We start from the raw sequence: 56,892 nt of genomic DNA on the forward strand, positions 1-56,892 counted from the left end.
AATTTGCCTGGCGGCTTTAGCGCGGTGGTCCCACCTGACCCCATGCCGAACTCAGAAGTGAAACGCCGTAGCGCCGATGGTAGTGTGGGGTCTCCCCATGTGAGAGTAGGGAACTGCCAGGCATCAAATTAAGTAGTAAACCGGTGCATGAATCCGGTGGTTACAGAAGTCTTCGGTGGAGCGGTAGTTCAGTCGGTTAGAATACCTGCCTGTCACGCAGGGGGTCGCGGGTTCGAGTCCCGTCCGTTCCGCCACTTATTAAGATATTAAGCCTGCTTACGTAGCAGGCTTAATAGCAAGAAGATTTAGGGGCGTAGCTCAGTTGGTAGAGCACCGGTCTCCAAAACCGGGTGTCGCGAGTTCGAGTCTCTCCGCCCCTGCCATATAGAATCCTTTGCTTCGGCAAAGGATTTTTTTTGCTTTGAATAATCTAAAAAATCCCTTCTCTTGCGTCCCTGCAAGATGTCAGAACTAATCCATCACATTGATTTTCAATAGATCTTTAATTTGAGCATGTTTGTCGCTGTTTTGAAGCCAGATCGCATATAGCGGCCTGATAAGCGTGGTTGAATCAGCGACAGTATGCAGCCCAGGCTTCTCATCCGCCCAGCGCGTGGGTAACCAGGTGCAACCTTTAAGAAGGGATAATTGCTGACAGGCAATTTCTGCTGAGCTGGTTGTCAGGGAAGGAACATCATCGGACGCAATCAAACCGGCTTCATGCTGCTGGAAATCAGGCCCCCATTCGAGCCGTAAGTAGCTGAGATCTGTCTTCATCATTGAGGGTTCAGAGGCATAGAGCGAAAGACTAAACTGCCCCAGGATCTGGCTGCTAAATTCATCCATTTTGGGGGCTTCTGTGGTGATCAAGAGATCTAACTGACGCTCATGAAGCTGTTTCACCAATGACTGCCGCTGAGCAATTCTGGCCTCAAACTGCAAATTGTCGTGAGATTTGTAGAGCCGTGTGAGCCATTGGCTCAGCATACACTCCCACAACGACGCACTCGCCCCGATCGAAAACTCATTGTACCTCGAGGTATGGGCCACCTCCTTTCGCGCAGCCTGCCAGGTATTCATCAGCGTTTCAGCGTAGGGCAGGAGCTTCTCTCCGGCCGCCGTCAGGCGGATATTATTTCGGTGGCGAGTAAATAGATTCACGCCGAGTTGATTTTCCAGCTGACGAATACGAAAACTCACCGCTGACTGAGTCAGGTAGAGTGCTTCCGCTGCTCGCCCAAAGTGGCGTGTTCTGCTCACTTCGAGGAAAGTTTTTAGCAATTCCGTATCCACATCTTTCTCCGCAATATTATTTGTCGTTATGATTTAAATGTTTTGTTTGACGCTCTGTCAAGCGTAACTAATACTCCGCGCCATAAATAGCTCGGCCAAAGAATTAGGAGCGTGTAGGATGGCGGAAAGCTTTACGACAACTAATCGTTTTTTCGACAATAAAAATTATCCGCGCGGGTTCTCTCGTCATGGCGATTTCACCATCAAAGAGGCGCAACTGCTTGAGCGCCATGGTTACGCCTTTAACGAGCTGGATCTGGGGAAACGTGAGCCTGCAACTGAAGATGAAAAACTGTTTGTTGCCGTTTGCCGTGGTGAGCGTGAACCTGAATCTGAGGTAGAACGCGTATGGATCAAATACATGGCTCGCATTAAGCGACCAAAACGTTTCCATACCCTCTCCGGTGGTAAGCCGCAGATGGAAGGTGCAGAAGACTACACCGAATCTGACGATTGATATATGAGAAAAGGGGCTACGGCCCCTTTTTTACGCCAGCATCTTTTGCAGATGCAGCAGCAGTCGATCTATTGCCCTGTAACTCAACGCTTCCTGCAAATGTCGTCGCTCTATATCTGCACTCTCCTCCAGGTCTGCGATGGTTCTCGCCACCTTTAATAAGCGTTGCCACGCACGCACCGACAGCCCGAACCGTATCAATGTCTCTTCCAGCCAGCATGAGTCAGCAGTGGACAGGCGGCAAAACTGGCGAATTTCCGCGTTATCCAGACGCGCATTGAGTTTGTTTTGACGTTTGTATTGCAACACCTGCGTAGTTATTACTCTTTTCCGCACCGTACTGCTGCTTTCCCCCGTCAGATTTGTCTGGCTGAGGACACCCGGAGGCGGCAATGGAACTTCGAGCGAGAGATCAAAGCGATCAAGAAATGGACCTGACAGTCTTCCCAGATAACGCAGAGTCTGCTCCGGTTTACTCCGATTATGGTTTCCCTGGTAATGGCCTGATGGGCTAGGGTTCATGGCGGCAATAAGCTGGAATTGCGCGGGATAGGTTATTTTGGCCCGCGTACGGGAGATGTGGATTTGCCCGGACTCAATGGGTTCACGCAAGGCATCCAGAACGCGCCTTTCAAATTCGGGTAATTCATCTAGAAATAAAATGCCGTGGTGCGCCAGGGATATCTCACCGGGTACAGGAATCGAACCGCCACCGACCATCGCATTGAGAGAGGCGCTGTGGTGTGGTGAACGAAATGGCCTTCTACGCCAGTGCTTCTGAAGAGACGTAGAATTCGTCAGACTAATAATTGCCGCACTCTCCAGCGCCTCATGATTGCTTAAAGGCGGAAGCAAGCCGTTGAGTCGACTGGCCAGCATCGTTTTCCCTGTCCCTGGCGGTCCAATGAGGAGCAGGTTATGGCCACCTGCCGCAGTGATTTCCAGCGCCCGCTTTCCCTGCTCCTGCCCGATGATATCGCTTAGATCTTCAGTGTGTTCCGGCGCAATGAGTGGATTCTCCTCCGGTTCAGCCAGCTCATGACGCCCCTCCAGAAAAGCGCACACTTCCTGTAGATGCCCGGCAATCAGGCAACCCTTCTCCTCAATAAGACTGACCTCTGATGAATTTTCAGCAGCCACAATAATTTGCCTTCCTGCTCGTAAGGCAGCTAATGCGCCAGAGATCGCTCCGGGAACGCCTCTTAGCGCTCCTGTAAGCGCCAGTTCGCCTACAAACTCATACGTACTCAAATGGGGGGCGTTAAGCTGCTCAGAGGCGGCGAGAAGCGCTATGGCGATAGGTAAATCATATCGTCCCCCTTCTTTCGGTAGGTCAGCGGGAGCCAGGTTGATGGTTATCTTCTTTGCGGGGAAGGCATAACCACTATTGATGATTGCACTACGAACACGATCCCTGGCCTCTTTTACCGTGGTCTCTGGAAGCCCAACGAGCGTTAAGCCAGGCAGCCCATTACTGAGATGAACTTCAACAGAGATGAGCGGCGCCTGTACCCCTAAAGCGGCACGAGTATAAACAACTGACAGTGACATATATGTCTCCTTTAGAAGTCACTATGCCTGTACGTTTCATTGCTTTTTAGCTGAAAATCACAACATTACGATGCAGCTTCCTGCTTTTTGGTGAAGTGATGTAACTGTTGCTATTCAGCTGAACCGGACTCGCACAGATGAGAAAACCTGTGTTTTTGGAGTCATTGGCACACGACAAAAAATGAAAAATATTCATTTTCTGTTTTCCTCATATAAAACAAACATATTCTGCAAAAAGCTTCGTTAGCTAAGAATTGGCGTCATAAATTTTTCTTGTGTTTGATTCAATGTCTGTGTTACCTCTTTAGGTATTCCTTCGAACAAGATGCTAAAAGAACTCAAAATGACAGCCCTTCTACTAGTGATTAGCCTGGTCGTGATTAGCGTGGTGGTGATTATTATCCCACCGTGCGGGGCTGCACTTGGACGAGGAAAGGCTTAGAAAACAAGCCTTAACGAACTAAGACCCCCGCACCGAAAGGTTCGGGGGTTTTTTTATGACCTAAAAACTTAAACGAGGAGCAGAACATGACAACTAGCACAAAATTCTGTTTCTCAAGATTTATGACGGGGAACTCACTATGAACGGGGCACAATGGGTAGTACATGCATTGCGAGCACAAGGAGTCGAGACCGTGTTCGGCTATCCGGGTGGCGCAATCATGCCGATCTACGATGCACTGTATGACGGCGGCGTGGAGCACTTGTTGTGCCGGCACGAGCAGGGAGCTGCAATGGCAGCAATTGGCTTTGCGCGCGCCACCGGTAAAACCGGCGTCTGTATGGCGACATCCGGGCCGGGTGCAACCAACCTGATCACCGGCCTTGCCGATGCGCTGCTGGACTCCGTTCCTGTGGTCGCCATCACTGGTCAGGTTGCCTCTGCGTTCATCGGAACTGATGCGTTTCAGGAAGTGGACGTTCTCGGTTTGTCGCTTGCCTGCACCAAACACAGTTTCCTGGTGCAATCGCTGGAAGAGCTGCCGCGCGTCATGGCAGAAGCCTTCCAGGTGGCAAACTCAGGCCGTCCTGGCCCGGTTCTGGTTGATATCCCGAAAGATATTCAGGTAGCAGTGGGCGATTTAGAACCGCATTTCTCCACTGTTGAAAGTGATGACTTTTTCCCGCACGAAGCCGTTGAAGAAGCCCGTCAGATGCTGGCTCAGGCGCAACAGCCGATGCTGTATGTCGGCGGCGGAGTCGGTATGGCGCAGGCAGTTCCAGCCCTGCGCGAATTTATCGCGGCTACGCGGATGCCTTCGACCTGTACGCTGAAGGGGCTGGGTGCGGTTGATGCCAATGACCCTCACTATCTGGGCATGCTGGGGATGCACGGCACCAAAGCCGCCAATCTGGCGGTACAGGAGTGCGACCTGCTGATCGCCGTTGGCGCGCGTTTTGACGATCGCGTGACCGGTAAACTGAATACATTCGCGCCGCATGCCAAAGTGATCCATATGGATATCGACCCGGCTGAACTGAACAAGTTACGTCAGGCACACGTGGCGTTGCAGGGCGATCTGAATGCGCTGTTACCCGCCTTGCAGCAGCCATTGTCCATCGACGCATGGCGCCAGCATACCGTGCAGATGCGCGTGGAAAATGCCTGGCGCTACGACCATCCGGGCGAGGCAATTTATGCGCCGCTGCTGTTAAAGCAGCTGTCAGATCGCAAACCGGCAGACTCTGTCGTCACCACCGATGTCGGTCAGCACCAGATGTGGTCGGCCCAGCATATGACCTATACCCGTCCGGAAAACTTCATCACCTCCAGTGGATTAGGCACTATGGGCTTTGGCCTGCCAGCAGCGGTAGGCGCTCAGGTGGCGCGTCCGAATGACACCGTTATCTGCGTCTCTGGCGATGGTTCGTTCATGATGAATGTGCAGGAGCTGGGCACGGTCAAACGCAAACAGCTGCCTTTGAAAATCGTATTGCTGGATAACCAGCGTTTGGGGATGGTTCGTCAGTGGCAGCAGCTGTTTTTCCAGGAGCGCTACAGCGAAACCACCCTTACTGATAATCCTGATTTCCTCGTTCTGGCCAGCGCCTTCGGCATCCCTGGCCAGCACATCACCCGTAAAGACCAGGTTGAAGCGGCACTCGACACCATGCTGTCAAGCGAAGGGCCATACCTGCTTCATGTCTCAATCGACGAGCTTGAGAATGTCTGGCCACTGGTGCCACCCGGCGCTAGCAACGCACAAATGATGGAGAAATTATCATGATGCAACACCAGGTCGCCGTTCAGGCCCGCTTCAATCCCGAAACATTAGAACGCGTCTTACGCGTGGTCCGTCACCGTGGTTTTCAGATCTGCGCCATGAATATGGAAACTGCCACCGATGCCCAGAACATAAATATCGAATTGACCGTTGCCAGTCCACGGTCGGTCGACTTACTGTTTAGCCAGTTAAGTAAACTGGTTGATGTTGCCCACGTGGCCATCTGCCAGAGCACAACCACATCACAACAAATCCGCGCTTAAGCGTGACAGGAAGAAAACATGACGACGAAGAAAGCTGATTACATTTGGTTCAACGGTGAGATGGTTCGTTGGGAAGATGCCACGGTACACGTGATGTCCCACGCTTTGCACTACGGTACTTCGGTGTTTGAAGGCGTCCGTTGCTACGACTCTCACAAAGGACCAGTGGTGTTCCGCCATCGCGAACATATGCAGCGTCTGCATGACTCAGCCAAAATCTATCGTTTCCCGGTTTCTCAAAGCGTTGATGAGCTGATGGAAGCGTGCCGCGCGGTGCTGCGCAAAAACAATCTGACCAGCGCCTACATTCGTCCGCTGGTCTTTGTGGGTGATGTCGGGATGGGCGTAAACCCGCCAGCCGGTTACAACACAGACGTCATCATTGCCGCGTTCCCGTGGGGGGCATACCTCGGCGCAGAAGCGCTGGAGCAGGGGATCGACGCAATGGTTTCTTCCTGGAATCGCGTCGCGCCAAATACCATCCCAACCGCGGCGAAAGCGGGCGGTAACTACCTTTCCTCTCTGCTGGTCGGTAGCGAAGCGCGTCGCCATGGTTATCAGGAAGGTATCGCTCTGGACGTGAACGGCTATATCTCTGAAGGTGCGGGTGAAAACCTGTTTGAAGTGAAAGATGGCATTCTGTTTACCCCGCCGTTCACCTCTTCTGCGCTGCCGGGTATCACCCGTGATGCGATCATTAAGCTGGCGAAAGATTTAGGTATCGAAGTACGCGAGCAGGTGCTCTCCCGTGAATCTCTGTATCTGGCGGATGAAGTCTTCATGTCCGGTACAGCAGCAGAAATCACGCCGGTTCGCAGTGTTGACGGTATCCAGGTTGGCGAAGGCCGTCGCGGTCCGGTCACCAAACGTATTCAGGACGCATTCTTTGGCCTCTTCACCGGTGAAACGGAAGATAAATGGGGCTGGCTGGATCAAGTAAACTCATAAGTATCATTTTGGGACGGCACGCACCGTCCCACTGATTAGATAGACGGGAGTCAATAAAGCATGCCTAAGTATCGTTCTGCCACCACCACCCACGGCCGCAATATGGCCGGTGCCCGCGCGCTGTGGCGCGCAACCGGGATGACCGACGCTGACTTCGGTAAGCCGATTATCGCCGTGGTTAACTCCTTCACCCAGTTTGTGCCGGGCCACGTGCATCTGCGCGATCTCGGTAAACTGGTCGCCGAGCAAATCGAAGCCGCAGGCGGCGTGGCGAAAGAGTTCAATACCATCGCAGTGGATGACGGTATCGCGATGGGCCACGGGGGTATGCTTTATTCACTGCCGTCGCGCGAGCTGATCGCCGATTCGGTCGAGTACATGGTGAACGCCCACTGCGCCGATGCGATGGTCTGCATCTCGAACTGCGACAAAATCACCCCGGGGATGCTGATGGCCTCCCTGCGCCTGAACATTCCGGTGATCTTCGTCTCCGGTGGCCCGATGGAAGCCGGTAAAACCAAGCTCTCCGACAAAATCATCAAACTCGACCTGGTCGATGCGATGATTCAGGGCGCGGACCCGAAAGTCTCCGATGAGCAAAGCGATCAGGTTGAGCGTTCTGCCTGTCCGACCTGCGGCTCCTGTTCCGGGATGTTCACCGCTAACTCCATGAACTGTCTGACCGAAGCGCTGGGCCTTTCACAGCCGGGTAACGGTTCACTGCTGGCGACCCACGCTGACCGTAAGCAGTTGTTCCTCAATGCCGGTACGCGCATCGTTGAACTGACCAAACGCTATTACGAACAAGACGACGCCAGCGCGCTGCCGCGTAACATCGCGAACAAAGCGGCGTTCGAAAATGCCATGACCCTGGACATCGCCATGGGCGGTTCCACCAACACCGTTCTGCACCTGCTCGCTGCCGCGCAGGAAGCTGAAATTGATTTCACCATGAGTGATATCGACAAGCTTTCGCGCAAAGTTCCGCAGCTGTGTAAAGTCGCGCCAAGTACCCAGAAGTACCACATGGAAGACGTACACCGTGCCGGTGGCGTGCTGGGAATTCTGGGAGAGCTGGACCGCGCCAATCTGCTGAACCGGGAAGTGAAAAATATTCTTGGCCTGACGCTGCCACAAACGCTGGAACAGTACGATGTCGTGCTGACCAAAGACGAGGCGGTCAAAAAGATGTTCCGCGCTGGTCCGGCCGGTATTCGCACCACCCAGGCGTTCTCGCAGGATTGCCGCTGGGATACGCTGGATGACGATCGCGCTGAAGGCTGCATCCGTTCTCTTGAACACGCCTACAGCCAGGACGGTGGTCTTGCCGTACTGTACGGTAACTTTGCCGAAAATGGCTGCATCGTTAAAACGGCAGGCGTGGACGACAGCATCCTGAAGTTCACCGGTCCAGCGAAAGTGTACGAAAGCCAGGACGATGCGGTTGAAGCGATTCTGGGCGGTAAAGTGGTCGCGGGCGACGTCGTGGTTATCCGCTACGAAGGGCCAAAAGGCGGGCCGGGTATGCAGGAAATGCTCTACCCAACCACCTTCCTGAAATCTATGGGTCTTGGCAAAGCCTGTGCGTTAATCACCGACGGTCGTTTCTCCGGCGGCACTTCTGGCCTGTCCATCGGCCACGTTTCCCCGGAAGCGGCGAGCGGCGGCAACATCGCCATCATCGAAGACGGCGACATGATTGCGATCGACATTCCAAATCGCGGTATTCAGCTTCAGCTGAGCGAGCAGGAAATTGCAGCGCGTCGTGAAGCTCAGGAAGCGCGCGGCGATAAAGCCTGGACGCCAAAAAACCGTCAGCGTGAAGTCTCCTTCGCCCTGCGTGCTTACGCCACCCTTGCCACCAGTGCGGACAAAGGCGCGGTGCGCGATAAATCCAAACTTGGGGGCTAATGATGGCCGAATCACAACCCTTATCCGCCGCCCCTGAGGGGGCGGAATATCTCAGAGCGGTGCTACGCGCGCCGGTCTACGAGGCTGTGCAGGTCACGCCGCTGCAAAAAATGGACAAGCTGTCGTCACGTCTCGATAACGTGATTCTGGTGAAGCGCGAAGACCGCCAGCCGGTGCACAGCTTTAAGCTGCGCGGTGCCTACGCGATGATGGCCGGGTTAACGGAAGAGCAAAAAGCGCGCGGTGTAATCACCGCATCGGCGGGGAATCACGCCCAGGGCGTGGCGTTTTCTGCCGCACGTTTAGGGCTGAAAGCGCTGATCGTGATGCCGGTCGCCACCGCTGACATCAAAGTCGATGCGGTACGCGGTTTTGGCGGCGAAGTCCTGCTTCACGGGGCGAATTTTGATGAAGCCAAAGCGCGCGCCATTGACCTGGCGCAACAGCAGGGCTTTACCTGGGTGCCACCGTTCGATCATCCGATGGTGATCGCCGGGCAAGGTACGCTGGCGCTGGAGCTGCTGCAGCAGGATGCGCACCTCGATCGGGTGTTTGTCCCGGTGGGTGGCGGTGGTCTGGCGGCGGGCGTCGCGGTGCTTATCAAACAGCTGATGCCGCAGATTAAAGTGATTGCGGTCGAAGCGGAAGATTCCGCCTGCCTGAAAGCGGCGCTGGACGCCGGTCATCCGGTCGATCTGCCGCGCGTGGGTTTGTTTGCGGAAGGCGTGGCGGTGAAACGCATCGGCGACGAAACTTTCCGCGTTTGCCAGGAATATCTGGATGACATCATCACCGTCGACAGCGATGCGATTTGCGCGGCGATGAAAGACTTGTTCGAGGACGTTCGCGCAGTAGCGGAACCGTCTGGCGCGCTGGCGCTGGCGGGGATGAAAAAATACATCGCCCAACATAACATTCGCGGAGAACGCCTGGCGCATGTGCTGTCTGGTGCGAACGTGAACTTCCACGGCCTGCGCTACGTGTCTGAACGCTGCGAGCTAGGCGAGCAACGCGAAGCGCTGCTGGCGGTGACGATTCCTGAAGAGAAGGGCAGCTTCCTGAAGTTTTGCCAGCTGCTTGGCGGGCGTTCAGTCACCGAGTTTAACTATCGATTTGCCGATGCTAAAGACGCCTGCATTTTTGTCGGCGTGCGTCTAAGCCGTGGGCTGGAAGAGCGTAAAGAGATCCTTCATCTGTTGAATGAAGGTGGCTACAGCGTAGTGGATCTGTCCGATGACGAGATGGCGAAACTGCATGTGCGCTATATGGTCGGTGGCCGCCCGTCGAAGCCGTTACAGGAACGTTTGTTCAGCTTTGAGTTTCCTGAATCTCCGGGCGCACTGCTCAAGTTCCTGCACACGCTCGGCACCCACTGGAACATTTCGCTGTTCCACTATCGCAGCCACGGCACCGATTACGGGCGCGTATTGGCGGCGTTTGAACTGGGCGAGCACGAACCGGATTTCGAAACCCGGCTGAACGAGCTGGGCTATGATTGTCACGACGAAACTCATAACCCGGCGTTCAGGTTCTTCCTGGCGGGTTAATACCAGTAGCTTTTGTAGGCCGGATAAGGCGCTTGCGCCGCCATCCGGCAAAACCCGCCCGATGGCGCTGCGCTTATCGGGCCTACACTGGCTCCGGCATGGGTTTAATGGTTCGGCAATATCTGCCAAAACGCATCAATAAGCGGCTCATGCAGCCGCTTTTTTTGTGCGCAAACGCCAAGCTCAAACGGCGTTTTCTCGTCGCTGCGCTCCAAAATCATCACGCGATTGCGCACCGGCTCCGGGCTGTTTTCCAGCACCACTTCCGGCAGCAGCGCCACACCACAGCCGAGGGCGACCATCGACACCATCGCCTCATGCCCGCCTACCGTTGCGTAGATAGATGGATTACTGATTTTCTGCCGACGGAACCACAGCTCGATGCGACGACGCACTGGTCCCTGATCGGCCATAATAAACGGCACCGTTGACCAGTCGGGACTATCGACCGACACCTGGTTGCGCACCGGGCACGGCAGCGCCGGGGCGATTAACACCACCGCCAGATTTTCCAGCATCGAAAAAGCCACCGCGCCGGGCAGCGTTTCGGGTTTGCCTGCAATCGCCAGATCGGCTTCGCCCGTCACCACCTTCTCCATTGCATCAGCGGCATCACCGGTGGTGAGCTTGATTTCTACCGACGGGTGCTCGGCGCGAAAACGGTCTAGAATCGGTGGCAAGTGACTGTAGGCCGCTGTAACGGAGCAGAAAATATGCAGCTCGCCAGAAAGGGATGGCCCCTGCTGATCGATGGTGTGCCGCAGCCGCTGATACTGGAGCAGCGTCTGCTGGGCGAAAGATCGCAGCTCTTCACCCGCTTCGGTGAGCGTCACGGTACGGTTATCACGCACAAACAGCGCCTGGCCGAGATCTTCTTCCAGGCGCTGGATCTGCCGGGAAAGTGTGGAAGGGCTAACATGCATGGCTCGCGCGCTGCGGCCAAAATGGCGACTTTCCGCCAGATGCAGGAAGGTTTTGAGATCGCGTAAATCCACAGACCACACTCCACGATTTTACGTTGCAGAAATTGCAACGTGACGTTGTGAATATATCAATTTCCGCAATAAATTTCCTGTCATATAGTAAGTTCATTCTCGCATAAGCGACCCGAACAATAAGCAACACAACATCACGGAGTTCACCATGGCTAACTACTTCAACACACTGAATCTGCGCCAGCAGCTGGCACAGTTGGGCAAATGTCGCTTTATGGCGCGCGATGAGTTCGCCGATGGCGCGAGCTACCTTCAGGGGAAAAAAGTGGTCATCGTCGGCTGTGGCGCACAGGGTCTGAACCAGGGCCTGAACATGCGTGACTCCGGTCTGGATATCTCCTACGCCCTGCGCAAAGAAGCGATTGCTGAGAAGCGTGCTTCCTGGCGTAAAGCGACCGAAAACGGCTTCAAAGTCGGTACCTACGAAGAGCTGATCCCGCAGGCGGATCTGGTGGTTAACCTGACGCCAGACAAACAGCACTCCGACGTTGTGCGTTCCGTTCAGCCGCTGATGAAAGACGGCGCGGCGCTGGGCTACTCTCACGGTTTCAACATCGTTGAAGTGGGCGAGCAGATTCGTAAAGACATCACCGTGGTGATGGTTGCGCCGAAGTGCCCTGGCACCGAAGTGCGTGAAGAGTACAAACGTGGTTTCGGCGTGCCGACGCTGATCGCCGTTCACCCGGAAAACGATCCGAAAGGCGAAGGCATGGCGATTGCTAAAGCCTGGGCTGCGGCAACCGGTGGTCACCGTGCGGGCGTGCTGGAATCTTCCTTCGTGGCAGAAGTGAAATCTGACCTGATGGGCGAGCAAACTATTCTGTGCGGTATGTTGCAGGCCGGTTCTCTGCTGTGCTTCGACAAGCTGGTGGAAGAGGGTACCGACCCGTCTTACGCAGAAAAACTGATTCAGTTCGGCTGGGAAACCATCACCGAAGCGCTGAAACAGGGCGGTATCACGCTGATGATGGACCGTCTGTCCAACCCGGCAAAACTGCGTGCTTATGCGCTGTCTGAACAGCTGAAAGAGATCATGGCGCCGCTGTTCCAGAAACACATGGATGACATCATCTCCGGTGAATTCTCTTCCGGCATGATGGCTGACTGGGCCAACGACGACAAAAACCTGCTGACCTGGCGCGAAGAGACCGGTAAAACCGCCTTCGAAACCGCCGCTCAGTTTGACGGTAAAATCAGCGAGCAGGAGTACTTCGATAAAGGTGTGCTGATGATCGCGATGGTGAAAGCGGGCGTTGAGCTGGCATTCGAAACTATGGTCGATTCCGGCATCATCGAAGAGTCTGCTTACTACGAATCACTGCACGAGCTGCCGTTGATTGCGAACACCATTGCCCGTAAGCGCCTGTATGAAATGAACGTGGTTATCTCTGATACCGCTGAATACGGTAACTACCTGTTCTCTTACGCTTGTGTACCGCTGCTGAAAGAGTTCATGACCACCTTGCAGACTGGCGATTTGGGCAAAGCGATCACCGAAGGTGCGGTAGATAACGCCCAGCTGCGCGACGTGAACGAAGCGATTCGCAGCCATGCGATTGAGAGCGTGGGCCATACGCTGCGTGGATACATGAAGGATATGAAGCGTATTGCTGTAGCGGGCTGATTCCTCGTCGCCTTTCGACTTGCAGATGCGTTGGCTGCATTCGCACAGCCCAGTCACATAGTTATCTATGCTCCTGGACTGTGCTCATTTACCGCCTTCATGCAATTCGGAATGCTTAGAGGAACTCAACGAATGTAGGCCCGGTAAGGCGAAGCCGCCACCGGGCTTTTTGCTTTGCGAGGATAGTGCGGCCTGGTGCCCTCACCTCAGCCCTCTCCCACGGGAGAGGGTGCAAAAACAAAAAGCCTTCTCGATGAGAAGGCTTTGCTGTTAATTTCGGTAAAGCACTTTAATGATGTGATAACCGAACTGAGTGTGCAGTGGGCCGGTTGGCTCCAGCACCGGGCAGGAGAACACCACTTTATCAAATGCCGGAACCATCTGGCCCTGACGGAATTCACCTAAGTGACCGCCTTTTTTGCCTGACGGGCAGGTAGAGTGTTTCTTCGCCAGTTTCTCGAAGTCTGCGCCGTTTTTGATCTGCTCCAGAAGATCCAGTGCCAGTTTCTCTTCTTTAACAAGAATATGCAGTGCTGCTGCTGTTTTTGCCATGATCGTGCCTTGAGTGGTATGGATTAGGCTCGCTATACTACCACACGCGTTTTTCCTTTTTATCTCCTCCCGACCTTCATTGAGTGAACTTCTTATGCGTTTAAACCCCGGACAACAACAAGCCGTCGAATTCGTCACCGGACCTTGCCTGGTGCTGGCGGGTGCGGGCTCCGGAAAGACGCGCGTCATCACCAATAAAATTGCCCATCTGATTCGAGGCTGCGGTTATCAGGCCCGCCATATCGCGGCGGTGACCTTTACCAATAAAGCGGCGCGCGAAATGAAGGAGCGTGTCGGGCAAACGCTCGGGCGCAAAGAGGCGCGCGGCCTGATGATCTCTACGTTCCACACGCTGGGGCTGGATATCATCAAACGCGAATACGCCGCGCTGGGGATGAAATCGAATTTCTCACTCTTTGACGATACCGATCAGGTCGCACTGCTCAAAGAGCTGACCGAAGGCCGGATCGAAGACGACAAACTGATTCTCCAGCAGCTGATCTCGACGATCTCCAACTGGAAAAACGATCTGATGACGCCCGCACAGGCGGCGGCGAGCGCTAAAGGCGAGCGCGATCGGATCTTCGCCCATTGCTACAGCCTGTATGACGACCATCTGAAAGCCTGTAACGTCCTCGATTTTGACGACCTGATCCTGCTGCCAACGCTGCTTCTCCAGCGCAATGAAGAGGTGCGCGAGCGCTGGCAGAATAAAATCCGCTACCTGCTGGTGGATGAATATCAGGACACCAACACCAGCCAGTATGAGCTGGTAAAACTGCTGGTGGGGCAGCGCGCGCGCTTTACCGTGGTGGGCGACGACGACCAGTCGATCTACTCCTGGCGCGGTGCGCGTCCGCAAAACCTGGTGCTGCTGAGCAAAGATTTTCCCGCGCTTCAGGTTATCAAGCTGGAACAGAACTACCGTTCGTCCGGGCGAATTCTGAAAGCGGCGAACATTCTGATCGCCAACAACCCGCACGTCTTTGAAAAACGTCTGTTCTCCGAGCTGGGTTATGGCACCGAGCTTAAAGTCCTCAGCGCTAACAATGAAGAACATGAAGCCGAGCGTGTGGCGGGCGAGCTGATCGCCCATCACTTCGTCAATAAAACACAATACAAAGACTACGCCATCCTGTATCGCGGAAATCACCAGTCGCGCGTCTTTGAAAAAATGTTGATGCAAAACCGCATCCCTTACAAAATTTCCGGCGGGACTTCGTTCTTCTCACGCCCTGAAATCAAAGATTTACTGGCCTACTTACGCGTCCTGACTAACCCGGACGATGACAGCGCATTTTTACGTATCGTGAATACCCCCAAGCGTGAAATTGGCCCGGCGACGCTGCAAAAGCTGGGCGAATGGGCGATGACCCGCAATAAAAGTATGTTCACTGCCAGCTTCGATATGGGCCTGAGCCAGACGCTCACCGGGCGCGGCTACGAGTCGCTCACACGTTTTACCCAGTGGCTGGGTGAAATACAGCGTCAGGTTGAGCGCGAGCCCATTGTTGCCGTGCGTGATTTGATTCGCGGAATTGATTACGAATCCTGGCTGTATGAAACCTCCGCCAGCCCGAAAGCGGCTGAAATGCGTATGAAAAACGTCAATCAGCTGTTTACGTGGATGACCGAAATGCTGGAAGGCTCCGAGATTGACGAGCCAATGACCCTGACGCAGGTGGTCACTCGTTTTACTCTGCGCGACATGATGGAACGCGGCGAGAGCGAAGAAGAGGCGGATCAGGTTCAGCTCATGACGCTACATGCGTCCAAAGGTCTTGAATTCCCCTACGTTTATCTGGTGGGAATGGAAGAGGGTTTATTGCCGCATCAAAGCAGTATTGATGAGGACAACGTCGATGAAGAACGGCGTCTGGCCTATGTGGGCATTACTCGCGCGCAGAAAGAGCTGATCTTTACGCTGTGTAAGGAGCGTCGTCAGTATGGTGAACTGGTGCGCCCGGAACCGAGCCGTTTCCTGCTTGAACTCCCGCAAGACGATCTTGTCTGGGAGCAAGAGCGCAAAGTGATTACTGCGGAAGAAAGGATGCACAAAGGACAGGCCAACGTGGCCAATATCCGTGCGATGCTGGCGAAAGCCAAAGAGAAGTAGCGGCGACGCTATTTGACTTCAAGAGCCCAGTGGACGTAACTCTGCCACTGGCATTCCTGTTCGATCATTTCAGCGCCAAGTGGATGATTATCCAACCAGTTATCCGGCAGAGTAAGCGTCAGATTTTCACCTTCCGCAGCCAGTGCGATGGCGGGCAGCAGGTCAGCGCGACGGCGGCTGGCAAACAGAATCGCCAGTCGTAGCAGTCGACAGAGATGCTCCGCAACCCTAGGCGGGACCGCATTTTGCTGATGCAAAGACGAGAGATCGACCGTGTTGGTCTGGTTGAGCAGTAATGTGGCCAGCAGCTTTTTCTGCGCAGGGGTAAAACCGGGCAGATCCAGATTGCGTACCAGATACGCGGCATGGAGCGGCGCCTGCTTAAAATCGATACTTAAGCCAATTTCATGCAGCGAACAGGCACTGAGTAATAAATCACGGCTCAAAGGCTCAAGCGCCCACGTTGTCGCCACCTGGTCTGCAAAACTTGAGGCCAGTTGGGCCACGCGCTGCGCCTGCTCTGTATCGACGATAAAACGACGCTGAACGTTGCGTAGCGTTCGGCTGCGAATATCCTGCTCCACGGCAAGATGCAACATGCCGTAAACCAATCCTTCGCGCAGCGCACCGCCTGCCAGCGTCATACAATGAATGTTTAATTCGGTGAAAATCGCGATTAGGATCGCCAGACCGCTTGGGAATACCAGTGCACGTTCCAGCGTCAGCCCTTCGATTTCCAGCTCTTCCAGGCGACCACATTGAATGGCGCGCTGTTTAAGCTGCTGAAGTTTGGCGAGCGTGATCCGCTCATCCATGCCCTGCGCCATCATAATTTCTTGCAGAGCCTGAACCGTTCCCGACGCACCAACACACACTTTCCAGCCGTGATAGCGCAGCTCGTCCATGACGGGACGTAAAACTTCTCGCGCGGCTTTTTCGGCCTCGTCGAAGTTTTCCTGTGCAAGATTGCGATCGGTAAAATAGCGCTCAAGCCAGGTGACACAGCCCATCGACAGACTGAATAAAGAGGTCGCCTGCGAACCGGTTCCGGTCACCAGTTCGGTGCTGGCACCGCCAATATCGACCACCAGACGACGATCGTCGCCGCCCGTGGTGTGGGCAACGCCCTGGTAAATCAAACGTGCTTCTTCTTCACCGCTGATCACCTGCACCGGACAGCCGAGGATTTCTTGCGCTTTCGCGATAAAATCGACGGAGTTCACTGCCAGTCGCAGCGTGGCGGTGGCGACAACACGAATTTGATTGTGCGGGATATCCTGAAGGCGTTCTGCGAAGAGACGCAGGCATTGCCAACCGCGTTCCATCGCTTCAGGAGAGAGATAATTATCGCTGCTCAGGCCCGCCGCGAGACGGACCTTGCGCTTGATGCGCGTCAGGGTCTGAATGCTCCCCGCCACCTCGCGTACAACCAGCATATGAAAACTATTCGAACCTAAATCAATAGCTGCATAAAGCGAGGTGGAACTGAGCATAGTAATTAACCTGAACGACGGCGGTTACGTGGTGCTCCGCCGGTGCGACGTGGGCCATTGCCGGAGCGGGCGCGAGTCAGGCGCTTCGCCGGTGGCAGATCACTCATCAGTGCTTCCGGATTGTATTTACTCTGCGGAATAGAGTGGCCGATGTAAGTCTCAATGGCAGGCAGATTCAGGGCATACTCTTCACAGGCAAGGCTGATAGAGTGGCCGCTGGCCCCCGCGCGACCGGTACGACCGATACGGTGAACGTAATCTTCACAATCGTCAGGAAGATCGTAGTTAAAGACGTGAGTCACGGCTGGAATGTGCAGGCCACGAGCAGCAACGTCGGTTGCAACCAGGATATCCAGATCGCCACGGGTAAATTCTTCAAGGATGCGCAGACGTTTTTTCTGTGCCACATCACCCGTCAGCAGGCCGACGCGATGTCCGTCTGCGGCAAGATGGCCCCAGATGTCTTCGCAGCGATGCTTAGTGTTCGCAAAGATAATGGCGCGATCTGGCCACTCTTCTTCGATCAGCGTTTGCAGCAGGCGCATTTTCTCTTCGTTGGAAGGATAGAAAAGCTCTTCTTTAATACGATGACCTGTTTTTTGCTCCGGCTCGACTTCCACATATTCGGCGTTGTTCATTTGCTCGAACGCCAGTTCACGAACGCGGTAAGAGAGAGTCGCGGAGAACAGCATATTCAGGCGCTGCGGAGTAGGTGGCATGCGACGGAACAACCAGCGGATGTCTTTGATGAAGCCCAAATCGTACATGCGATCTGCTTCATCGAGTACCACAACCTGGATAGCACCGAGGTTAATATGGTTTTGTTTAGCGTAATCAATCAGGCGGCCCGTGGTGCCGATAAGAATATCAACGCCGCTTTCCAGCACTTTCAGCTGTTTATCATAGCCGTCACCGCCATAAGCCAGACCCAGCTTCAAGCCAGTGGTCTGAGCCAGAGGTTCTGCGTCAGCGTGGATCTGCACCGCAAGTTCTCGCGTTGGAGCCATGATCAGCGCACGCGGTTGGTTAACTTTTCGGTCAGCAATTGCTGGATGAGAAAGTAAATAATGGAACGTTGACGTTAAAAACGCCATCGTTTTGCCAGTACCGGTTTGCGCCTGCCCTGCAACATCGCGACCTGCCAGCGTGAGCGGCAGAGCGAGGGCTTGAATGGGCGTGCAGTTATGAAAGCCTTTATTTTCAAGGGCTTCGATAACTTTTGCGTGCAGGGCGAAGTCGGAAAACTTCTGTTCTGTTAAATGTGTTTTGCTCATAGTGTGGTAGAATATCAGCTTACTATTGCTTTACGAAAGCGTATCCGGTGAAATAAAGTCAACCTTTAGTTGGTTAATGCTACATCAACACGTCGTTGATTAATCCTACACCAACACACCAGGCTTATTCCTGTGGAGTTATATATGAGCGATAAAATTATTCACCTGACTGACGACAGTTTTGACACGGACGTACTTAAAGCTGACGGGCTGACCCTCGTCGATTTCTGGGCTGAATGGTGTGGTCCTTGCAAAATGATCGCTCCGATTCTGGATGAAATCGCTGACGAATATCAGGGCAAACTGACAATTGCCAAGCTGAACATCGACCAGAACCCCGGCACCGCGCCTAAATACGGCATCCGTGGTATCCCTACGCTGCTGCTGTTCAAAAATGGCGAAGTGGCTGCAACCAAAGTGGGCGCACTGTCCAAAGGTCAGCTGAAAGAGTTCCTGGACGCTAATCTGGCGTAAGGTTTCTCGGCCGGCGTCTGGATTCCGAAATTCTGTGGATCTCTGGACGCCCGGCTTTAGTCGTGCTAAGTTACCTATGACTTCGATTTAAACATACCTTGTCGTTCTAGATTTACCCGATGCTTCCCATTGATACATGAAAGATGCGAGAAGCTGATAGATTCCGGGCTTGTCACTCAATCCGTCTTGTCGTTTCAGTTCTGTGCTTTCTCTTTGACCAGACAGCGAACAGACATGAGTTGATGGCCGCTAACAGGCATGGATGACCCTGCCATACCATTCACAACATTAAGTTCGAGTTTCACCCCGAGTTTAAGAACCCACACCATTATGAATCTTACCGAATTAAAGAATACGCCGGTTTCTGAGCTGATTACTCTCGGCGAAAATATGGGGCTGGAAAACCAGGCTCGTATGCGCAAGCAGGACATCATTTTTGCCATCCTGAAGCAGCACGCAAAGAGTGGCGAAGATATCTTTGGCGACGGTGTACTGGAGATATTGCAAGACGGATTTGGTTTCCTCCGCTCTGCAGACAGCTCCTACCTCGCCGGTCCTGATGACATCTACGTTTCCCCTAGCCAAATCCGCCGTTTCAACCTCCGTACAGGTGATACCATTTCAGGTAAGATTCGTCCTCCGAAAGAGGGTGAACGCTACTTCGCGCTGTTGAAAGTTAACGAAGTTAACTACGACAAACCTGAAAATGCGCGCAACAAGATCCTGTTCGAAAACTTAACGCCGCTGCACGCTAACTCGCGTCTGCGCATGGAGCGTGGTAACGGTTCTACCGAAGACCTCACCGCTCGCGTTCTGGATCTGGCTTCTCCAATTGGTCGTGGCCAGCGTGGTCTGATCGTGGCACCGCCGAAAGCGGGTAAAACGATGCTGCTGCAGAACATCGCACAGAGCATTGCTTACAACCACCCAGACTGCGTGCTGATGGTTCTGCTGATCGATGAGCGTCCAGAAGAAGTGACCGAGATGCAGCGTCTGGTTAAAGGTGAAGTGGTTGCTTCTACCTTTGATGAACCCGCATCACGCCACGTTCAGGTTGCTGAAATGGTTATCGAGAAAGCGAAGCGTCTGGTTGAACACAAGAAAGACGTTATCATCCTGCTCGACTCCATCACTCGTCTGGCGCGTGCGTACAACACCGTTGTCCCGGCTTCCGGTAAAGTGTTGACCGGTGGTGTTGATGCCAACGCCCTGCATCGTCCGAAGCGTTTCTTCGGTGCTGCGCGTAACGTGGAAGAGGGCGGAAGCCTGACCATCATCGCGACTGCGCTGATTGATACCGGCTCCAAAATGGATGAAGTTATTTACGAAGAGTTTAAAGGTACAGGCAACATGGAACTGCACCTCTCTCGTAAAATCGCAGAGAAGCGAGTCTTCCCGGCGATTGACTACAACCGTTCTGGTACGCGTAAAGAAGAGCTGCTCACCACTCAGGAAGAGCTGCAGAAAATGTGGATTCTGCGCAAGATCATTCACCCAATGGGCGAAATCGACGCAATGGAATTCCTCATCAATAAGCTGGCAATGACTAAGACAAACGACGATTTCTTCGACATGATGAAACGCTCGTAATATAAATAAACCCAGCCGACGCCACGTTTTTACGTGGCGTTTTCTTTTTTTGGGCTATAGGCTATAACCGCAGACTCCCATTTTTGACCGACCAGTGCGACAATTAGATTGTTTCTAACGTCAAAAATTAATTGATTGAAAAACATACAAAGGGAGTTGTGAGAGGCCAGCTTTATTCCTTCGGGAGCCAGGGCTTCGTAGTTATACTTCCAGGACTAACTTTTGTTGAGAGCATGCATTGTGAATCTACTCACTGCGGTTACTGAGCTAATCAGTATTTTTTTATTCACAACCTGTTTTTTGTTCATTGCGCGCAAAGTGGCAAAAAGAATCGGGTTAGTGGATAAACCCAATTATCGTAAACGACATCAAGGCTTGATCCCGTTGGTCGGGGGGATCTCTGTTTACGCGGGTATTTGCTTCACCTTTGGCATTGCAGATTATTATATCCCGCACGCTGCGCTTTACCTGGCCTGTGCTGGGGTATTGGTGCTGGTGGGCGCTCTCGATGACCGATTTGATATCAGTGTAAAATTCCGCGCTTCGGTTCAGGCCGCGATTGGCATCATTATGATGGTGGTCGGTAAGCTGTATCTGAGCAGCCTGGGCTATATTTTTGGCACTTGGGAGATGGTTCTCGGTCCATTCGGATTCTTCCTGACGCTGTTTGCCGTTTGGGCCGCAATTAATGCTTTCAATATGGTCGATGGTATTGATGGCCTGCTGGGCGGCCTCTCGTCGGTTTCATTTGCCGCAATCGGTATCATTTTGTGGTTCGACGGGCAGTACAGCCTGTCAATGTGGTGTTTCGCGATGATTGCCGCGATCCTGCCGTATATTCTCCTGAACCTCGGGGTGCTGGGACGCCGCTATAAAGTCTTCATGGGCGATGCGGGCAGTACGCTGATTGGTTTCACGGTTATCTGGGTGCTGCTGGAAACGACTCAGGGTAAAACACATCCTATTAGCCCCGTGACCGCGCTGTGGATTATTGCCATTCCGCTGATGGATATGGTGGCGATCATGTACCGTCGTCTGCGCAAAGGCATGAGTCCTTTCTCTCCTGACCGTCAGCACATTCATCATTTGATCATGCGCGCCGGCTTTACGTCACGTCAGGCATTCGTACTGATTACCCTCGCCGCTGCGCTGTTGGCGGGTATTGGTGTAGCAGCGGAATATGCACATTTCATTCCTGAATGGGTCATGTTGGTATTATTCTTGCTAGCATTCTTCATGTACGGCTATTGCATTAAACGCGCATGGAAAGTCGCGCGCTTCATCAAACGTATTAAACGCCGGATGCGTAGAAGCAGTGGTAAAAATCCAACATTAACTAAGTAAAACCGGGATTGTGATGACTCAACCGTTGGCGGGAGCGAAATCAGTGGTAACTGAGAATGAACTGGATATTCGTGGTTTGTTTCGTGTTTTATGGGCGGGCAAGCTTTGGATTGCAGGCGTCGCACTGGGGTTCGCGCTGTTAGCGCTGGCGTATACCTTTTTTGCGAAACAAGAGTGGAGTGCGACAGCGATTACCGATCGACCAACGGTGAATATGCTGGGTGGTTTTTATTCACAGCAGCAATTCCTGCGCAATCTCGATATTAAGGCCAACCTGGCTTCTTCGGATCAGCCTTCGGTGATGGATGAGTCTTACAAAGAGTTCATCATGCAGCTGGCTTCCTGGGATACGCGCCGTGACTTTTGGTCTCAGACAGATTATTACAAGCAGCGTATGGTTGGAAATAGCAAGGTCGACGCCGCTCTGCTCGACGATCTGATCAACAATATCCAGTTCACACCCGGCGATGTGCTGCGCAATCTTAATGATAACGTCAAGCTGATTGCTGAAACTGCACCGGACGCCAACAATCTGCTTCGCCAGTATGTTGCTTTCGCCAGCCAGCGCGCCGCGAGCCATCTGAATGATGAGCTGAAAGGTGCATGGGCTGCGCGTACTATTCAAATGAAGGCACAGGTCAAACGTCAGGAAGAGGTGGCCAAAGCGATTTTCTCTCGCCGCGTCCACAACATTGAACAAGCCCTGAAAATCGCCGAGCAGCGCAATATTTCACGCAGTGAAACGGACGTACCGGCAGATGAGCTGCCGGATTCCGAAATGTTCCTGCTGGGCCGTCCGATGCTGCAGGCGCGTCTCGAAAACCTGCAGGCAGTGGGCCCTGATTTTGATCTCGACTATGACCAAAACCGCGCCATGCTTAATACCCTGAATGTTGGTCCAACACTGGACCCGCGTTTTCAGACCTATCGTTATTTGCGAACGCCTGAAGAACCTGTAAAACGCGATAGTCCGCGTCGTGCATTCCTGATGATTATGTGGGGGATTGTGGGCGCACTAATTGGCGCAGGCGTGGCGTTAACGCGTCGTCGCACAAATTAAGAACGCCTTCTAAGATGAAGGCTCCGGCCTTCATCACTTAATCGAAGAGAATCGATGTGAAAGTACTTACCGTATTTGGCACAAGGCCGGAGGCCATTAAGATGGCGCCGCTGGTCCATGCGCTGGCAAATGACCCCTGGTTTGAGGCGAAAGTTTGCGTGACCGCGCAGCATCGGGAGATGCTTGATCAGGTTTTAAATCTCTTTTCCATTGTTCCGGATTACGATCTTAATATTATGAAACCGGGACAGGGACTGACCGAAATTACCTGCCGTATTCTGGAAGGGCTAAAACCTATTCTGGAATCTTTTAAACCAGACGTCGTTCTGGTTCACGGCGATACCACGACCACCATTGCCACCAGTCTGGCCGCATTCTACCAACGTATTCCGGTTGGGCACGTCGAAGCGGGTTTGCGTACTGGCGATCTTTATTCTCCCTGGCCTGAAGAAGCCAACCGGACACTCACCGGGCATCTGGCGATGTACCATTTTGCGCCAACCGAAAACTCCCGCCAGAACCTGTTGCGCGAAAACATTCGCGACGACAAAATTTTCGTCACCGGCAATACGGTGATTGACGCGCTGATATGGGTGCGCGATCGCGTGATGGCCAGCGACACGCTGCGCGAAGAGCTGGCGGAACGTTACCCCTTCCTCAGCACGGGCAAAAAGATGATTCTGGTGACGGGCCACCGCCGCGAGAGCTTTGGCCGTGGTTTTGAGCAAATCTGCCATGCGCTGGCGGAAATTGCCGCGCAAAATCCTGATGTACAGATTGTTTATCCGGTCCACCTTAATCCGAATGTCAGCGAGCCGGTCAATCGCATACTGGGCCACATTGAAAACGTGATCCTGATTGAACCGCAGGACTACCTGCCTTTCGTCTGGCTGATGAACCACGCCTGGCTGATCCTGACGGATTCTGGCGGTATTCAGGAAGAGGCACCCTCACTGGGTAAACCCGTGCTGGTGATGCGTGAAACGACGGAACGTCCAGAGGCGATTAAGGCCGGAACGGTGCGTCTGGTCGGAACCGAAACCAAACGTCTCGTGGCAGAAGTCACACGCCTGCTGCACGATGAAAAAGAGTATCTGGCCATGAGTCACGCCCATAATCCTTATGGTGACGGGCAGGCCTGTAGCCGAATTTTGCATGCACTTAAACATAATCGGGTAACGCTATGAGTTTTTCTACCATCTCTGTCATTGGTCTTGGCTACATTGGACTGCCGACTGCGGCCGCCTTTGCTTCACGTCAAAAGCAGGTTATCGGGGTGGATATCAACCAGCACGCGGTTGAGACCATTAACCGGGGTGAAATTCATATCGTGGAGCCAGATCTCGATAAAGTGGTCAAAACCGCCGTCGAAGGCGGTTTTCTGAAGGCCAGCACCACGCCCGTCGAAGCCGATGCGTATCTGATTGCCGTGCCGACGCCATTTAAAGGCGAGCACGAGCCTGACATGGTGTATGTCGAAGCCGCCGCCAAATCCATTGCTCCGGTGCTGAAGAAAGGCGCTCTGGTGATTCTGGAATCCACCTCTCCGGTTGGTGCGACCGAGCAGATGGCGCAGTGGCTGGCTGAAGCCCGTCCAGATTTAACCTTCCCGCAGCAGGCCGGCGAACAGGCAGATATCAATATCGCCTACTGTCCAGAACGCGTGCTGCCGGGCCAGGTGATGGTAGAGCTGATTAAAAACGACCGTGTGATTGGCGGGATGACCCCCGTCTGTTCTGCACGCGCCAGCGAACTCTACAACATCTTCCTTGAAGGCGAGTGTGTGGTCACTAACTCGCGCACGGCGGAGATGTGTAAACTGACCGAAAACAGTTTCCGCGATGTGAACATCGCTTTTGCTAACGAACTGTCACTGATTTGCGCCGACCAAGGGATTAACGTCTGGGAACTGATTCGCCTGGCGAACCGCCATCCGCGCGTCAATATTCTCCAGCCTGGCCCAGGCGTCGGCGGCCACTGCATCGCCGTAGACCCGTGGTTTATCGTAGCGCAAAACCCCGATCAGGCGCGCCTGATCCGCACGGCCCGCGAAGTAAACGACGGCAAGCCGCATTGGGTCATGAATCAGGTGAAAGCGACCGTGGCAGATTGCCTGACCGAGAGCGGCAAGCGCGCCAGCGAAGTCAAAATTGCCTGCTTTGGTCTGGCGTTTAAACCGAACATCGACGATCTGCGCGAAAGCCCAGCAATGGGTATCGCCGAGATGATCGCCACCTGGCACACCGGCGAAACCCTTGTCGTTGAACCGAATATTCATACCCTGCCGAAGAAACTGGCCGGGCATTGTCAGCTCGCTTCTTTGGATGACGCCCTGAAATCCGCCGACGTGCTGGTGCTGCTGGTGGACCATAAAGAGTTCAAAGACATCAGCGGTGACGCGGTGCAGCAGAAGTATGTTGTTGATACCAAAGGGGTGTGGCGTTGACTGAGCTGCGAGGCGTACTGGAACCGCTTACCTGGGAGAGCCAATTTTTTGCCCTCCCTTCGGCGGTGGTGCGCTTTCGCGACGATGCTCCGGCACTGACGACGGCGGATTTCACGCCGTGGCGGCGGGTGCAGGCTAAAATCCCGGCGGGACGTGCCGACTGGCTGGATGCCCTGCAAAAGCTGGGATTTCAGTTCGTGGAAGGTGAAGTCGATCTGACCCTCGCCGTCACGCACCACGCCCCGACAGAAGCTGAAGTGGCAACCGAACAGGATATCCCCGCGCTGCGCCAGATGGCCGCGCTGGCTTTTGCGCAGAGCCGCTTTCGTGCACCCTGGTATGCGCCCGATGATAGCGGTCGGTTTTACGCCCAGTGGATTGAAAATGCTGTCAAAGGCACCTTCGACCATGAGTGCCTGGTGTTTCGCGCCAACAGCGGCGAGATTGAGGCATTTGTCTCTCTGCGCCAGCTGAGTGAGGACGAAGCGCGTATCGGCCTGCTCGCCGGACGCGGAATGGGCGACAAACTGATGCAGGCGGCGCTTCATTGGGCCGAGCAGCGTCAGCTATCAACTTTGCGGGTGGCGACCCAACTGGGTAACACCGCCGCGCTTAAACGTTACATTGCTAGCGGTGGCACCATTGATGCGACTGCTTACTGGCTATACAGGTGACAAAATGATTCCATTTAACGCGCCTCCCGTTGTGGGCACCGAACTTGATTACATGCAATCTGCCATGAGCAGCGGCAAGCTGTGCGGTGATGGTGGTTTTACCCGTCGCTGTCAGCAGTGGATGGAGCAGCGTTTTCACAGCGCCAAAGTGCTGCTGACGCCGTCCTGCACCGCGTCTCTGGAGATGGCCGCGCTGCTGCTGGACATCAAGCCGGGTGATGAAGTGATCATGCCGAGCTACACCTTCGTCTCAACGGCGAATGCCTTCGTTCTGCGTGGCGCGAAAATTATCTTTGTTGATGTTCGCCCGGATACGATGAACATCGACGAAACCCTGATTGAAGCAGCGATCACCGACAACACGCGAGCGATTGTGCCGGTTCACTACGCGGGTGTGGCGTGTGAGATGGACACCATCATGGCCATCGCCAAAAAGCATAACCTGTTCGTGGTGGAAGATGCCGCGCAGGGCGTGATGTCCACCTACAAAGGCCGCGCGCTGGGCACGATCGGCCACATCGGCTGCTTCAGCTTCCACGAAACCAAAAACTACACCGCGGGCGGTGAAGGTGGCGCGACGCTGATCAACGACCGTGCGCTGGTGGAACGTGCCGAAGTGATCCGCGAGAAAGGCACCAACCGCAGCCAGTTCTTCCGTGGGCAGGTCGATAAATACACCTGGCGCGATATCGGCTCCAGCTATCTGATGGCTGATTTGCAGGCCGCCTATCTCTGGGCGCAGCTTGAAGCCGCCGAGCGCATCAATCAGCAGCGTCTGTCCCTGTGGCAAACCTATTACGATGCCCTCGCGCCGCTGGCGCAGAAAGGGCGCATCGAGCTGCCGACCATCCCGGCGGACTGCGTTCACAACGCGCACATGTTTTACATCAAACTGCGCGACAACGATGACCGCAGCAACCTGATCGCCTACCTGAAAGAGGCGGAGATCATGGCGGTGTTCCATTACATTCCGCTGCACTCCAGTCCGGCGGGTGAAGCCTTTGGTCAGTTTGTCGGTGAAGATCGCTACACCACAAAAGAGAGTGAGCGTTTGCTTCGTCTGCCGCTGTTCTATAACCTCGCGCCGGTCAATCAGCGCACGGTGATTAATACCCTTCTGAGCTACTTCCGCTGATATGTCTCTGGCGAAAGCATCGGTGTGGACCGCCGCGTCCACACTCGTCAAGATTGGCGCAGGGCTGCTGGTGGTTAAACTGCTGGCGGTTTCGTTTGGCCCGTCCGGTGTCGGACAGGCAGGTAACTTCCGCCAGCTTGTGACCGTGCTCGGCGTCCTCGCCGGGGCCGGGATCTTCAACGGTGTCACCAAATACGTGGCGCAGCATCACGACGATGCGGCGGCGCTGCGCAGAGTGGTCGGCACCTCTTCTGCGATGGTGCTCGGATTTTCAACGCTACTGGCAATCGTCTTTTTGCTGGCTGCGGCACCTATCAGTCAGGGGCTTTTCGGCAATACCCATTATCAGGGGTTGGTGCGACTCGTCGCGCTGGTGCAGATGGGGATCGCCTGGGCTAACCTGCTGTTAGCGCTGATGAAAGGCTTCCGAGACGCCGCCGGGAATGCGCTGGCGCTGATTCTGGGAAGCCTAATCGGCGTCATTGCCTATTACGTCTGCTATCGTCTCGGCGGCTACGAAGGTGCGCTGCTTGGCCTGGCGCTGGTTCCGGCGCTGGTGGTCATTCCTGCCGCCTTCATGCTGATGCGCAGGCGCACCATTCCGCTGAGCTACCTCAAGCCGCAGTGGGACAAAATGCTGGCCGGGCAGTTGGGGAAATTCACCCTGATGGCGCTGATTACCTCCGTCACGCTTCCCGTGGCCTATGTGATGATGCGAAACCTGCTGGCGGCGCATTACAGCTGGGATGAAGTGGGAATATGGCAGGGAGTGAGCAGTATTTCTGACGCTTATCTCCAGTTCATCACCGCCTCGTTTAGCGTCTACCTGCTGCCGACGCTGTCGCGCCTGACCTCTCGTCAAGACATCACCCGCGAAATTGGCCGCTCCCTGCGCTTCGTGCTGCCTGCCGTGGCCGCCGCGAGTTTAACCGTCTGGCTGCTGCGTGACGTCGCTATCTGGCTGCTGTTCTCTGCGAAATTTACCGCAATGCGCGATTTGTTCGCCTGGCAGCTGGTGGGTGATGTACTGAAAGTGGGTGCTTACGTTTTCGGCTATCTGGTGATTGCCAAAGCCTCCCTGCGACTCTATATCCTGGCGGAGATCAGCCAGTTCATACTGCTGACGGGCTTCTCTCACTGGCTGATCCCGACGCACGGCGCGCTGGGCGCGGCTCAGGCCTATATGGCCACCTATATTGTCTATTTTGCTGCCTGTTGCGGCGTATTTTTACTTTGGCGTAGACGCGCATGACTGCACTGATTCACGTATTGGGTTCGGATATCCCGCATCACAACCGCACGGTATTACAGTTTTTTAATGACTCGCTGGCGGCTGGCAGCGCCGACGCGCGCGAGTTTATGGTCGCGGGCCAGGATAATGGGCTGAGTGCCGCCTGTCCTGTACTGTCTATTAGCTTTTGGCCGGATAAATCCGCGCTGGCAAACGCGGTGATCGCGAAGGCCAAAGCCAACCGCGAGCAGCGTTTCTTCTTCCACGGCCAGTTTAATACCGGGCTGTGGCTGGCGCTGCTGAAGGGCGGCATCAAGCCTTCGCAGTTTAACTGGCATATCTGGGGCGCGGATCTGTATGAAGTGTCGCGCGGCTGGAAATTCCGCCTGTTCTATCCTCTGCGCCGGATGGCTCAGGGACGCGTCGGCTGCGTATTTGCGACCCGTGGCGACCTGAATTATTTTGCGAAGCAGCATCCAGACGTGCGCGGTGAGTTACTCTATTTCCCGACCCGCATGGACGCGGCGCTGAACAATATGGCGAACGATGCCCAGCGCGAAGGCAAGCTGACCATTCTGGTGGGTAACTCAGGCGATCGCAGTAACGAACACATCGCGGCGCTGAAAGCCGTCCATCAGCAGTTTGGTGATACGGTGAACGTGATCGTGCCGATGGGCTATCCTGCAAATAATGACGCGTACATTTCAGAGGTGCGACAGAGCGGTCTGGCGCTGTTTAGCCCGGACAATCTGCAAATTCTCAGCAACAAGCTGGAGTTTGATGATTATCTGGCGCTGCTGCGAAAATGCGATCTCGGATACTTCATTTTTGCGCGTCAGCAGGGGATTGGCACATTGTGTCTGTTGATTCAGGCCGGGGTGCCGTGTGTGCTGAACCGCGAAAATCCGTTCTGGCAGGATATGGCGGAGCAGCATATTCCGGTGTTGTTCACCACGGATGATTTGAATGAAAACGTGGTACGTGAAGCACAGCGTCAGCTGGCGTTGGTGGATAAGAATGCCATCGACTTTTTCAGCCCGAACTTCCTCACGCCGTGGCATCAGGCGCTGCGGATTGCAGCAGGAGACAAAGCATGAGCCAGTTGCAATTTAGCGGCTTGTTAGTGATTTGGCTTTTGGCATCGCTGTTTATCGCCACGCTCACCTGGTTTGAGTTCCGTCGCGTGCGCTTTAACTTCAACGTCTTCTTTTCGCTGCTGTTCCTGCTGACCTTCTTCTTCGGCTTCCCGTTGACCAGCATTCTGGTGTTCCGCTTTGACGTCAGCGTCGCACCGCCGGAAATACTGATGCAGGCGCTGCTGTCTGCTACCTGTTTTTACGCTGTTTACTATGTGACCTATAAAACCCGTTTACGTCCGGTGAACCACGCGCCGCGTCGCCCGCTGTTCACCATGAACAGGGTGGAAACGCACCTGACCTGGGTGATGCTGATGATTATCGCCCTGGTCAGCGTCGGTATTTTCTTCATGCATAACGGCTTTTTGCTGTTCAAGCTGCATTCGTACAGCCAGATATTTTCTGCCGAAGTGTCGGGCGTGGCACTTAAGCGTTTCTTCTATTTCTTTATCCCGGCGATGCTGGTTGTCTACTTCCTGCGCCAGGACAGCAAGGCGTGGTTGTTCTTCCTGGTGAGCACGGTGGCATTCGGTCTGCTGACCTACATGATTGTCGGCGGGACACGTGCGAATATCATCATTGCCTTCGCGATCTTCCTGTTTATCGGCATTATCCGCGGCTGGATTTCGCTGTGGATGCTGGTGGCAGCGGGGGTGTTTGGCATCGTCGGCATGTTCTGGCTGGCGCTCAAGCGCTATGGCATGGACGTGAGTGGTGACGAGGCGTTTTATACCTTCCTGTACCTCACCCGCGACACCTTCTCGCCGTGGGAAAACCTGGCGCTGCTGCTGCAAAACTACGACAAAATCGACTTCCAGGGTCTGGCCCCTATCGTGCGAGATTTCTACGTCTTTATTCCGACCTGGCTGTGGCCAGATCGACCAGGCGTGGTGTTGAACACGGCGAACTACTTCACCTGGGAAGTGCTGAATAACCACTCCGGGCTGGCAATCTCCCCGACGCTGATTGGCTCGCTGGTGGTGATGGGCGGCGTATGGTTTATCCTGCCTGGCGCCGTGGCTGTAGGGCTTATCATCAAATGGTTCGATTGGCTGTATGTGCGCGGAAACGAAGAGACCAACCGCTATAAAGCCGCGATTTTGCACAGTTTCTGTTTTGGTGCCATTTTCAATATGATCGTGCTGGCGCGTGAAGGGCTGGACTCGTTTGTCTCGCGCGTGGTCTTTTTCATGGTGGTCTTCGGTCTCTGCCTGCTACTGGCGAAACTGCTGTACTGGCTGTTTGACAGCGCGGGCCTGATTCACCGTCGCCTGACGCGCACAACCCGAACACTTTCCCAGGTCTGAGTAAGGATAATCATGACTGATAATACCTCTGCGCCAGTGTACTCCCTGCGCGGACTGAAACTCATTGGCTGGCGTGATATGCAGCACGCGCTGGATTATCTCTGCGCTGATGGGCAGATCAAATCCGGCACGCTGGTGGCGATTAATGCCGAAAAAATGCTGGCCGTTGAAGATAACGCCGAAGTGAAAAGCCTGATTGAAGCCGCCGAGTTTAAATACGCCGACGGTATCAGCGTGGTCCGTTCGATCCGCAAGAAGTTCCCGCAGGCGCAGGTTTCGCGCGTCGCGGGGGCTGATCTGTGGGAAGAGCTGATGGCGCGGGCGGGGCAGGACGGCACGCCGGTGTTCCTGATTGGCGGCAAACCCGATGTGCTGGCGCAGACGGAGCAGAAGCTGCGTGCGCAGTGGAATGTTAACATCGTGGGCAGCCAGGACGGGTATTTCAAACCCGAAGAACGTCAGGCTCTGTTTGAACGCATTCGCGACAGTGGGGCGAAAATCGTGACCGTGGCGATGGGCTCACCGCGCCAGGAAATCCTGATGCGCGATTGCCGTCTGGTTTGCCCGAATGCGCTATTTATGGGCGTTGGCGGTACATATGATGTCTTTACCGGCCATGTGAAACGTGCGCCAAAGGTATGGCAGAACTTGGGGCTGGAGTGGTTGTATCGCCTCCTTTCTCAGCCAAGCCGCATCAAACGACAGATCAAACTGCTGCGCTATCTGGCCTGGCATTACACCGGAAAAATGTAATCAAAATGTAGCGCGATATGCTATTCGCGCTGCAACTCGCCTGCAAAACTGCTGCATTTCTGTGCAATACGTTCATTTTTTTAATGCTTCGTTTGCCATTTGGCAGGATTTAAGAAACCATTCCTCCCCGTATTTCAGTACCCCAAAAATAATAACCGGCAAAAGCCGGGCAACAGCAAATACAACCGAGGATTTATGGCAGAGAAAAAACCTGAGCTTCAGCGTGGGCTGGAAGCTCGTCACATTGAATTGATAGCGCTAGGCGGCACTATCGGCGTTGGCCTGTTTATGGGCTCCGCAAGCACGCTTAAATGGGCAGGTCCGTCCGTACTGCTGGCGTATATCGTCGCCGGATTGTTCGTCTTCTTCATCATGCGCTCGATGGGCGAAATGCTGTTCCTTGAGCCGGTCGCCGGTTCATTCGCCGTTTACGCGCACAAATACATGAGCCCGTTCTTTGGCTATCTCACGGCCTGGTCTTACTGGTTTATGTGGATGGCGGTGGGGATATCGGAGATCACCGCGATAGGAGTCTACGTCCAGTTCTGGTTCCCGGACATGGTGCAATGGATACCCGCACTGATCGCCGTGGGGCTGGTGGCGCTCGCAAACCTGGCCGCCGTGCGTTTGTACGGTGAAATTGAGTTCTGGTTCGCGATGATCAAAGTCACCACCATTATCGTGATGATTGTGGTCGGTCTGGGTGTGATCTTCTTTGGCTTCGGCAACGGTGGACAGTCGATTGGCTTTGGCAACCTGACCGAGCACGGCGGCTTCTTTGCCGGCGGCTGGAAGGGCTTCCTGACGGCGCTCTGTATCGTGGTGGCGTCCTATCAGGGCGTGGAGCTTATCGGTATCACTGCCGGTGAAGCGAAAAACCCGCAGGTCACGCTGCGTAGTGCGGTGGGTAAAGTCCTGTGGCGTATCCTGATTTTCTACGTGGGTGCGATTTTCGTTATCGTCACTATCTTCCCGTGGAATCAGATTGGCACCACTGGCAGCCCGTTCGTGCTGACCTTCGCCAAGATTGGGATCACCGCAGCAGCAGGGATTATCAACTTCGTCGTCCTGACCGCAGCGCTGTCGGGCTGTAACAGCGGCATGTACAGCTGTGGCCGTATGCTTTACGCGCTGGCGAAAAACCGTCATCTTCCGGCGGCGATGGGCAAAGTCTCCCGCGCAGGTGTACCTGTGGCGGGCGTGACGGTTTCCATTGCCATTCTGCTGATTGGCTCGTGCCTGAACTACATTATCCCGAATCCGCAGCGTGTATTCGTCTACGTCTACAGTGCCAGCGTCCTGCCGGGCATGGTGCCGTGGTTTGTGATTTTGATAAGCCAGCTGCGCTTCCGTCAGGCGCACAAACAGGCGATTGCCAGCCACCCGTTCCGCTCCATTTTGTTCCCGTGGGCGAACTACGCGACGATGGGGTTCCTGATTTGCGTATTAATCGGCATGTACTTCAATGAAGATACCCGCATGTCGCTGTTTGTCGGGATTATCTTTATGGCCGCCGTCTCGATTGGCTACAAGCTTTTTGGCCTCAGCCGCCACGCTGAAACCCAGAAAGTGGAGTAATAAGCGACAAAGTGCGCAAAGCGTAATCAAACGCGCATTTATTTTAAAAAAGCACTAGACAGCAGACCTAGACCTCCGTAATATCCAGCCCCGCAACGGCGCTAAGCGCCCGTAGCTCAGCTGGATAGAGCGCTGCCCTCCGGAGGCAGAGGTCTCAGGTTCGAATCCTGTCGGGCGCGCCAATTAAGTAGTCTGGCGTTCGAGCTGCGGTGGTAGTAGTACATACCGCGTGAAAGAATAAGTAGTGGTGGCTATAGCTCAGTTGGTAGAGCCCTGGATTGTGATTCCAGTTGTCGTGGGTTCGAATCCCATTAGCCACCCCATTATTTGATAAGTTGTGACATTGCGACGGTGGCGGAATTGGTAGACGCGCTAGCTTCAGGTGTTAGTGTCTTAACGGACGTGGGGGTTCAAGTCCCCCCCCTCGCACCACGACTTACAGAATTGAACTAAAAATTCAAAAAAGCAGTACATCGGCGAGTAGCGCAGCTTGGTAGCGCAACTGGTTTGGGACCAGTGGGTCGGAGGTTCGAATCCTCTCTCGCCGACCAATTTTGAACCCCGCTTCGGCGGGGTTTTTTGTTTTCTGTCGTTTCTGCCTCTGTTGTCATTTCCCGACAACGCTATCCACCTTTGTCGCGATTAAGAGACAGCTAATCATCTGTTTTATAACACTATTTCACTTTTCTGATATTTGTGTCGCTCTCAGGAGACACTTGCGCCAGTTTTGACGCTTTTTCTGCGGCCCCGCAGACCCCATCAAAAGAAAAATTCCTTTTTTCTTATCATGTTGCGAAATGTAAAACTTCTTTCTGTAACCCTGGCACGTAACGTGCAATAATATCCGTGTAGATGCTCATTCCACCTCTTATGTTCGCCTTAGGGCCTCATAAACTCAGGAATGACGCAGAGCCATTTAAGGTGCTTATCGTCCACCGACAGATGTCGCTTCGGCCTCATCAGACACCATGGACATAACGTTGAGTGAAGCACCAATATGTTGTCAAACAGACCTGTTTAACGCCTGCTTTTATAGCAGGCGTTTTTTTTGGGTGATTCTCAGGATAGCGGCCATAAAAAGGAGGCCCGTGGGCCTCCTGATGCGCGATGCTTGAACTTACTGACCGTTATTCTGCAAGGTTAACAGCAGGCCGTCACGGCGCATGGCGGCGGCCTCTTCCGGCTTGTGCTGCTTATCCAGCGTGTCAGCCAGCCAGGCGTAGTCAAATGCGTCCGGGCGCTGTTTCAACGCTGCACGGAAGGCGAGGCTCGCCTCCTGCCATTCGCCGTGCTTCATCAGAGACTGACCCAGCGTGCTCCACAGCAGCGGGCGATCGCCCACGGTTTTGATCTGCTGGCGCAGCATCTTTTCCATCTGCTCAGGATTGTTGGTCCTTAGGCGCGGGATCACCATCACCAGACGGTCGTCATACTGACGTTTCAGGCCATCGAGAATAATCTCCTGCGCCGTGTCATGATCGTCACATTCGATGAGATGCTCGGCCATCGCCACCTGCAAAGGAACCTGCTGACGCGTTTTGCGACTCTGGTTTTTCCACCAGGTTTTCAGGCCATCGCTGCCCAGATCGGCACGCGCCTGATCCATCAGACCAATCCACGCTTGACGCTGCAGCGCATCGCGATGTTCGTCATCGCCAACGTCCGCTTTCGCCATCGAAGGAATGATGTCCAGTAACGAACCCCAGGCGCCGGTACGGATATAAGCCTGCTCGGCAAGACGCAGCACTTCCGGATGGCGAGGGGTGACTTCCAGCAGACGGTCAACGCCATGACGCGCGGCGTGATTTTCGTTACGCGCCAGTTGAATACGCACGCGGGTGATTTCAACCGGGATCTGATCGTTGGTCGCCAGTTCCGACGCGCGCTCAAGATGCTGGTTTGCACGCGCTTCATCCCCGCGCTGCTGCGCAGCTTCTGCGGCTAACAGATAATTCACCACTGGTTGTTCGGCGTGATCGGCATTTTTTGACATCAACTTTTCAACCTGCTGATAGTCGCCTTCGGCCAGTTTGAGCAGTGCCTGTTCGGTTTGTTTACGTGCGCGGCGGCGTTTGCGCCCGACGAACCAGCCGCGAGTATGAGCGCCGGTTCTGAAAATACGACGCAGGATCCATTCGATCGCAAACAGCACCACCACGGTCAGGATCAAGATGATCACCAGACCCGTAACGCTGGTTTCGATGTTGTAGTTATCGGTCTGGATCAGGACATATCCCTGATGACCCGCAATCAGCGGCCCAAGAACGATCCCGGCGATCAGCAATAAGAAGAGTAATAAGACTTTTAACATGATTACTCTCCTTGAGGTGCGCTTTCAGGGGCAGGCGCAGGGGCTGGCGCGTCCGGCAGTGCGGCAACGCCTGGCTGTGCCAGCAGGTTGCGCACGCGCGTTTGCATCAGTTTTTCCAGAATCGGCTGGCTTTCCAGTTTGTCCGGGACATTCATGGTGATGTTCTGCTGACTGAGTTTGTCGATGTCGTCAAGGAACGCGGTGGTAGTGGCATCGCTGGTGTCGTAGTAAGCACGAACCCACGTCGAAACATTATCCAGCGCCTGTTTGTAGGTCTCTTCCTGATGACGCGGAACGGCCTGCGCTGCGACCAGCAGACGGGAGCGAATGTTCTCGCGCAGATAGACGTCCTGATTTGGCGCTAACAGCGGTACGGCAGTTTCATCGCGGCGGCGCACGGTGATAAAGCTGTCCATAAAGTTCTGCCAGCTTTTTTGCAGGTTGATGCGCCATTCGCTCAGGGAACTTGAAAGTTCCGTGCCGTCGGAATCCATCGGGGAGTCGTCGTCGTTGTTATCTGCCAGACGCAGGTTATCAATCGAGTTAGACAGCTGATTAACCTTGAGGATAATGCCGTCGTAATCAACTTGTGAAACCGCGCCGAGGCTGGCGATATCTTCAGTAATGGCGCGACGGGCGACGATCAGGCTTGGGTCGTTCATGTCTGCCAGGCTGGCGTCGGCGCTTTTCAGCAGCGCGGCAGCGGTGGTGACATCCTGATCGCTCCACAGCTTACGCCCGGCCAGTTTGACCAGAAAATCGGCCTGAGACAGCAGCCAGGTTTTGGCATCGGTACCGGAAATGGTCGCCACTTTTTGCTGCACTTCGGCGAGCTGTTTGGTCAGCTCTTCCTGACGGGAATTGGCCTCGGCCAGCTGCGTCGACTGCTGCTTGATGACGCCTTCCAGCTCGGTTTTCTGCGTCTCCTGCGCTTTTTGCAGGGCCGTAATCTGATTCACCAGCGCATCGCTGGTCATCGTCTGGTTGGTGGCCTGTTTTTTCACCAGACCGTACAAGCCGACACCGGCCGCCAGCGCAATGGCGATAGCGATCGCGCTCAGCGCGAGGCTGGTTTTATTGCTGCCGTTTTTTTTCTCAACAATCTGTTCAGTCTTCTCTGGCTGCGGCGGGGTGGCCACAGTCTCCCTGGTCTCTTCAACCACGGCGGAGGATTTTTCTTGTTCCGTCATTATGGCTTCCCATTATGAGAGTTATTGTAATGCGCGCAGCAGCGCATCGTTGTCGGCGTTATCAGCGATCCGAATATCTTGCCAGCCCAGTTCCAGGGCGAGGTTCGCCAGACGCTCGCTGACGACCAGCAGTCGACAGCGGAGTAACCAGTTTTCACGATACCATTGTGGGATCAGCGACCAGAGCTGCTGGAGCATTTCGCCGCTGGTGACAACCAGTGTGTCCACGCCGCGCGTATGCCAGCGCATCGCTTCCTGCGCACCGTCATAAAATTTTGCACAGCGCTGGTAGCACTCGCAAAACGTCACGTCAGCCCCGCGCTCACTGAGCGTCTCGCCCAGTAATTCGCGACCCCCGTTCCCGCGAAGGATGAGGGCGCGTTTTCCCGCAACAGTTTGTAATTCAGGTAATTGTAGCAAGATTTCGCTGATTTCCCGATCTAACGGATAGCGAACATCAATTCCGCTGACCGCGTGCAGGGCCAGCGCAGTGGTGCGCCCAATCGCGAAATAACGTGGCGAAGTCGGCCAGCTTTGCTTCTCTTGTCGTAATTGAGCGTGCGCAAATTCCACGGCATGTTGCGATAAGGCGAAAACTAAATCGCCCGCATCCAGAGCATGAAGATGGTCGGCGAGCGCAGAGAGCTGCCGACCGGGGGAGAATTCAATCAGCGGAAAACTCCATGCCACCTGCCCCAGTGCGCGCAGACGGCTCACAAGTTGCTCCCCTGCGGGAGAAGGGCGGGTGACGAGAATACTCATGCTGGTGCTTCTCCGTTATAAACGTCTGCCAGAATTTCGCGGGCACCGTTATCAAGTAGCTCTTCGGCCAGAGAAATGCCGAGCGCTTCGGCGTCTGTTGCCTGGCCGCGACGTTCACCGCGTACCATCTGCGAACCGTCCGGCGCGCCAACCAACGCACGCAGCCACAGTTCGCCGTCAGTTAATTCAGCATAGCTGCCAATCGGCACCTGACAGCCGCCTTCCAGGCGGGTATTCATCGCGCGCTCTGCCTGAACACGAATCGCGGTCTCGTCGTGGTTGAGCGGTGCGAGCAGGCTGCGGGTGCGGTCATCATCAAGACGACACTCGATACCCACCGCGCCCTGACCGACGGCCGGAAGTGAAAGCTCTGGCGGAAGGGCGACACGCACGCGAGATTCCAGCCCCAGACGCTTCAGGCCAGCAACGGCCAGAATGATGGCATCGTAATCGCCGTTATCCAGTTTGCCGAGACGTGTACCGACGTTGCCACGCAAGGAGCGAATCACCAGATCCGGGCGGCGTTCAGCCAACTGACACTGGCGGCGTAAACTTGACGTGCCAACCACGCTCCCGAGAGGTAAATCATCAAGGGAGGCGTAGTGGTTTGAGACGAACGCGTCGCGCGGATCTTCGCGCTCGCAAATCGTCACCAGGCCCAACCCTTCAGGGAATTCGACCGGAACATCTTTCATGGAATGGACGGCGATATCAGCGCGGTTCTCAAGCAGTGCAACTTCCAGCTCTTTGACAAACAGGCCTTTTCCGCCCACTTTTGCCAGCGGTGTATCAAGGATCACATCGCCGCGCGTCACCATAGGAACCAGTTCGACACGCAAACCAGAATGGCAGGCTTCGAGGCGCTGCTTAACATATTGTGCCTGCCATAGCGCAAGGGGGCTTTGGCGTGTGGCAATTCTCAAAACATTGTCTAACATGCTTGTTACCGTCATTATCGTCCGTTGACCATCCTAACATTGTTGACTCTGGGATGTCAGTTTTACGGTCGATGAAGGGGTGAGGGACAAGGCGGTGCGCAGTTCACCCGCAGCCGTATTAAGGAATTTACACGTACAGAACGGTGCTACACTTGTATGTAGCGCATCTTTCTTTACGGTCAATCGGCAAGGTGTTAAATTGATCACGTTTTAGACCATTTTTTCGTCGCTACTACTAAAAAGATAACGATGAAAAAGGGTAACGGTTCTTTTTTGAAATACTGCGGGCTCGTAATCTTTCGCTGTTCAGAATGATTGCTACGTCCGGCAACATCAGGCGATATGTCTTGTACCTCTATATTGAGACTCTGAAACAGAGACTGGATGCCATAAATCAATTGCGCGTGGATCGTGCGCTTGCTGCCATGGGACCTGCTTTTCAACAGGTTTACAGTCTGCTGCCAACATTACTGCATTATCACCATCCGTTGATGCCGGGTTACCTCGAAGGTAACGTTCCGCAGGGCATTTGCATTTTCACGCCCGATGAAACCCAACAGCACTATCTGAGCGAGTTGGAACTCTACCGTGGTATGCCGCCACAGGTCTCTCCGAAAGGTGAACTGCCGATTACCGGCGTTTACACCATGGGAAGTACCTCCTCAGTAGGGCAAAGCTGTTCCTCTGACCTGGATATCTGGGTCTGCCATCAATCCTGGCTCGATAATGACGAGCGTCAGCTGTTGCAGCGTAAATGCAGCCTGCTGGAAAGCTGGGCGGCGTCGCTCGGCGTGGAAGTGAGCTTCTTCCTGATTGATGAAAACCGTTTCCGTCATAACGAAAGCGGCAGCCTGGGCGGTGAAGACTGCGGTTCCACGCAGCACATTTTGCTGCTCGATGAATTTTACCGTAGCGCCGTGCGGCTCGCCGGGAAGCGTATTCTGTGGAATATGGTGCCGTGCGAAGAAGAAGAGCATTACGACGATTACGTCATGTCGCTCTATTCTCAGGGCGTGCTGACGCCAAACGAATGGCTGGATCTGGGCGGTTTAAGCTCCCTGTCCGCCGAAGAATATTTTGGCGCGAGCCTGTGGCAGCTCTACAAAAGTATTGATTCCCCGTATAAAGCAGTGCTGAAAACCCTGCTGCTCGAAGCCTATTCCTGGGAATACCCCACGCCACGTCTGCTGGCAAAAGATATCAAACAGCGTCTGCACGATGGGGAGATCGTCTCCTTCGGCCTTGATGCTTATTGCATGATGCTCGAGCGCGTCACCGAATATCTGAAAGCCATTGATGACACCACGCGTCTCGATCTGGTACGTCGATGTTTCTATCTCAAAGTCTGTGAAAAACTCAGCCGCGAACGCGCATGCGTTGGCTGGCGTCGTGAAGTGGTCAGTCAGTTAGTCAAAGAGTGGGGATGGGACGAAGAACGTTTGTCCATGCTCGATAACCGCGCCAACTGGAAAATCGATCAGGTGCGTGAAGCACACAACGAACTGCTCGATGCGATGATGCAGAGCTATCGTAACCTGATTCGCTTTGCCCGCCGCAACAACCTCAGCGTTTCCGCCAGCCCGCAGGATATCGGTGTCTTGACCCGTAAGCTGTACGCCGCGTTCGAAGCGCTGCCAGGCAAAGTCACGCTGGTAAACCCGCAGATTTCGCCGGACCTGTCAGAACCGAACCTGACCTTTATCTATGTCCCGCCAGGCCGCGCGAACCGCACCGGCTGGTATCTCTACAACCGTGCACCAAGCATGGATTCAATCATCAGCCATCAGCCGCTGGAATATAACCGCTATCTGAATAAGCTGGTGGCCTGGGCCTGGTTCAACGGCCTGCTGACGTCGCGTACCCGCTTGTTTATCAAAGGTAACGACGTCGTCGATCTCGCCAAACTGCAGGAAATGGTCGCCGATGTTTCGCACCACTTCCCGCTGCGTCTGCCCGCGCCGACGCCAAAAGCGCTCTACAGCCCGTGTGAAATTCGCCATCTGGCGATTATCGTCAACCTGGAATATGACCCGACGGCGGCCTTCCGCAATCAGGTGGTCCATTTTGATTTCCGCAAGCTGGATGTCTTTAGCTTTGGCGAGCAGCAAAACTGCCTGGTAGGCAGCGTTGACCTGCTGTATCGCAACTCGTGGAACGAAGTGCGTACCCTGCATTTCAACGGCGAGCAGGCGATGATCGAAGCGCTGAAAACCATTCTTGGCAAAATGCACCAGGACGCCGCGCCGCCGGATAGCGTGGAAGTGTTCTGCTACAGCCAACATCTGCGCGGTCTGATTCGCACTCGCGTGCAGCAGCTGGTGTCCGAATGCATCGAACTGCGCCTTTCCAGTACGCGTCAGGAAACTGGGCGCTTCAAAGCGCTCCGCGTCTCCGGTCAGACCTGGGGCCTGTTCTTTGAACGTCTGAACGTTTCCGTGCAGAAGCTGGAAAATGCGATCGAGTTCTACGGTGCGATTTCCCACAACAAGCTGCATGGCCTGTCCGTACAGGTGGAAACCAATCACGTCAAATTGCCGCAGGTAGTGGATGGGTTTGCCAGCGAAGGGATTATTCAGTTCTTCTTCGAAGAAGCGGGGGATGAGTCCGGATTTAATATTTATATTCTGGATGAGACCAACCGCGCCGAGGTATATCACCACTGCGAAGGCAGTAAAGAGGAGCTAGTGCGCGACGTCAGCCGCTTCTATTCGTCTTCACACGATCGCTTTACCTACGGCTCAAGCTTCATCAACTTCAACTTGCCGCAGTTCTATCAGATTGTGAAAGTTGATGGCCGTGCGCAGGTGATTCCGTTCCGCACCCAGACGATTGCTCCGGTGCCGATGAATCAGGACGCCAATCAGCCGCTGTTACAGCAGTATTTCTCCTGAGCCGCTGAGCCGGATGCGCTTCGCTTATCCGGCCTACGTTTCTGGCCGCTTTGCTTAATTGACCTACGTTTCTGGGTGCGGTCTGATGCCCTCACCCCAACCCTCTCCCACGGGAGAGGGAGCAAACACTAAAAACCTTCTCAAAAGAGAAGGTTTTGTAGTTAACCTCGGAAGCTGACTGCCTCGCCTGCCTGCTGCGTCGCCGCCTGCTCCAGCAAATCCCAGAACGTTTCGCCGCTACGGTCGCAAATCCACTCGTCGCCTTTCAGGCTGAAATGGTAGCCGCCCTGTTTTGTCGCCAGCCACACCTGGTGCAGCGGCTCCTGGCGGTTAATAATAATCTTACTGCCGTTTTCAAAGCTGAGCGTCAGTACGCCGCCGTTGATCTCACAATCGATATCGCTGTCGCCATCCCAGTCGTCCAGACGCTCTTCAATGGTCTGCCACAGGGTATCGGCCAGGCGATGGAATTCACTGTCATTCATGGTTTTGTTCCTGTTTTTCGTGATGGCGGCAGTATAACGCTAAATAATTCCCGTTGCAGGAAAGCGGCTAACTCTTGCTTTTGTGTCTTCTCCTGCGATGATAGAAACAGAAAGTATGAACTTACGGGCAACCTATAATGAAAAACGTTTTTCGAACGCTTGCCGTTCTTATCACTCTGTTTAGTCTGACTGGCTGTGGTCTGAAAGGGCCGCTGTACTTCCCGCCAGCAGATAAAACCGCTCCGCCGCCAACCAAACCTGTGCAAAGTCAGATTGAATCATCGACGCCGGTGAGTAACGATCGCGGCGATAACGGTGGCCCAAGCCAGGTCAACTTCTGACAATCAGTTGTGTAACCGCGCAATGGAGTAAATGATGCAGTTCTCTAAAATGCATGGCCTTGGCAACGATTTTATGGTCGTCGACGCGGTAACGCAGAATGTCTTTTTTTCCCCTGAGCTGATTCGTCGCCTGGCGGACAGGCATTTGGGAGTGGGGTTTGATCAACTGCTGGTGGTCGAACCGCCGTACGATCCGGATCTCGATTTTCATTACCGCATCTTTAACGCCGACGGTAGTGAAGTGTCCCAGTGCGGCAACGGCGCGCGCTGCTTTGCGCGTTTTGTGCGCCTGAAAGGGCTAACCAACAAGCGCGATATCCGCGTCAGCACCGCTAATGGGCGTATGGTATTAAGCGTCACCGACGACGAGCTGGTGCGCGTGAATATGGGCGAGCCTAACTTCGAGCCTTCTGCGGTCCCGTTTCGGGCGATCAAAGCGGAAAAGACCTATATTATGCGGGCGGCCGAGCAGACAGTATTGTGCGGCGTCGTCTCAATGGGTAATCCCCATTGCGTGATTCAGGTTGATGATGTTGATATCGCCGCAGTCGAAACCCTCGGCCCGATTATGGAAAGCCACGAACGCTTCCCAGAACGCGCTAATATCGGTTTTATGCAGGTGGTAAAACGCGAACACATCCGTCTGCGCGTGTATGAGCGCGGCGCGGGCGAAACACGAGCCTGTGGCAGCGGCGCATGCGCGGCTGTGGCTGTCGGTATCTCGCAAGGGTTACTGGCGGAAGAGGTTCGCGTGGAATTACCGGGCGGTCGTCTCGATATCGCCTGGAAAGGTCCGGGTCATCCACTGTATATGACTGGCCCGGCGGCACATGTCTACGACGGGTTTATCCATCTATGAAACAACCAGGGGAAGAACTGCAGGAAACAATAATGGAACTGGACGACCGGGCTGTTGTTGATTATCTGCTGCGCAATCCTGAGTTTTTTATCCGCAATGCACGCGTCGTCGAACAGATGCGCGTGCCGCATCCAGTGCGCGACACCGTCTCGCTGGTCGAATGGCATATGGCGCGCTCGCGCAAGCACATCGATCAGCTGGAAGAGAACATGACCCTGCTGATGGAACAGGCCAGTAACAACGAAAGCCTGTTTTATCGTCTGCTGAATTTGCAGGCGCGGCTGGCGTCGGCGCACAGTCTGGATGAGTTTCTCAGCCGCTTTCATCGCTGGGCGCGCGAGCTCGGTCTGGCAGGTGCAACCCTTCGCCTGTTTCCCGATCGCTGGCGTATCGGCGCACCTTCCGGCTTCACTCATTTAGCGTTGAATCGCCAGGCGTTCGAACCGCTGCGCATTCAGCGTCTTGGGCATGAACTTCACTATCTCGGGCCGCTAAACGGACCTGAGCTGCTGGTGGTGCTGCCGGAGGCCAAAGCCATCGGTTCGGTCGCCATGTCCCTGATGGGGCGCGACGGCGATCTGGGTGTGATGCTCTTCACCAGCCGCGACGCACACCACTACGAGCAAGGACAAGGCACGCATCTGCTTCAGGAAATCGCCCTGATGCTCCCTGAGCTGCTGGAGCGCTGGATTGAACGCGTATGACGGATTCCCTGCTTGCTCCTCTGGTAGCGCGTTTCCTGCGCTATCTGGGCGTAGAACGACAGCTTAGCCCGATAACGCTGCTTAACTATCAGCGTCAGCTTGATGCCATCATGCAAATCGCCGACGAGATCGGCCTGAAGAACTGGCAACAGTGTGACGCTGCCACTGTGCGCGGGTTTGTGGTGCGAAGTCGGCGTAAAGGCCTGGGCCCGGCGAGCCTCGCGCTACGCCTCTCCGCGCTGCGCAGTTTCTTCGACTGGCTGGTGAGCCAGGGCGATCTCAAAGCCAATCCGGCGAAAGGTATCGCCACACCGAAAGCTCCGCGTCATCTGCCGAAAAATATCGACGTCGATGATGTGAATCGTCTGCTGGATATCGATCTTAACGATCCGCTGGCGGTGCGCGATCGCGCGATGCTGGAGGTGATGTACGGCGCTGGATTACGTCTTTCAGAACTGGTGGGTTTGGATCTTAAACATCTCGATTTAGACACCGGTGAAGTGTGGGTGATGGGGAAGGGCAGCAAAGAGCGCCGTTTACCGATTGGTCGCAACGCCGTAGCGTGGATTGAGCACTGGCTGGATTTACGCGGGCTGTTTGGCGCAGAAGAGAACGCGCTGTTTCTTTCTAAACTCGGAAAACGCATCTCCGCGCGAAATGTGCAGAAGCGTTTTGCTGAATGGGGCATCAAGCAGGGGCTAAACAGCCACGTTCACCCGCATAAATTACGCCACTCTTTTGCGACCCATATGCTCGAATCCAGCGGCGATCTGCGCGGCGTGCAGGAGTTGTTAGGCCACGCCAATTTATCGACCACTCAAATCTATACCCATCTTGATTTTCAACACCTTGCTTCGGTGTATGACTCGGCGCATCCACGCGCAAAACGGGGGAAATAATGCGTTTTTACCGCCCACTGGGTCAGATCTCTGCCCTGACGTTTGACCTTGATGACACTCTTTATGATAACCGCGAGGTGATCCTGCGTACCGAGCAGGAAGCGCTGGCGTTTGTGCAAAACTACCATCCCTCTTTGAAAACGCTGCAAAACAAAGACTTCCAGCGCCTGCGCCAGGCACTGCGCGAAACCGAGCCGGACATTTACCACGATGTGACAGAATGGCGTCGTCGTGCCGTTGAACAGGCGATGCTGAATGCCGGGCTGAACGCACGAGAGGCCGCGCTGGGCGCGGAAGCCTCGATGGCGAATTTTGCCAAATGGCGTAGCCGTATCGATGTGCCGCAGGAAACACACGACACGTTGACGGCGCTGGCCGAAAAATGGCCGCTGGTGGCGATCACCAACGGCAATGCGCAGCCAGAGCTGTTTGGCCTCGGTAACTATTTCGAGTTCGTCCTGCGCGCAGGCCCGCACGGGCGCGCAAAGCCGTTTAACGATATGTATCATCTGGCGTCGGAAAAACTCAGCCTGCCGCTGGGCGAGATTTTGCACGTGGGCGATGATCTGACCACCGACGTGGCGGGCGCGATCCGCTGCGGCATGCAGGCCTGCTGGATCAAACCAGAAAACGCTGACCTGATGCAGACCGCCGACAGCCGCCTGTTGCCGCACGTCGAAATTTCGCGGTTGGCATCCCTCACCACGCTGATATAATCACCAGCAGTATTGTATAAATAACCAGGTTTTGGTGCCAATGGACGTTTCTTACCTTCTCGACAGCCTTAATGACAAACAGCGTGACGCGGTTGCCGCGACGCGGACCAATATGCTGGTGCTGGCAGGGGCGGGCAGTGGTAAGACGCGTGTTCTGGTGCATCGTATTGCGTGGCTACAGTGCGTCGAAAACTGCTCGCCGTATTCCATCATGGCGGTGACCTTCACCAACAAAGCGGCGGCGGAAATGCGCCACCGTATCGCGCAGCTGATGGGCTCCAGTCAGGGCGGCATGTGGGTGGGCACTTTCCACGGGCTGGCGCACCGCCTGCTGCGTGCGCACCACATGGACGCGAATCTGCCACAGGATTTCCAGATCCTCGACAGCGAAGACCAACTGCGTTTGCTCAAGCGCCTGATCAAGGCGATGAATCTCGACGAGAAGCAGTGGCCGCCGCGTCAGGCGATGTGGTACATCAACGGCCAGAAAGACGAAGGGTTACGCCCGCATCACATTCATAGCTTCGGCAATCCGGTCGAGCAAACCTGGCAGAAAGTGTATCAGGCCTATCAGGAAGCCTGCGATCGCGCCGGGCTGGTGGATTTTGCCGAACTGCTGCTGCGTGCCCACGAGCTGTGGCTCAATAAACCGCACATTCTTCAGCACTACCGTGAACGCTTCACCAATATCCTGGTGGACGAATTCCAGGATACCAACAACATTCAGTATGCGTGGATCCGTATGCTCGCGGGCGACACCGGCAAGGTGATGATCGTCGGCGATGATGACCAGTCGATTTACGGCTGGCGCGGTGCGCAGGTGGAAAACATTCAGCGTTTCCTGAAGGATTTCCCCGGCGCAGAAACCATCCGTCTGGAGCAGAACTACCGTTCAACCAGCAACATCCTGAGTGCCGCCAACGCCCTGATTGAAAACAACAACGGGCGTCTGGGCAAAAAACTGTGGACCGATGGCGTCGACGGCGAACCGATTTCGATTTACTGCGCGTTCAACGAACTGGACGAAGCTCGCTTTGTGGTGAACCGCATTAAAACCTGGCAGGAGAACGGCGGAGCGCTGGAGCAGTGCGCCATTCTCTATCGCAGCAACGCCCAGTCGCGTGTGCTGGAAGAAGCACTTTTGCAGGTCGGTATGCCGTATCGTATTTACGGTGGGATGCGCTTCTTCGAGCGTCAGGAAATTAAAGATGCGCTCTCGTACCTGCGTCTGATTGCCAACCGCAACGATGATGCGGCTTTTGAGCGCGTAGTGAATACCCCGACGCGCGGCATCGGCGACCGTACTCTGGACGTGGTGCGTCAGACTTCCCGCGACCGTCAGCTCACCCTGTGGCAGGCGTGCCGTGAGCTGTTGCAGGAAAAAGCGCTGGCAGGACGCGCCGCAAGTGCGTTACAGCGCTTTATGGAACTGATCGACGCCCTGGCACAAGAAACTGCCGACATGCCGCTGCACGTGCAAACTGACCGGGTCGTGAAAGATTCCGGCCTGCGCATGATGTACGAGCAGGAAAAAGGCGAGAAAGGACAGACGCGAATTGAGAACTTAGAGGAACTGGTGACGGCCACGCGCCAGTTCAGCTACAACGAAGAAGACGAAGATTTGATGCCATTGCAGGCATTCCTCTCCCACGCGGCGCTGGAAGCGGGCGAAGGGCAGGCGGATACCTGGCAAGATGCGGTTCAACTGATGACGCTGCACTCGGCGAAAGGGCTGGAGTTCCCGCAGGTGTTTATCGTCGGGATGGAAGAGGGGATGTTCCCAAGCCAGATGTCGCTGGATGAGGGCGGACGTCTTGAAGAAGAGCGTCGTCTGGCCTACGTGGGTGTCACCCGTGCGATGCAAAAACTGACGCTGACCTACGCGGAAACCCGCCGTTTGTACGGCAAAGAGGTCTATCATCGTCCGTCGCGCTTTATCGGCGAACTGCCGGAAGAGTGCGTGGAAGAGGTGCGCTTGCGCGCCAGTATCAGTCGCCCGGTAAACCATCAGCGGATGGGCACGCCGATCTCGGAAAACGATACCGGCTACAAGCTGGGCCAACGCGTACGCCATTCCAAATTTGGTGAAGGTACCATCGTGAATCTGGAAGGCAGCGGCGAGCACAGTCGCTTGCAGGTTGCGTTCCAGGGGCAAGGGATCAAATGGCTGGTGGCGGCCTACGCCAAGCTGGAAACAGTGTAACATTCAGAAAAATATCATTATTTTGTAATAATCTGCTAGCCTTATAAGCGTAAGGCTATTTATTGCCCTTCAGCGTCCCGTTGCGTGTTGACGCCACAGTAAATGCTGGCGTAACATGCGCGCACGATTACGCTAAGAGGACATTCGCCTTGGACACACCCAGTAAATACTGGCTCAATTCCCTGTCATCCAGGAACAACTCCTAAGGCTATCTCCTCTTTGCTGATGGCCTTAGTGGTTGTCAGCGACCCGCTTAATTCCCGTCGCGCTGAGTCAGGCTTTTAATGGTCTGAAACCCATATTGTTTCTGTGTGCCCACCGAACTGTCCGATATTTTTTGCATTGGGAGTCCCGGTCATGTTGAGCGCATTTCAACTGGAAAAAAACCGACTGATTCGGCTTGAAGCTGAAGAGTCACAGCCCCTCATTGATGCCGTATGGGTGGATCTGGTCGAGCCGGACGACGATGAACGCCTTCGCGTACAGTCAGAGCTCGGGCAAAGCCTGGCGACCCGCCCGGAACTGGAAGACATCGAGGCCTCCGCGCGTTTCTTTGAAGACGAAGACGGCTTGCATATCCACTCCTTCTTCTTCTATGAAGATGCGGAAGACCACGCCGGTAACTCCACCGTTGCGTTTACCATTCGCGATGGTCGTTTGTTCACCCTGCGTGAACGTGAACTGCCTGCATTTCGTCTCTACCGTATGCGCGCTCGCAGCCAGGCAATGGTTGACGGCAACGCCTACGAACTGCTGCTCGACCTGTTCGAAACCAAAATTGAACAGCTGGCGGACGAAATCGAAAACATCTACAGCGATCTGGAAAAGCTGAGCCGCGTGATCATGGAAGGCCATCAGGGCGATGAGTACGACGAAGCGCTGTCGACGCTGGCGGAGCAGGAAGATATCGGCTGGAAAGTGCGTTTGTGTCTGATGGATACCCAGCGCGCGTTGAACTTCCTGGTGCGTAAAGCGCGTTTGCCGGGTGGTCAGCTGGAGCAGGCGCGTGAGATCCTGCGCGATATCGAATCCCTTCTGCCGCACAACGAATCCCTGTTCCAGAAGGTGAACTTCCTGATGCAGGCGGCGATGGGTTTTATCAATATCGAGCAGAACCGCATCATCAAGATCTTCTCGGTCGTTTCGGTGGTGTTCCTGCCGCCGACGCTGGTGGCGTCGAGCTACGGGATGAACTTCGAGTTTATGCCGGAACTGCGCTGGAGCTTCGGCTACCCAGGCGCGATTATCTTTATGATCCTCGCCGGCCTGGCACCGTATCTCTATTTCAAACGTCGTAACTGGCTTTGAGCTTTATGCCGGATGGCGGCTGCGCCTAATCCGGCCTACGTAACCTGTAGGCCTGATAAGCGAAGCGCCATCAGGCAAAAAAATCACAACCCTTTCCGCACTCTACGCTGGGTATAAATCGCATCTGCAACGAATACCGCCAGCGCGACCCAAATGAACGCGAAGGTCACCATTTTGTCCGCTCCCGGCACTTCGCCGTAGAACATTACCGCCAGCAGGAACATCAGCGTTGGGCCGATGTACTGGAAGAAACCCAGCGTCGACAGACGCAAACGCGTAGCCGCACCGGTAAAGCACAGCAGCGGAATGGTGGTGACTACGCCTGCCGCGATCAGCAGCAGATTCAGCGACCACGGGTTGTTGGCCATATGGCTGGTGTTACTGTCGGCGATGCCGAACAAATAAATTGCGGCCAGTGGCAACAGCCACAGGGTTTCGAACAGCATCCCGGTTTGCGCTTCCACGGCGATTTTCTTACGTACCAGGCCATAAAACGCAAAGCTAAACGCCAGCCCCAGCGCGATGATCGGCAGCGAGCCGAAGGTCCACAGCTGGACCAGCACGCCGCAGAGCGCGAGGAAAACCGCCAGCCATTGCATCCGGCGGAAGCGTTCGCCGAGGAACAGCATCCCCAGCACGATATTCACCAGCGGGTTAATGAAGTAGCCGAGGCTCGCCTCCAGCATGTGGTGGTTATTCACCGCCCAGATAAACAGCAGCCAGTTACCGCCAATTAGCACCGCCGACAGCGCCAGCAGGAAAATCTTCTTCGGGGTTTGCAGCAGCGTTTTCACGCCTGACCACTGGCGGCTCACGCTCATCAGCGCCACCATAAAGAAAAAGGACCAGATCACGCGGTGGGTGAGGATTTCGTCGGCCGGGACAAAGTAGATCAGCTTGAAGTACGCAGGCGCGATACCCCAAATAAAATAAGCGGCAAGGGCGAGTAAAACGCCCTGCCGCGTCTGTTTAGCATCCATCGGGATAATCCGTTACAAGAAAGTGAACTCATTTTACCCGATTAAACCGTCTCAACCCACCATATAAGTGGCGGTTGCGCTGGCGATGTAAACCTGCTCTTCGTTATGCAATTCGACGCGGGCGACGGCAACCTTATTGCCCGCTCGCAGCAGACTGCTGGTGGCGGTAAAACGATTTCCGCGACCAGGACGTAAATAGTCCACACGCAAATCAATGGTCCCCATTCTTGATAAGCGCTGGCGCAGTTCGTCTTCGTTGATAGTGTCATGTCGCGCCAGCGTGCTGCCCACGCAGACCAGCCCGGCGGCAACATCCAGCGCGGAGGCAATCACCCCGCCGTGCAAAATACTTTGCGCCCAGTTTCCGACCATCATCGGCTGATTGTTAAAACTCAACTGAGCGAACCCTTTCTCGTAACGCTCCAGCTCCAGCCCCAGTGCGCGGTTAAAGGGCATGTGGTAGACAAAAATCTCCCCCACCAGTTTCAAAGCTTCTTCAGCGGTAAGCGTGGCTGACATGAACAGTCGCATCCTTCGTTGTTAATAAAATGTTGATTTTATGCTTCAAGGATAAGGATTTCCACTTTCAGAAACGAGGAGGGGAAGTTAATTGAGAAATAGGTAGAATGTTCCGCACATAACTATTCACATCATTTCTATTTTGCAGGAGAACACCACCGATGCGGACGTATCTGGGTTGGTTACTGGCGGCGGTTGCGCTGCCCCTCACAGCATTTGCGCAGGAAGCGACGCTCAAAGAGGTGCACGATAAGCCCGCCGTTCGCGGCAGCATTATCGCCAACATGCTTCAGGAGCACGATAACCCGTTCACGCTCTACCCGTACGACACCAACTATGTGATTTACACCCAGACCAGCGACCTCAACAAAGAAGCGATCAGCTCCTACAACTGGTCCGATAATGCGCGCAAAGACGAAGTGAAATTCCAGCTCAGCCTGGCGTTCCCGTTCTGGCGCGGCATTCTGGGGCCGAACTCCGTTTTAGGCGGCTCTTACACGCAGAAATCCTGGTGGCAGCTTTCAAATAGCGGTGAATCCTCCCCGTTCCGTGAAACCAACTATGAGCCGCAGCTGTTCCTGGGCTTTGCCACCGACGACGAGTTCGCCGGCTGGACGCTGCGTGACGTGGAGTTTGGCTACAACCATGACTCCAACGGTCGCTCAGACCCGACATCGCGCAGCTGGAACCGCCTTTACACCCGTCTGATGGCGCAAAACGGCAACTGGATGGTGGAAGTGAAACCGTGGTACGTGATTGGCGATACGGATGACAACCCGGATATCACCAAATACATGGGCTACTATCAGCTGAAAATTGGTTATCAGCTTGGCGATGCAGTGCTGAGCGCCAAAGGTCAATACAACTGGAACACTGGCTACGGCGGTGCAGAACTGGGCTTAAGCTACCCGATGACCAAACATGTGCGCATCTATACGCAGGTGTACAGCGGTTACGGTGAGTCGCTGATCGACTACAACTTCAATCAAACACGCGTTGGCGTGGGCGTGATGCTGAACGATCTTTTCTAGTCCAAAAATATGGGCGCTGAAACCTATGATTCAGCGCCTGTTTTACCGTTTGATTATTGAGGTCCTGGATTGTCCTTTGCGTAGGCTTTCGCATTTTTTATCGCAATATCATCAAAGATATACTGCTCGACATTATCCGTGACATTCCTTACCCGATAGATTTTCCACTTATTGTCCTCGCGCTTCAGATAAACCATCAGTTGCAAATACTTATCGCCAACAATGCCGATGCTCACAGGGACTTTAGCGCCGCCAAACTGCATTGATGCTTTACCCACGAGCAACGCTTTCACCCATTCAGGGGCGTAATCCTGACAGTAGGTAAAGTAGTCAGCCCCCACAATTTCCTGTTCATAGATACCATCAATTTCCGCGAGGCGTGATGCGGTGTCAGAGGCTACATAGCGTTTAATTAGAGGCGAATTATTTGCCAGTGGCGATTGCTCAGCATTGGCAGGATCGAAATCCGCAAATGCCTGTAAGTATTGCTGATAAAACGCCAGCGTCGTTTTTTCCGCCGTGTCATCCGAGTGTGTCGCACAACTCGTGAGCATCACGGATAGCAAGGCAACGAAAAGTCCTTTTAACATTAATTTCTCCTGTAAATTTTTTGGGGAGGTTTTGAGGCTCGATAGCCTGGCCCCGCCCAGATATCCCGCTGTCTGAAATCGGAGTACCAATTGTTACCGTCATAAATAGCGATATGTCCGGAGCTGTTTCCGCCAGGGTAAGGCTGGATAACGATGACATCGCCAGCCTTAAGCGTTTGTCCGGAACCCAGCACAATAAATCCGTTTCTCTCAAGCGCAGGGCCATAATCCTTTGCGTCTTGAATGCCGCTTATGTCGACGCCGCCCGCATGGAGGGCGTGGCGAACGTAGGTTGCACAAAGGCTGTGTGATGATGACATGGCATTTTGCCGGGCGTAGTTTGATGCAGCGTTGGGATTCCAACTCATATAAATCCATTTAATAAATGTGGATAAAGAGTCGGCAATGAAAAACCTCCTGGCAACTATTTGCTATGCAATTAGTGCGGATGAAATGATAACGAAATTAATCAAGAACTGAGTCGAAATTATCCCGCCTGGCGTTTATCATGCTCTACCTTCGGGCTGAATTTTTGTTCGTTCAATGTTTTATATCTGGCAAATGGGGTTAACGTGGCGCAGGCGGAAGTAATGAATCAGGAATCGCTGGCTAAACAGGTTTTGCAGGAAACCTTTGGCTATCAGCAGTTCCGCCCTGGCCAGGAAACCATCATTGAAACTGTGCTGGAAGGCCGTGATTGTCTGGTGGTCATGCCGACAGGCGGCGGAAAATCTCTGTGCTATCAGGTTCCCGCGCTGGTTCTGAACGGTCTGACGGTGGTGGTTTCACCGCTTATTTCCCTGATGAAAGACCAGGTGGATCAACTGCTGGCAAACGGCGTTGCCGCCGCCTGTATCAATTCCACGCAAACCCGCGAACAGCAGCAGGAAGTGATGGCCGGTTGTCGTACCGGGCAGATTCGCCTGCTGTACATCGCCCCTGAACGCCTGATGCTGGATAACTTCCTCGAACATTTGGCGCACTGGAATCCGGTGCTGCTGGCGGTTGATGAAGCGCACTGTATCTCTCAGTGGGGGCACGATTTCCGCCCGGAATATGCCGCGCTCGGCCAGTTGCGTCAGCGTTTTCCGGCGCTGCCGTTTATGGCGCTCACCGCCACGGCGGATGACACCACCCGTCTGGACATTGTTCGCCTGCTTGGGCTGAACGATCCGTTCATTCAGGTTAGCAGCTTCGACCGCCCGAACATCCGCTACATGCTGATGGAAAAATTCAAGCCGACGGACCAGCTTCTGCGCTACGTGCAGGAGCAGCGCGGCAAATCCGGCATTATTTACTGTAACAGCCGTGCAAAAGTGGAAGACACCGCTGCGCGACTGCAAAACCGTGGCTTTAGCGCCGCGGCCTATCACGCCGGTCTGGAAAACCACATCCGCGCCGACGTGCAGGAGAAATTCCAGCGCGACGATCTGCAAATCGTGGTCGCCACCGTCGCCTTCGGGATGGGGATCAACAAGCCAAACGTGCGCTTTGTGGTGCATTTCGACATCCCGCGCAATATCGAATCTTACTATCAGGAGACGGGCCGCGCCGGGCGTGACGGTCTGCCTGCTGAAGCGATGCTGTTTTACGATCCGGCGGATATGGCGTGGTTGCGCCGCTGCCTAGAAGAAAAACCGCAGGGCCAGCTGCTGGACATCGAACGCCACAAGCTTAATGCGATGGGGGCGTTTGCTGAGGCGCAAACCTGCCGTCGTCTGGTGCTACTCAACTACTTTGGAGAGGGGCGTCAGGAGTCGTGCGGCAACTGCGATATCTGTCTCGACCCGCCGAAGCAATATGATGGGCTGATGGACGCGCGTAAGGCGCTCTCAACTATATACCGCGTAAATCAGCGCTTCGGTATGGGCTATGTGGTGGAAGTGCTGCGCGGCGCAAATAACCAGCGTATCCGCGAGATGGGCCACGACAAGCTGCCGGTTTACGGCATTGGTCGTGAACAGAGCCACGAGCACTGGGTCAGCATTATCCGCCAGCTGATTCACCTCGGTTTCGCCACGCAAAATATTGCCCAACACTCTGCACTGCAGCTCACGGAAGCGGCGCGTCCAGTGCTGCGCGGTGAATCAGAACTCCAGCTTGCCGTTCCGCGCGTGATTGCCCTGAAACCGCGCGTGGCGCAGAAATCCTACGGCGGCAACTACGACCGCAAGCTGTTTGCCAAACTGCGTAAGCTGCGTAAGGCGATTGCCGACGAAGAGAACATCCCGCCGTATGTGGTGTTTAACGATGCGACGCTGATTGAAATGGCCGAGCAGATGCCGCTCAGCGCCGGTGAAATGCTCAGCGTCAACGGTGTCGGCACGCGCAAACTCGAGCGCTTCGGCAAAGAGTTTATGGCGCTGATTCGCTCGCACGCTGATGGTGACGATGAGGAGTAGTCAGCCCGGCTAAAAAGTGCCAGGATGGTGACTCACTGAACTATTCTTCCGCGAGTTAATTATGTTGATGCTATTCCTCACTGTGGCGTTGGTGCACATCGTTGCGCTGATGAGCCCTGGCCCTGACTTTTTCTTCGTTTCGCAGACTGCCGTCAGCCGCTCCCGCAAAGAGGCGATGATGGGCGTGCTCGGGATTACTATGGGCGCGATGGTCTGGGCCGCCGTAGCGCTGCTCGGCCTGAACCTGATCCTCGCGAAAATGGCCTGGCTGCATAACATCATTATGGTCGGCGGTGGCCTGTATCTGTGCTGGATGGGCTACCAGATGCTGCGCAGTGCACTGAAGAAAGAAGAGGGCGTTGCTGCGCCTGAACCGAAAGTGGAGCTGGCAACCGGTGGACGCAGCTTTGTGCGCGGCTTACTGACCAACCTCGCGAACCCGAAAGCGATTATTTACTTCGGCTCTGTGTTTTCCCTGTTCGTTGGCGATGATGTTGGCGCGGGTGCGCGCTGGGGGATTTTCCTGCTGATCGTCGTCGAAACCTTCGCCTGGTTCACTGTTGTGGCAAGCCTGTTCGCCTTACCGTCCATGCGCCGCGGCTATCAGCGTCTGGCGAAATGGATCGACGGCTTTGCTGGCGCACTGTTCGCAGGGTTTGGAATTCACCTGATTATTTCGCGTTAAGTCGTTGTAGGCCGGATAAGGTGCGTGCACCTTATCCGGCTTTTCTCACCTATGCATGTCTCGCCGAAGCCAGCAACGCCCCCACCAGCATAAACAACGACCCAAACACTTTATTCAGAGCCTTCATCTGCTTAGGCCCTTTAATCCACGCCGCAATCCGCTGCGCCAGCGTCGCGTAACCAATCATCACAATAATATCGACAATAATGGTCGTCGCGCCCAGCACCACGTACTGCATCACCTGTGGCTGCTGCGGAACGATAAATTGCGGGAAGAGGGCGGCGAGAAACACGATACTTTTCGGGTTGGTCAGATTCACAAACACCGCGCGTTTAAACAGGTGGCCACGCGTTTGAGTGTGGGCGAGGGTATTGAGATCAATCGAGCCCGCTGCGCGCCATTGCTGGATGCCCAGCCAAATCAGATACGCCGCACCCGCCCATTTCAGCACTTCAAAGGCCAGCACCGAACGCGAGAACAATGTGCCGAGGCCAATCCCGACCAGCACGATATGAATCCCCAGTCCGGTCTGCAATCCGGCAATGGACGCCACTGCGCCGCGATAGCCGTGGTTAATGGACGTGGTCATGGTATTGATCGCGCCAGAGCCAGGGGAAAGGCTCAGGATGATGGATGTCAGCAGGTAAGCGAACCACCACTCGAAGGTCATTTGAAACTCCCGAATCGTCTATTTTTATGCCACAATACGCTATTGTCGCGTCGTTGTGCGATGCGTCCTGAAAAAACGATATTCCTTGGCTTACAGGGGTGGAAACCCGATGTTTCAGCAGAAAAAGGACTGGGAAACACGCGAGAACGCATTTGCTGCTTTCTCCATGGGGCCGCTGACCGATTTCTGGCGTCAGCGCGAAGAAGCCGAAATTACCGGCGTGGATAATGTTCCGGTGCGCTTTGTGCGTTTTCGGGATGTCAAAAACGACCGCGTGATCGTGGTTTGTCCCGGTCGTATCGAAAGTTACGTCAAATACGCTGAACTGGCCTACGACCTTTTCCATCTTGGTTTTGATGTTTTGATTATCGACCATCGTGGACAAGGGCGATCCGGGCGGTTGTTATCGGACACGCACCGTGGACATGTGGTGAATTTCAGCGATTATGTCGACGATCTCGCCGCGTTCTGGGAGCAGGAAGTGCAGCCGGGGCCGTGGCGTAAGCGCTATATCCTGGCGCATTCGATGGGCGGGGCGATTGCGACGTTGTTTTTACAACGTCATCCGCATCAGTGCGATGCTATTGCGCTCACCGCGCCGATGTTTGGCATCGTGATGCGTTTTCCGGACTGGATGGTGCGCCATATTCTCGACTGGGCTGAGGGCCATCAGCGCATTCGTGAAGGCTACGCGATAGGCACCGGTCGCTGGCGCGCGCTGCCGTTTGCCATGAACGTGCTGACGCACAGCCGACAGCGGTATCGCCGCAACCTGCGCTTTTACGCCGATGAACCGCGCCTGCGCGTCGGTGGGCCGACGTACCACTGGGTGCGCGAGGGCATCCGCGCAGGTGAGTCTGCGCTGGCCGGTGTCAATAAAGACGCCACCCCGACGTTACTGATTCAGGCCGAAGAAGAGCGTGTGGTGGATAACCGCATGCACGACCGTTTTTGTGAATTACGCGCCGCCGCCGGGCATCCCTGTGAAGGGGAAAAACCGCTGGTCATAAAGGGCGCGTACCATGAGATCCTTTTTGAAAAGGACACCATGCGCTCAGTCGCGCTCAACGCCATCGTCGAGTTTTTCGACAGGCATAACTGATTTCCTATTGAGGTTAAATTTTCCTATGTACCAGGTTGTCGCATCTGATTTAGATGGCACGCTGCTTTCCCCCGATCACACCCTGTCGCCTTACGCGAAAGAAACCTTAAAACTCCTGACTGCTCGTGGCGTGAACTTCGTTTTCGCGACCGGCCGCCACCACGTGGATGTGGGGCAGATCCGCGATAATCTGGACATCAAAGCGTACATGATCACCTCGAACGGTGCGCGCGTACACGACACCGACGGTAACCTGATCTTCACCCATAACCTCGACCGCGACATCGCCGCCGACCTGTTTGGCGTGGTGCACAGCAACCCGAATATCG

53 protein-coding genes, 6 tRNA genes and 1 rRNA gene (1 of these 60 only partly in view) are annotated in these 56,892 nt (G+C 54.7%); 44 read left to right on the top strand and 16 right to left on the bottom strand.

Annotated elements, in window-relative coordinates:
* Positions 1-6 precede the first annotated feature (6 nt).
* From rrf to JBO43_RS21925, 3 genes are all read left to right on the top strand, one after another.
* Positions 7-122, top strand: a 5S ribosomal RNA gene (rrf, locus tag JBO43_RS21915).
* A gap of 55 nt (positions 123-177) precedes the next feature.
* Positions 178-254: transfer RNA gene (locus tag JBO43_RS21920), tRNA-Asp, on the top strand.
* Positions 255-307: 53 nt separating this feature from the next.
* A tRNA-Trp gene (locus JBO43_RS21925) sits at positions 308-383 on the top strand.
* A gap of 88 nt (positions 384-471) precedes the next feature.
* On the opposite strand, the gene hdfR is transcribed toward JBO43_RS21925, so the two are convergent.
* Positions 472-1,293 carry an HTH-type transcriptional regulator HdfR gene (gene hdfR, locus JBO43_RS21930; protein WP_095283920.1) on the bottom strand — a complete coding sequence of 274 codons (822 nt, stop codon included), beginning with the start codon at positions 1,291-1,293 and terminating at the stop codon, positions 472-474.
* Between the two features lie 118 nt (positions 1,294-1,411).
* On the opposite strand from hdfR, the gene JBO43_RS21935 reads away from it, so the two are divergent.
* On the top strand, positions 1,412-1,750 hold the full coding sequence (locus tag JBO43_RS21935; protein WP_095283919.1) for a MaoP family protein: 339 nt from the start codon (positions 1,412-1,414) through the stop codon (positions 1,748-1,750).
* A gap of 30 nt (positions 1,751-1,780) precedes the next feature.
* On the opposite strand, the gene JBO43_RS21940 is transcribed toward JBO43_RS21935, so the two are convergent.
* Complete coding sequence (locus tag JBO43_RS21940) at positions 1,781-3,301, bottom strand: YifB family Mg chelatase-like AAA ATPase (protein WP_202675094.1); 1,521 nt, start codon at positions 3,299-3,301, stop codon at positions 1,781-1,783.
* Positions 3,302-3,644: 343 nt separating this feature from the next.
* Here JBO43_RS21940 and ilvL point away from each other — a divergent pair, with 343 nt between their 5' ends.
* From ilvL to ilvA, 7 genes are all read left to right on the top strand, one after another.
* Positions 3,645-3,743 (top strand): ilv operon leader peptide, encoded by a 99-nt coding sequence (ilvL, locus tag JBO43_RS21945; protein WP_023620831.1) that lies wholly within the window; start codon positions 3,645-3,647, stop codon positions 3,741-3,743.
* Between the two features lie 86 nt (positions 3,744-3,829).
* Positions 3,830-3,886 (top strand): peptide IlvX, encoded by a 57-nt coding sequence (gene ilvX / locus JBO43_RS21950; protein ID WP_194514210.1) that lies wholly within the window; start codon positions 3,830-3,832, stop codon positions 3,884-3,886.
* Positions 3,883-5,529 (top strand): acetolactate synthase 2 catalytic subunit, encoded by a 1,647-nt coding sequence (gene ilvG, locus JBO43_RS21955; RefSeq protein ID WP_202675096.1) that lies wholly within the window; start codon positions 3,883-3,885, stop codon positions 5,527-5,529. Before ilvX ends, ilvG begins: the two co-directional genes overlap by 4 nt.
* The gene (gene ilvM / locus JBO43_RS21960; protein WP_095283916.1) at positions 5,526-5,789 is read left to right on the top strand and encodes an acetolactate synthase 2 small subunit; all 264 of its coding nucleotides are present in this window, start codon (positions 5,526-5,528) and stop codon (positions 5,787-5,789) included. Before ilvG ends, ilvM begins: the two co-directional genes overlap by 4 nt.
* A gap of 18 nt (positions 5,790-5,807) precedes the next feature.
* Positions 5,808-6,737 carry a branched-chain-amino-acid transaminase gene (gene ilvE, locus JBO43_RS21965; RefSeq protein ID WP_095283915.1) on the top strand — a complete coding sequence of 310 codons (930 nt, stop codon included), beginning with the start codon at positions 5,808-5,810 and terminating at the stop codon, positions 6,735-6,737.
* A gap of 60 nt (positions 6,738-6,797) precedes the next feature.
* The gene (gene ilvD / locus JBO43_RS21970; RefSeq protein WP_095283914.1) at positions 6,798-8,648 is read left to right on the top strand and encodes a dihydroxy-acid dehydratase; all 1,851 of its coding nucleotides are present in this window, start codon (positions 6,798-6,800) and stop codon (positions 8,646-8,648) included.
* A 2-nt stretch (positions 8,649-8,650) separates the two neighbouring features.
* The gene (gene ilvA, locus JBO43_RS21975; RefSeq protein ID WP_095284423.1) at positions 8,651-10,195 is read left to right on the top strand and encodes a threonine ammonia-lyase, biosynthetic; all 1,545 of its coding nucleotides are present in this window, start codon (positions 8,651-8,653) and stop codon (positions 10,193-10,195) included.
* Positions 10,196-10,299: 104 nt separating this feature from the next.
* Here ilvA and ilvY read toward each other — a convergent pair whose 3' ends face one another.
* Positions 10,300-11,190, bottom strand: coding sequence for an HTH-type transcriptional activator IlvY (ilvY, locus tag JBO43_RS21980; protein WP_095283913.1), 891 nt, complete (start codon positions 11,188-11,190; stop codon positions 10,300-10,302).
* A gap of 148 nt (positions 11,191-11,338) precedes the next feature.
* Here ilvY and ilvC point away from each other — a divergent pair, with 148 nt between their 5' ends.
* Complete coding sequence (gene ilvC / locus JBO43_RS21985) at positions 11,339-12,814, top strand: ketol-acid reductoisomerase (protein WP_095283912.1); 1,476 nt, start codon at positions 11,339-11,341, stop codon at positions 12,812-12,814.
* Between the two features lie 270 nt (positions 12,815-13,084).
* Here the strand turns inward: ilvC and ppiC are convergent, their stop codons facing one another.
* Positions 13,085-13,366, bottom strand: coding sequence for a peptidylprolyl isomerase PpiC (gene ppiC / locus JBO43_RS21990; protein WP_015960967.1), 282 nt, complete (start codon positions 13,364-13,366; stop codon positions 13,085-13,087).
* A gap of 94 nt (positions 13,367-13,460) precedes the next feature.
* On the opposite strand from ppiC, the gene rep reads away from it, so the two are divergent.
* Positions 13,461-15,482, top strand: a complete 2,022-nt coding sequence (rep, locus tag JBO43_RS21995) for a DNA helicase Rep (RefSeq protein WP_095283911.1) — start codon at positions 13,461-13,463, stop codon at positions 15,480-15,482.
* 8 nt (positions 15,483-15,490) lie between these two features.
* Here rep and gppA read toward each other — a convergent pair whose 3' ends face one another.
* Positions 15,491-16,975 (bottom strand): guanosine-5'-triphosphate,3'-diphosphate diphosphatase, encoded by a 1,485-nt coding sequence (gppA, locus tag JBO43_RS22000; RefSeq protein WP_095283910.1) that lies wholly within the window; start codon positions 16,973-16,975, stop codon positions 15,491-15,493.
* 5 nt (positions 16,976-16,980) lie between these two features.
* Positions 16,981-18,249: an ATP-dependent RNA helicase RhlB gene (gene rhlB / locus JBO43_RS22005; protein WP_095283909.1), complete on the bottom strand. Its 1,269-nt coding sequence runs from the start codon at positions 18,247-18,249 to the stop codon at positions 16,981-16,983.
* A 144-nt stretch (positions 18,250-18,393) separates the two neighbouring features.
* Here rhlB and trxA point away from each other — a divergent pair, with 144 nt between their 5' ends.
* The 17 genes from trxA to JBO43_RS22090 all read left to right on the top strand — a co-directional run bounded on the left by trxA (position 18,394) and on the right by JBO43_RS22090 (position 33,528).
* Entirely contained in the window at positions 18,394-18,723 is a 330-nt protein-coding gene (trxA, locus tag JBO43_RS22010; protein WP_095283908.1) for a thioredoxin TrxA, read from the top strand.
* Positions 18,724-19,053: 330 nt separating this feature from the next.
* On the top strand, positions 19,054-20,313 hold the full coding sequence (gene rho, locus JBO43_RS22015) for a transcription termination factor Rho (RefSeq protein WP_095283907.1): 1,260 nt from the start codon (positions 19,054-19,056) through the stop codon (positions 20,311-20,313).
* A gap of 240 nt (positions 20,314-20,553) precedes the next feature.
* On the top strand, positions 20,554-21,657 hold the full coding sequence (gene wecA / locus JBO43_RS22020; RefSeq protein WP_095283906.1) for a UDP-N-acetylglucosamine--undecaprenyl-phosphate N-acetylglucosaminephosphotransferase: 1,104 nt from the start codon (positions 20,554-20,556) through the stop codon (positions 21,655-21,657).
* 13 nt (positions 21,658-21,670) lie between these two features.
* Entirely contained in the window at positions 21,671-22,717 is a 1,047-nt protein-coding gene (gene wzzE / locus JBO43_RS22025; protein ID WP_095283905.1) for an ECA polysaccharide chain length modulation protein, read from the top strand.
* A 56-nt stretch (positions 22,718-22,773) separates the two neighbouring features.
* On the top strand, positions 22,774-23,904 hold the full coding sequence (wecB, locus tag JBO43_RS22030; protein WP_095283904.1) for a non-hydrolyzing UDP-N-acetylglucosamine 2-epimerase: 1,131 nt from the start codon (positions 22,774-22,776) through the stop codon (positions 23,902-23,904).
* Entirely contained in the window at positions 23,901-25,163 is a 1,263-nt protein-coding gene (wecC, locus tag JBO43_RS22035) for a UDP-N-acetyl-D-mannosamine dehydrogenase (RefSeq protein ID WP_095283903.1), read from the top strand. The genes wecB and wecC overlap by 4 nt, the downstream gene beginning before the upstream one ends.
* Positions 25,160-25,837 carry a dTDP-4-amino-4,6-dideoxy-D-galactose acyltransferase gene (gene rffC, locus JBO43_RS22040; RefSeq protein WP_202675098.1) on the top strand — a complete coding sequence of 226 codons (678 nt, stop codon included), beginning with the start codon at positions 25,160-25,162 and terminating at the stop codon, positions 25,835-25,837. The genes wecC and rffC overlap by 4 nt, the downstream gene beginning before the upstream one ends.
* A 4-nt stretch (positions 25,838-25,841) precedes the next feature.
* The gene (rffA, locus tag JBO43_RS22045) at positions 25,842-26,972 is read left to right on the top strand and encodes a dTDP-4-amino-4,6-dideoxygalactose transaminase (RefSeq protein ID WP_095283901.1); all 1,131 of its coding nucleotides are present in this window, start codon (positions 25,842-25,844) and stop codon (positions 26,970-26,972) included.
* Position 26,973: 1 nt separating this feature from the next.
* A complete protein-coding gene (gene wzxE, locus JBO43_RS22050; protein WP_202675100.1) occupies positions 26,974-28,224 on the top strand; it encodes a lipid III flippase WzxE in 1,251 nt (416 codons plus the stop codon).
* Complete coding sequence (locus tag JBO43_RS22055) at positions 28,221-29,300, top strand: TDP-N-acetylfucosamine:lipid II N-acetylfucosaminyltransferase (RefSeq protein ID WP_202675102.1); 1,080 nt, start codon at positions 28,221-28,223, stop codon at positions 29,298-29,300. The genes wzxE and JBO43_RS22055 overlap by 4 nt, the downstream gene beginning before the upstream one ends.
* Positions 29,297-30,646 (top strand): ECA oligosaccharide polymerase, encoded by a 1,350-nt coding sequence (gene wzyE, locus JBO43_RS22060; RefSeq protein WP_202675104.1) that lies wholly within the window; start codon positions 29,297-29,299, stop codon positions 30,644-30,646. Before JBO43_RS22055 ends, wzyE begins: the two co-directional genes overlap by 4 nt.
* A 12-nt stretch (positions 30,647-30,658) precedes the next feature.
* On the top strand, positions 30,659-31,399 hold the full coding sequence (gene wecG, locus JBO43_RS22065; RefSeq protein ID WP_095283897.1) for a lipopolysaccharide N-acetylmannosaminouronosyltransferase: 741 nt from the start codon (positions 30,659-30,661) through the stop codon (positions 31,397-31,399).
* A gap of 195 nt (positions 31,400-31,594) precedes the next feature.
* Positions 31,595-32,977 carry a bifunctional threonine/serine APC transporter ThrP gene (gene thrP / locus JBO43_RS22070; protein ID WP_202675106.1) on the top strand — a complete coding sequence of 461 codons (1,383 nt, stop codon included), beginning with the start codon at positions 31,595-31,597 and terminating at the stop codon, positions 32,975-32,977.
* Positions 32,978-33,082: 105 nt separating this feature from the next.
* Positions 33,083-33,159, top strand: a tRNA-Arg gene (locus JBO43_RS22075).
* Between the two features lie 65 nt (positions 33,160-33,224).
* Positions 33,225-33,300 (top strand) — tRNA-His (locus tag JBO43_RS22080).
* 22 nt (positions 33,301-33,322) lie between these two features.
* Positions 33,323-33,409, top strand: a tRNA-Leu gene (locus JBO43_RS22085).
* Between the two features lie 42 nt (positions 33,410-33,451).
* A tRNA-Pro gene (locus JBO43_RS22090) sits at positions 33,452-33,528 on the top strand.
* 566 nt (positions 33,529-34,094) lie between these two features.
* Here the strand turns inward: JBO43_RS22090 and hemY are convergent.
* Genes hemY through hemC form a run of 4 tightly spaced genes read right to left on the bottom strand, consistent with a single transcriptional unit; the run spans position 34,095 to position 38,178 of the window.
* Positions 34,095-35,288, bottom strand: a complete 1,194-nt coding sequence (gene hemY, locus JBO43_RS22095; RefSeq protein WP_095283895.1) for a protoheme IX biogenesis protein HemY — start codon at positions 35,286-35,288, stop codon at positions 34,095-34,097.
* Between the two features lie 2 nt (positions 35,289-35,290).
* Positions 35,291-36,478, bottom strand: coding sequence for a uroporphyrinogen-III C-methyltransferase (hemX, locus tag JBO43_RS22100; RefSeq protein WP_202675109.1), 1,188 nt, complete (start codon positions 36,476-36,478; stop codon positions 35,291-35,293).
* 21 nt (positions 36,479-36,499) lie between these two features.
* On the bottom strand, positions 36,500-37,240 hold the full coding sequence (gene hemD, locus JBO43_RS22105) for a uroporphyrinogen-III synthase (RefSeq protein WP_095283893.1): 741 nt from the start codon (positions 37,238-37,240) through the stop codon (positions 36,500-36,502).
* On the bottom strand, positions 37,237-38,178 hold the full coding sequence (gene hemC, locus JBO43_RS22110; protein WP_133159661.1) for a hydroxymethylbilane synthase: 942 nt from the start codon (positions 38,176-38,178) through the stop codon (positions 37,237-37,239). The genes hemD and hemC overlap by 4 nt, the downstream gene beginning before the upstream one ends.
* Positions 38,179-38,525: 347 nt before the next feature.
* Here hemC and cyaA point away from each other — a divergent pair, with 347 nt between their 5' ends.
* The gene (cyaA, locus tag JBO43_RS22115; RefSeq protein ID WP_095283891.1) at positions 38,526-41,069 is read left to right on the top strand and encodes a class I adenylate cyclase; all 2,544 of its coding nucleotides are present in this window, start codon (positions 38,526-38,528) and stop codon (positions 41,067-41,069) included.
* Between the two features lie 161 nt (positions 41,070-41,230).
* Here cyaA and cyaY read toward each other — a convergent pair whose 3' ends face one another.
* Positions 41,231-41,554, bottom strand: a complete 324-nt coding sequence (cyaY, locus tag JBO43_RS22120; RefSeq protein ID WP_202675111.1) for an iron donor protein CyaY — start codon at positions 41,552-41,554, stop codon at positions 41,231-41,233.
* Between the two features lie 137 nt (positions 41,555-41,691).
* Here cyaY and lptM point away from each other — a divergent pair, with 137 nt between their 5' ends.
* The 8 genes from lptM (at position 41,692) to corA (ending at position 48,584) form a co-directional block, all read left to right on the top strand.
* Positions 41,692-41,895, top strand: a complete 204-nt coding sequence (lptM, locus tag JBO43_RS22125) for an LPS translocon maturation chaperone LptM (RefSeq protein WP_095283889.1) — start codon at positions 41,692-41,694, stop codon at positions 41,893-41,895.
* Positions 41,896-41,929: 34 nt separating this feature from the next.
* Entirely contained in the window at positions 41,930-42,754 is an 825-nt protein-coding gene (dapF, locus tag JBO43_RS22130) for a diaminopimelate epimerase (RefSeq protein ID WP_095283888.1), read from the top strand.
* Entirely contained in the window at positions 42,751-43,458 is a 708-nt protein-coding gene (locus JBO43_RS22135; RefSeq protein ID WP_095283887.1) for a DUF484 domain-containing protein, read from the top strand. Before dapF ends, JBO43_RS22135 begins: the two co-directional genes overlap by 4 nt.
* Entirely contained in the window at positions 43,455-44,357 is a 903-nt protein-coding gene (gene xerC / locus JBO43_RS22140; RefSeq protein ID WP_095283886.1) for a tyrosine recombinase XerC, read from the top strand. Before JBO43_RS22135 ends, xerC begins: the two co-directional genes overlap by 4 nt.
* The gene (gene yigB / locus JBO43_RS22145; protein ID WP_095283885.1) at positions 44,357-45,073 is read left to right on the top strand and encodes a 5-amino-6-(5-phospho-D-ribitylamino)uracil phosphatase YigB; all 717 of its coding nucleotides are present in this window, start codon (positions 44,357-44,359) and stop codon (positions 45,071-45,073) included. Before xerC ends, yigB begins: the two co-directional genes overlap by 1 nt.
* 40 nt (positions 45,074-45,113) lie before the next feature.
* On the top strand, positions 45,114-47,276 hold the full coding sequence (gene uvrD / locus JBO43_RS22150; RefSeq protein ID WP_202675112.1) for a DNA helicase II: 2,163 nt from the start codon (positions 45,114-45,116) through the stop codon (positions 47,274-47,276).
* Positions 47,277-47,425: 149 nt separating this feature from the next.
* Positions 47,426-47,482, top strand: coding sequence for a YsgD/CorL family protein (gene ysgD, locus JBO43_RS23245; protein ID WP_407929819.1), 57 nt, complete (start codon positions 47,426-47,428; stop codon positions 47,480-47,482).
* A 151-nt stretch (positions 47,483-47,633) separates the two neighbouring features.
* Positions 47,634-48,584 (top strand): magnesium/cobalt transporter CorA, encoded by a 951-nt coding sequence (corA, locus tag JBO43_RS22155; RefSeq protein WP_095283883.1) that lies wholly within the window; start codon positions 47,634-47,636, stop codon positions 48,582-48,584.
* 83 nt (positions 48,585-48,667) lie between these two features.
* On the opposite strand, the gene rarD is transcribed toward corA, so the two are convergent.
* Both rarD and yigI read right to left on the bottom strand, forming a co-directional pair.
* On the bottom strand, positions 48,668-49,564 hold the full coding sequence (gene rarD / locus JBO43_RS22160; protein ID WP_202675114.1) for an EamA family transporter RarD: 897 nt from the start codon (positions 49,562-49,564) through the stop codon (positions 48,668-48,670).
* A 51-nt stretch (positions 49,565-49,615) separates the two neighbouring features.
* On the bottom strand, positions 49,616-50,083 hold the full coding sequence (yigI, locus tag JBO43_RS22165; protein WP_095283881.1) for an acyl-CoA thioesterase YigI: 468 nt from the start codon (positions 50,081-50,083) through the stop codon (positions 49,616-49,618).
* Positions 50,084-50,244: 161 nt separating this feature from the next.
* Between yigI and pldA the strand changes: the two genes are divergently transcribed.
* Positions 50,245-51,114 (top strand): phospholipase A, encoded by an 870-nt coding sequence (pldA, locus tag JBO43_RS22170; RefSeq protein WP_095283880.1) that lies wholly within the window; start codon positions 50,245-50,247, stop codon positions 51,112-51,114.
* Between the two features lie 53 nt (positions 51,115-51,167).
* Here the strand turns inward: pldA and JBO43_RS22175 are convergent, their stop codons facing one another.
* Both JBO43_RS22175 and JBO43_RS22180 read right to left on the bottom strand, forming a co-directional pair.
* Positions 51,168-51,704 (bottom strand): YqhG/Tai3 family protein, encoded by a 537-nt coding sequence (locus JBO43_RS22175; RefSeq protein ID WP_095283879.1) that lies wholly within the window; start codon positions 51,702-51,704, stop codon positions 51,168-51,170.
* A complete protein-coding gene (locus JBO43_RS22180) occupies positions 51,704-52,072 on the bottom strand; it encodes an NlpC/P60 family protein (RefSeq protein ID WP_095283878.1) in 369 nt (122 codons plus the stop codon). Before JBO43_RS22180 ends, JBO43_RS22175 begins: the two co-directional genes overlap by 1 nt.
* 204 nt (positions 52,073-52,276) lie before the next feature.
* On the opposite strand from JBO43_RS22180, the gene recQ reads away from it, so the two are divergent.
* Positions 52,277-54,106 (top strand): ATP-dependent DNA helicase RecQ, encoded by a 1,830-nt coding sequence (recQ, locus tag JBO43_RS22185; protein WP_103947968.1) that lies wholly within the window; start codon positions 52,277-52,279, stop codon positions 54,104-54,106.
* Positions 54,107-54,167: 61 nt separating this feature from the next.
* Positions 54,168-54,791: a threonine export protein RhtC gene (rhtC, locus tag JBO43_RS22190; RefSeq protein WP_202675116.1), complete on the top strand. Its 624-nt coding sequence runs from the start codon at positions 54,168-54,170 to the stop codon at positions 54,789-54,791.
* A gap of 49 nt (positions 54,792-54,840) precedes the next feature.
* On the opposite strand, the gene rhtB is transcribed toward rhtC, so the two are convergent.
* Positions 54,841-55,461: a homoserine/homoserine lactone efflux protein gene (gene rhtB / locus JBO43_RS22195; protein WP_202675118.1), complete on the bottom strand. Its 621-nt coding sequence runs from the start codon at positions 55,459-55,461 to the stop codon at positions 54,841-54,843.
* A gap of 109 nt (positions 55,462-55,570) precedes the next feature.
* Here rhtB and pldB point away from each other — a divergent pair, with 109 nt between their 5' ends.
* The gene (gene pldB / locus JBO43_RS22200) at positions 55,571-56,563 is read left to right on the top strand and encodes a lysophospholipase L2 (protein ID WP_095283874.1); all 993 of its coding nucleotides are present in this window, start codon (positions 55,571-55,573) and stop codon (positions 56,561-56,563) included.
* 25 nt (positions 56,564-56,588) lie between these two features.
* A protein-coding gene (gene yigL / locus JBO43_RS22205; RefSeq protein WP_095283873.1) for a sugar/pyridoxal phosphate phosphatase YigL crosses the window boundary here: on the top strand, positions 56,589-56,892 show its 5' portion. Its footprint extends 497 nt past the window's final position; the window shows 304 of its 801 coding nt (coding positions 1-304); the start codon lies at positions 56,589-56,591; the stop codon falls past the right edge of the window.

This window comes from Lelliottia jeotgali, from assembly GCF_016771845.1.
GTDB classification, from domain to species: domain Bacteria; phylum Pseudomonadota; class Gammaproteobacteria; order Enterobacterales; family Enterobacteriaceae; genus Enterobacter; species Enterobacter jeotgali.

What these genes read in the sequence shown, in the direction of transcription:
- ppiC (WP_015960967.1), bottom strand. Translation starts at nt 13,366, where the DNA reads ATGGCAAAAACAGCAGCAGCACTGCATATTCTTGTTAAAGAAGAGAAA.
- yigI (WP_095283881.1), bottom strand. Translation starts at nt 50,083, where the DNA reads ATGTCAGCCACGCTTACCGCTGAAGAAGCTTTGAAACTGGTGGGGGAG.
- ilvD (WP_095283914.1), top strand. Translation starts at nt 6,798, where the DNA reads ATGCCTAAGTATCGTTCTGCCACCACCACCCACGGCCGCAATATGGCC.
- rhtB (WP_202675118.1), bottom strand. Translation starts at nt 55,461, where the DNA reads ATGACCTTCGAGTGGTGGTTCGCTTACCTGCTGACATCCATCATCCTG.
- pldA (WP_095283880.1), top strand. Translation starts at nt 50,245, where the DNA reads ATGCGGACGTATCTGGGTTGGTTACTGGCGGCGGTTGCGCTGCCCCTC.
- wecC (WP_095283903.1), top strand. Translation starts at nt 23,901, where the DNA reads ATGAGTTTTTCTACCATCTCTGTCATTGGTCTTGGCTACATTGGACTG.
- ilvG (WP_202675096.1), top strand. Translation starts at nt 3,883, where the DNA reads ATGAACGGGGCACAATGGGTAGTACATGCATTGCGAGCACAAGGAGTC.
- corA (WP_095283883.1), top strand. Translation starts at nt 47,634, where the DNA reads ATGTTGAGCGCATTTCAACTGGAAAAAAACCGACTGATTCGGCTTGAA.
- gppA (WP_095283910.1), bottom strand. Translation starts at nt 16,975, where the DNA reads ATGCTCAGTTCCACCTCGCTTTATGCAGCTATTGATTTAGGTTCGAAT.
- hemX (WP_202675109.1), bottom strand. Translation starts at nt 36,478, where the DNA reads ATGACGGAACAAGAAAAATCCTCCGCCGTGGTTGAAGAGACCAGGGAG.
- trxA (WP_095283908.1), top strand. Translation starts at nt 18,394, where the DNA reads ATGAGCGATAAAATTATTCACCTGACTGACGACAGTTTTGACACGGAC.
- wzzE (WP_095283905.1), top strand. Translation starts at nt 21,671, where the DNA reads ATGACTCAACCGTTGGCGGGAGCGAAATCAGTGGTAACTGAGAATGAA.
- JBO43_RS22055 (WP_202675102.1), top strand. Translation starts at nt 28,221, where the DNA reads ATGACTGCACTGATTCACGTATTGGGTTCGGATATCCCGCATCACAAC.
- rhlB (WP_095283909.1), bottom strand. Translation starts at nt 18,249, where the DNA reads ATGAGCAAAACACATTTAACAGAACAGAAGTTTTCCGACTTCGCCCTG.
- wecG (WP_095283897.1), top strand. Translation starts at nt 30,659, where the DNA reads ATGACTGATAATACCTCTGCGCCAGTGTACTCCCTGCGCGGACTGAAA.
- lptM (WP_095283889.1), top strand. Translation starts at nt 41,692, where the DNA reads ATGAAAAACGTTTTTCGAACGCTTGCCGTTCTTATCACTCTGTTTAGT.
- rhtC (WP_202675116.1), top strand. Translation starts at nt 54,168, where the DNA reads ATGTTGATGCTATTCCTCACTGTGGCGTTGGTGCACATCGTTGCGCTG.
- rho (WP_095283907.1), top strand. Translation starts at nt 19,054, where the DNA reads ATGAATCTTACCGAATTAAAGAATACGCCGGTTTCTGAGCTGATTACT.
- ilvE (WP_095283915.1), top strand. Translation starts at nt 5,808, where the DNA reads ATGACGACGAAGAAAGCTGATTACATTTGGTTCAACGGTGAGATGGTT.
- xerC (WP_095283886.1), top strand. Translation starts at nt 43,455, where the DNA reads ATGACGGATTCCCTGCTTGCTCCTCTGGTAGCGCGTTTCCTGCGCTAT.
- JBO43_RS21940 (WP_202675094.1), bottom strand. Translation starts at nt 3,301, where the DNA reads ATGTCACTGTCAGTTGTTTATACTCGTGCCGCTTTAGGGGTACAGGCG.
- JBO43_RS22175 (WP_095283879.1), bottom strand. Translation starts at nt 51,704, where the DNA reads ATGTTAAAAGGACTTTTCGTTGCCTTGCTATCCGTGATGCTCACGAGT.
- ilvA (WP_095284423.1), top strand. Translation starts at nt 8,651, where the DNA reads ATGGCCGAATCACAACCCTTATCCGCCGCCCCTGAGGGGGCGGAATAT.
- rep (WP_095283911.1), top strand. Translation starts at nt 13,461, where the DNA reads ATGCGTTTAAACCCCGGACAACAACAAGCCGTCGAATTCGTCACCGGA.
- hemD (WP_095283893.1), bottom strand. Translation starts at nt 37,240, where the DNA reads ATGAGTATTCTCGTCACCCGCCCTTCTCCCGCAGGGGAGCAACTTGTG.
- rarD (WP_202675114.1), bottom strand. Translation starts at nt 49,564, where the DNA reads ATGGATGCTAAACAGACGCGGCAGGGCGTTTTACTCGCCCTTGCCGCT.
- uvrD (WP_202675112.1), top strand. Translation starts at nt 45,114, where the DNA reads ATGGACGTTTCTTACCTTCTCGACAGCCTTAATGACAAACAGCGTGAC.
- yigB (WP_095283885.1), top strand. Translation starts at nt 44,357, where the DNA reads ATGCGTTTTTACCGCCCACTGGGTCAGATCTCTGCCCTGACGTTTGAC.
- JBO43_RS21935 (WP_095283919.1), top strand. Translation starts at nt 1,412, where the DNA reads ATGGCGGAAAGCTTTACGACAACTAATCGTTTTTTCGACAATAAAAAT.
- JBO43_RS22135 (WP_095283887.1), top strand. Translation starts at nt 42,751, where the DNA reads ATGAAACAACCAGGGGAAGAACTGCAGGAAACAATAATGGAACTGGAC.
- ilvC (WP_095283912.1), top strand. Translation starts at nt 11,339, where the DNA reads ATGGCTAACTACTTCAACACACTGAATCTGCGCCAGCAGCTGGCACAG.
- pldB (WP_095283874.1), top strand. Translation starts at nt 55,571, where the DNA reads ATGTTTCAGCAGAAAAAGGACTGGGAAACACGCGAGAACGCATTTGCT.
- hemY (WP_095283895.1), bottom strand. Translation starts at nt 35,288, where the DNA reads ATGTTAAAAGTCTTATTACTCTTCTTATTGCTGATCGCCGGGATCGTT.
- ilvL (WP_023620831.1), top strand. Translation starts at nt 3,645, where the DNA reads ATGACAGCCCTTCTACTAGTGATTAGCCTGGTCGTGATTAGCGTGGTG.
- wzxE (WP_202675100.1), top strand. Translation starts at nt 26,974, where the DNA reads ATGTCTCTGGCGAAAGCATCGGTGTGGACCGCCGCGTCCACACTCGTC.
- thrP (WP_202675106.1), top strand. Translation starts at nt 31,595, where the DNA reads ATGGCAGAGAAAAAACCTGAGCTTCAGCGTGGGCTGGAAGCTCGTCAC.
- wzyE (WP_202675104.1), top strand. Translation starts at nt 29,297, where the DNA reads ATGAGCCAGTTGCAATTTAGCGGCTTGTTAGTGATTTGGCTTTTGGCA.
- rffA (WP_095283901.1), top strand. Translation starts at nt 25,842, where the DNA reads ATGATTCCATTTAACGCGCCTCCCGTTGTGGGCACCGAACTTGATTAC.
- hemC (WP_133159661.1), bottom strand. Translation starts at nt 38,178, where the DNA reads ATGTTAGACAATGTTTTGAGAATTGCCACACGCCAAAGCCCCCTTGCG.
- cyaY (WP_202675111.1), bottom strand. Translation starts at nt 41,554, where the DNA reads ATGAATGACAGTGAATTCCATCGCCTGGCCGATACCCTGTGGCAGACC.
- dapF (WP_095283888.1), top strand. Translation starts at nt 41,930, where the DNA reads ATGCAGTTCTCTAAAATGCATGGCCTTGGCAACGATTTTATGGTCGTC.
- JBO43_RS22180 (WP_095283878.1), bottom strand. Translation starts at nt 52,072, where the DNA reads ATGAGTTGGAATCCCAACGCTGCATCAAACTACGCCCGGCAAAATGCC.
- ilvM (WP_095283916.1), top strand. Translation starts at nt 5,526, where the DNA reads ATGATGCAACACCAGGTCGCCGTTCAGGCCCGCTTCAATCCCGAAACA.